Genomic DNA, 43742 nt, shown 5'->3' on the forward strand with positions numbered 1-43742 from the left:
CGTCAGGTGTATACTGTGTGTAGGTGTTGTTTTGTGTGTATTGGTAGCCTTCACGAGAGGGTGTTGTTTGTTGTTTTTAATGGATACGTAGTGAATCGAGTGTGACTGGTGGGGGGGGGTCGGCAGCGTCAGATGGGGATAAGGGACAGATGTGATAGTAGGGCGACACCGGATAAAGGCAAAGCGCGCTTTGCCCCGGTGGCGCGACCGCAGCTTCTATTTAATGAGTAAATGGGCCTGCGGGACGGCTCGCCTGCGAGGCGCCAAGCATTTATTCAACGAAAACGCCTCAGCCTCTGGTTGGGGCGTTTTTGTATGTGGCATTTGAAAATGTAAAGCGTAAACGTCCGGGGAACCCATCTTGAGCCGGATATGGTAGTTATCTGATAGTGTCCACCTATTTTCAAGTGGGCACCTATGAAGCCCCGAATAAGTGTCGCCGGTACTCGGCCGAGTTCAAAGTCCGCATTATCGCTCTCTGCCAAAAACCGCATGCCTCGGTCGCCTATCGGACTGGACTACGGGCTCAACGCTAACCTCGTTCATAAATGGATCCGCGCAGCCCGGCAGCCATCTGCCGAGACATAGTCTGCTTTTATCTCGTTGGCGTTACCATCTCAGCCAGACCCGCAAGCCGCTTCTAGCCTTACCGACAGCATTCGCATCGAGATCCCGCGCTCGGGCGTGTGAACTGGCCCCTGGCGCAGGCTGATCGCTGCCTGCCCTGGTTAGAGCAACTTCTCAATGATCCCTATGGATGAGACTTGGCTGGCTACTGCTCCGCTGGGCTGTACCTGGATAGGTCAGTCAGTACTGTTTTGAGGCGTGTACACGCGCGGTGGCGTTTGTGATTGTGAGGCTCGAGTTGATGGGGCATCGCAGCTTAGACGCTAGCGGAGCTGGTACAACCAGGGGGGACTAGTCTTGGAGGGGGTAAGAAAGGTCAAACAGAATTTTCTGCAGCACATAAAAAAACGCCCCCGAACCATCCATGGCTCGGGGGTGTAAAAGTGAGGTGCTCATGGCATCCTTGCCGAGCTGGCTGCTTCCGTGCAACCTTCAGATCCTTCTGAATCCTCATGTAGCTAGTATGGACTTTTACCGGGAAAGCTCTATAGGAAAAAGTCCTAAAGTCCGCTCCTGGTCTGTGAATAGTTGTTGCTGATCCTGTATGCACCGGTGTGCTAGCTGGGTCAGGTGTTATTTTTTAGGCCCCGACTCTATGTGTTGAATGTGTGTATTCTGTGTATAAGGTTTTTGTGGATAACATTGGCCAGGGTTGATCCCGGCTTGTTGTTACATCGGGTACAATTGCTGATCAGAATCTCTGATCCACCATAGTACGGCGCTTAGCGGTAGTTCACTGATAGTTGTTATCAGGTTATTCACAGGCTTGTGCAGGCTTTCTGTGAGCAGTTATCCCCTGAATCGAGCGTCAATTTATGCACAAGGTGTTATTCACAGGCCCATCCGGGCATCTACAGGGTGTTCAATTTTACGGTTTGGGCAGCGTGTGTTTCAGACAAAGGGATCTGACCAGGTGACGAGAACTGTGGGCTCTCTCTGATAGTTTGCGCGAGACGCTGCGTAGCCTCGTTAGTGTCCTCTGCGACGAAGAGGGTTGTGTCGGTCTTCGGCAGCGGAGGGAGGCCTGACTCTACAATGACCATGCCGGGCTCCAGTGTTGAGCGCGGAATTACACCGATCCCTATACCTGCCCGTACCGCAGCAAGTACTCCGGCGCGGCTCTGGCTGATAAAGGCGATGCGATACGCCTTGTCGGTTTGTTGCAGGGCGAGACTGGCGGAGTCCCGGTGAAAGCAACCCTCGACAAAGACCGCCAGTGGCAGCGGGTCGCGTTTATGGACGTCGTGTCGCTCGGAGCGGATCCAGACCAGTTCGTCCGGTTGCAGACGCAGGCCGCCCTCGGATTGTGCCGGCATCTCAACCAGGGCGAGATCCAGTTTGCCTTCGTTCACCAGGGATGCGAGGTATTGGGGCCTGTGATCACAGGTCACCTCCAGTTGCGCTTGCGGGTACGACAGAACAAAGGCTTCGAGAATCGGGGTCAGGGTGCGTGTTGCATATTGATCGTGGGTACCCAGGCGAACCTTGCCGGCAATATCGACGTTGTGGAACGAGCCCAGAATACGGTCATGCAGGTTAAGCAATTGATGTGCATGGCTAATTAGCTGCTCGCCGGCGGGCGTTAGGCGTACGCCGTGCTGCCCGCGAACCAGTAGCTGAGTGTCAACCAGGGACTCCAGACGGTTCAGCTGCATGCTGATAGTGGAGGGCGCACGATGCAGTTGGCTGGCGGCGGCGGTGAGGTTGAGTGTCTGCGCGGTAATGACAAAGGTGCGGAGCAGGCCGATCGGCAATTCAGGCATTTTTCAGTTATCAATAATGTTGAACGAGGTGATCAATATTTATCGATTTACCGAACAAAGGCAAGGAACTAATGTGGCAACTTGTCGGCTCCGCTATTGACGGAGCTTTTCGGTTCTGAGGAAATTTTAAGCATGCGCATGGCAGCGATATTTGGCCTGAATCAGGTCGTAAGTCACGGTTTTGGCGTTTTCCTGTTTGCGGCGCTGCTGCCTCTGATGCGGGAATCGATCAGTATCTCCAACTGGCAGCTGGCCGCCATTGGCGCTTTGACGCAGCTGTCTTATCTGGCCGGCGCGCTGTTGCTGGGGCTTATTGGGCACCGTGTCGGTACAGTGCGTCTGGCACTGGTGACCACCAGCCTCACAACGACGCTGCTATTTCTGATGTCCCAGTTGCGTGATCCGCTACACATCACGCTGGCGCTGATAATTCTCGCGGCCAGCGCGTCGATCAGCTGGGGCACGATCGTGGAAATTATCAGCCGCTATGCCAGCAAGGCAAGTTGTTCGACCAGTATGTCCTGTGCATCCAGCGGAACCGCCTGGGGCTATGGCGCGAATGGTCTGTTGATATTGCTCGTCGTGCCCTTGTTTGGCTGGGAGAGCAGCTGGATTATCGCAGGTGTTATTGGCGTGGTGGCGCTGATGCTGAGCTGGAGACTGCTGAGAGGGTTCCAGCCCACTGTGGTTACTGCAGATGTGAGTGCAGATTCTGCTGCGATTCCTGCCATGAAGCTGCTGGGGGTTATCCTTGGCGAGCGTACAGCCCTGTTTGCCTGCCTCATCTGCTTTCTGGTGGGCTTTAGCGCAATGCCGTTCTCTGCCTGGCTGAATGTCTATCTGGATGAGCTGGGGCTTCCTGCGGCGCTGGGTGGCTACACCTGGACAGTGGTTGGGATTACCGGAATGATCGCGGGCCTTCTTATTGGCAAGCTTGCTGATCGCAAGGGGCACGGCACTGCCTTTACGGTGATATTCAGCGGCTTTGCCATTGGCCTGCTGGCATTCATGTTTGATCCGGCGCGCTGGGCGTTGCTGGCGGGGTTCGGTTACGGGTTGATGTATTTCCCGATGTGGGGCGTGGTGGCCGGCTGGGTGAGCCAGCATTACGGTTCTACCGCAACCATGCAGATCAATGGCGTATGCATGGTCACGTTCGGCCTCGGTGGTGCTATCGGTAATCTGCTGGCGGGCTATCTGCGTGAAGCCACAGGTTCACTCAATCTGGTGTACGACATCCTGACGTTGACGGCCTTGCTGCTGGTCGCGCTGGGTCTGTTTATCAGGCACACAGGTAAAGGTACTGCGGTTGCAGTGGGTAGTGTCCCTCAGTTGCCGGATGCGGCCTGATAGAACTGGCGGTATAGGGCATGAGCGGGGCTTGGGTCGGGTTTGTGCGTTTGCAGGTAGAGTGCTGCCAGGATGCGGGGGTGTATTCTAAATACCAAGTGCAGCGACGCTTACCCGAAGGGTTAGATACGGGATGTGGCTAATAACCCAACTCTGCTTCGATGGAGCCTCTGATAAAGGTGGAGGTGGGGAGGAGATCCAGCACTATTTTTTAGTCACTGATTGTTGGAAAACCACTGCTCAAGGAACTCTATACACTGGACAATTGTTGAGGGTACAAACTGTCGCGCAGGGTACAGGGCGTACAACGTTAGGTTGGGTTTTTTAGACTCCCTCAATACTTCAACAACCTCTCCCTTTTCAAACGCCTCACGGCACACAAAGTCCGGAATAAATCCTACGCCTTGGTTTCGCTTAATCGCCTCCATCATGAAAATAGTACTGTTAACCCGCAATGTTCCTTGAATGGCGACACCGTCTTCAATGGGCCAAATATTTTTCCCTTGGAAATAACTGTATACAAAGCAGTTATGTTCTTTCAGGTCCCGCGGCAAGTTAATAGCGGGGTGGTTGTTTAAATACTCCGGCCCAACACAGACTCTGTACTTGAAGCGCGTCAGAGGGCGCCCGACGTAATTTGAATCGATTGGACGACTGGATGCCCGAAACCCCAAATCAAAACCTTGCTCCACCAGGTCAATATTTTCATCTCCCAGGTGAATGTCTAGCTCAATGTCTGGATAAGACTGCATAAAGTCGGAAAATAATGTTGATAAATCAACGAGGCCTAGTGCCATTGGTGCATTGATCTTCAATTTACCACGGGGATGCTGTTGAAGGTTCTGCACAAAATTATCTGCTTCATCAAGCTTTTCTAGTATTTCCCGTGCCCGTTGCAAATACCCCATACCCACATGAGTCAACTGTAGATTGCGTGTTGAACGATGCAGTAAGCGAGCGCCCAGCGCATCTTCAAGGCGGCTAATTTCCTTGCTAATCATAGACTTGGACGAATTTGTCTGCTCTGCCACTCGGGTAAAACTTCCCAAATCAGCCAGACGTACAAATAGTTGAAGGGCTCGTAGTTTATCCATAAAGATATTTCATCCAAGAAAAACAAAAAAATTGTTTCCATATAGAGAACAGGTGGTTTTCATTCTAGTTATATATGTGCACAAATAAAAGCCCTAAACTTTGTCATGTCGTCTTTAGTCATCGCTTCAAGTGGTACGTATACCAACGATTTAATCACAGATTCAATCAAAAACGAGGGCAATACAATGTACACACTTTATTATGTTCCCGGCGCATGCTCCCTGGCCACTCAAGTGGTTATTCACCAACTGAATCAAACTGTTGAAATAATTAGCAAGCAGCAGGTGAGTGACTTTAACGCCATTAATCCTACTGGTATGGTCCCGGTACTTGTCGATGACGGAAAAACACTACTGGAAGGAGCTGCTGTGATGTTATACCTGCTCAATAAACATCAGAATACCATGCTGCCTTCCACTGGCGCGGCTCGTGAGCAAGCAATTCAAGACATTATGTTTTCCAATGCCACCATGCATCCGGCCTATGGTCGTTTATTTTTTATCGCTCAGTACATTGCCGATGAGAAAGTCAAACAATCATCCTTCGAGGCGGCGGCCCAGTCTATTACTAGTCTATGGCAGGTCGTGGAGCAGCAACTGGCCACGCAAAATTTTCTGGGCGGTGATCGGCCTTCGGCCGCTGATATTATGCTGACAGTATATTCCCGCTGGGGAGCAAGCTTTCCCGTCGAGATCCCGTTGGGGCATAACACCAGGAAAATGGTGAATGCGGTACAGGCAATGGCCAGCTTTCAACGTGCTCTTACTGCCGAACAGCGCCAATCAGCTGCTTAGAGCTATTGCCTGCGGATTCTTAGAATAGTCGCTCAAAGCGAATTGCGAGAGAAGGGAACATGCATGGAAAATACGGCATATACCGGTGATTTCGGCTCGAAAGAATTTGATTCAGTGATGACCCTTGTACGCGACTATTTTGATGGATTGCACTATGGCGAGGTATCGAAGTTAAGAGCCATTTTTCATACGGATGCGTTTCTTAAAGCGCCTGGCTTGCGACGTAGTCTTGATCAGTGGCTTGACGCTGTCGCCAGTCGACCTGTACCTGATCAGCAAGGGCGGCCTTATGATTTCAAACTCATCTCCATTGAAATCATAAAAGACCAGGCCATAGTGAAACTAGAATGTCCACTATTTGATCACTTCTATGTCGACTTCCTGAGTCTTCTGAAAGAAAACGGGCGTTGGTTAGTCGTCAACAAAATGTACTCTGATTTACAGGAAGATTTTCCATGAAAACGCTAAGGATAGAAATGCTCCACAATCCGGTGTGTTCTTGGTGCCTAATAGGATATGCAAACCTGCAGCAAGCGCTTCGTAATCTGAGCATTGAGGCCTCTATCAATTTTTTGCCCTATGAGCTTAATCCCGACATTGGACCAAAGGGTGAGGATATTGATGATCATCTTGGACGGCGTAACCAATGGGGTCAATCGAAGCTGAATGACTATCGCACAAGTTTATTAGCGGTGGCTAAACAAGCCGGTGTTTGTATCGATTTCTCTAAGCGAAGCCGCTATTGCAACAGTAACAAGGCGCACCTCTTGATGCATGGTGCGAAGGATTTAACAGACAACAGGCACTGAATGAACTGATAATTGATGCCTATTTCAAACAGGGATTGGATATCAGCAATACGCAAGTACTACTGGATCTCGTTGAGCAACTGGGTCTGGATCGATCAGAAGGAGAACAGATGCTGATATCGAATGAAATAAATCAACAGTTACTGCTTAAAAATCAGCGTGTGCAGAAATTAAAGCAACCCGGAATACCAGCATTCATTTTTAATGAAACCACTTTGGTTAGCGGTTCTAATTCGGTTGAGTATTTTGAAACAAACAATAATAAGCGTAACGAAAAAGTCAGCCTAGCCTCAGATCTCCTCTAAAAGAGAAGAAAAACTATGCCCTACGTTAATATTAAAATAACCGATGAAAATGTCTCTAATGAACAAAAGCAGGCGCTCATTAAAGGCACCACTCAATTGTTAGTGGATGTGCTTAATAAAAATCCGAAAACCACCTTTGTTGTGATCGACGAGGTGAGTACTGATAATTGGGGTGTCGGTTACGATCAGGTAACGAAGATTCGCCACTTAGCGGATGAGTGAGAGGTACTCGAAGGGCGCGTTACATGGATGTAGCGATGGCCCGCAGGTCGAACCCCGGTTCGATGGAGCCTCTGCCAAACGTCCAGATACAAAAAAGCCTCACTGTTACTAGCGAGGCTTTTTACGTTGGGTTGGTAGTGTGGTGCCCGGAGGCGGATCAAATTGCTGGGTGCAATTTGATATATCGGAGCGCAGCGACGATTACCCGAAGGGTTAGCCACAGGGACGTGGCTAATAATCGAACCCTGGTTCGATGGAGCCTCTGCCAAACGTTCAGACACAAAAAAGCCTCACTATCACTAGCGAGGCTTCCTGACGTATACAGGTAGCGTGGTGCCCGGAGGCGGGCGCATTGCCGGGAGTATTTTTAACTCTAGGCGCCGTGACAATGACTTAGCAGGGTTTTCCAGACACAAAAAAGCCTCACTATCACTAGCGAGGCTTCTGAGTAAGGTGGTGCCCGGAGGCGGAATCGAACCACCGACACGAGGATTTTCAATCCTCTGCTCTACCGACTGAGCTATCCGGGCACAACGGCGAACAATTAAACACGCATGTTCGATTACTGTCAATCCATAAGGCGAATATTTGTTAAATCAGGGGCTTAGGGGCTGTTGGCGTTTGGGGATGCGTTCTGTTGCTCTGCAAAACCCCTCAGACAATGAAGCGAACGCCGCTCAGGGTGGTTCCCTTTGCAAGTTCGCTGAAGCCTTATGAGGGGTTATGCAGCGCAATCCTAACCCTCGATGCCGTAATCTTTGCGGTAGTTCAGTATGGCGTCGATCTGTGACTCCATACCGCCTTTTTCCTGCAGGTAGGCGATCACATCGTTCAGGGTGACGATACTGGCCACTGGCATGCCGTAATCGCGCTCCACTTCCTGAATGGCGGAGAGTTCACCCTGGCCACGTTCCATGCGGTTCAGTGCAATGACCACGCCTGCTGGTGTGGCACCGGCCTGTTGAATGATCTGCATCACTTCACGGATGGCGGTGCCGGCGGTGATGACATCATCAATGATGAGGATCCGGCCCTTGAGCTCGGCGCCGACAAGGTTGCCGCCTTCGCCGTGTGCCTTGGCTTCCTTGCGGTTGAATACGTAGGGTACGTCACGCTGGAAATCTGTGGCCAGGGACACCGCTGCGGTAGTGGCGAGCGGGATTCCCTTGTAGGCCGGTCCAAACAGAACATCGAAGGGGATGCCGGCGTTTTCGATTGCCGCGGCATAGTATTTGCCCAGCCGGGCCAGAGCATCGCCACTGTTAAACAGGCCGGCATTGAAGAAGTAGGGGCTGGTTCGGCCGGATTTGAGTGTAAACTCGCCAAAACGCAATACGCCGCGCTCGATGGCAAATTCGATAAAGGCTCTCTGGTAGTCCTGCATGGGGCTCTCCGCACTAAAAACTGGTCGGCGCCTATGATATCAGCGCCTTTGGCTGCGCTCTATGGCGATTAAGGCCTGCAGAAATTTCAATTTCGGTCGCTAAGCTATACAATTCGTACTTTGTGTTAAGACATTCGCTATTTCGCGCGATTTACAGGATCAACAGACATGCGTGTCATCACCTTCAATACTCAGGGTATTGAACAGGCTACTGATAGAGGTTTTTTCGATTGGATGATTCGCCAGGACGCCGATGTGGTGTGCCTGCAAAATCTGCGCGCGAAAGAATACCAGCTCGATGCCGATCGCTACCATCCAAAGGGTTACCATGCGTTCTTCTTCGATGCGTTCGAGGATGGCTATAGTGGTGTGGCGATCTATACCCGCGAGCTGCCCAAGGCGATCATGACAGGCCTGGGATTCGAGCTGTGCGACTCCCACGGCCGCTTTATTCAGGCGGATTTCGACAAGGTCAGCGTGGCGTCCATGTCGATTCCTCCCGGTCTGAAAAGCCCGGAAGATCAGATCCGCAAGGAAGAGTACATGGAACTCTTCATGGGGCATTTGAAAAAGACATTGCGCAAGCGCCGTGACTTCATCTTCGCTGGTACCTTCCATATTGCCCACAAGCCGGTTGATCTGAGCAACTGGTACGCCAACCAGAGCGTTTCCGGCTTTCTGCCGCAGGAGCGTGTGTGGATGGAAGAAGTGCTGGATGAAATGGGGTTTGTCGATGCATTCCGTCGCGCCAACAAGGCGGAGCGCCAGTACAGCTGGTGGCCTGATTACAACCGTGCCTGGAATCTGAACGAAGGTGCGCGGCTGGATTACCAGATCACCACCGCGAACCTGCGCAACAACGTCAAGGCGGCACGCATTTACCGTGACGAGCAGTTCTCGCAGCATGCGCCTGTCATCGTTGATTACAACATCGGCTAACGCTATGCCATTCGCGACCCTAAGAAGGTGTGCGACATAAAAAAGGGAGCCTGTTCAGGCTCCCTTTTTTCTTGCAGCTTGTATGGCAACCGCAGGGTTTAGCCTGCCAGTGCGGCCTTCTGTGCCTCAACCAGCTCACCGATACCCTTGCGCGCAAGATCCAGCATGGCGTTCAGTTCGTCCTGAGAGTAGGTCGCGCCTTCCGCAGTACCCTGAACCTCAACAAAGCCGCCGCTACCGGTCATGACCACGTTCATGTCGGTGTGGGCCTTGGAGTCTTCGGCGTAATCCAGATCCAGTACCGGTACGCCTTCATAGATGCCGACGGATACCGCTGCCAGCATATGCGCAATAGGGTCACCTTTCATGGCGCCGTTCTTGTCTTTCTTCAGCACATTGATGGCATCCTGCAGTGCGACAAAGGCGCCGGTGATGGATGCCGTGCGGGTGCCGCCGTCGGCCTGCAGCACGTCGCAGTCGATGGTGATGGTGTTCTCGCCGAGCTTCTTGAGGTTCAGTGCAGCGCGCAGTGAGCGGCCGATAAGGCGCTGTATCTCGACGGTGCGCCCGCCCTGCTTGCCGCGGGCGGCTTCACGGTCGGTACGGGTATTGGTGGAGCGAGGCAGCATGCCGTATTCGGCCGTTACCCAGCCCTGGCCACTGCCGCGCAGGAAACGCGGAACACCACGCTCAACGGTGGCAGTGCACAGTACCTTGGTATCGCCGAACTCAATCAGCACCGAACCTTCAGCGTGTTTGGTGAAATTGCGCGTAATTTTGATATCACGCATCTGATCCGGCTGGCGTCCGCTCGGGCGAAGCTTTTTAAGTCCCAGGTCCTGCAGCTGGTCGGAGATGCTCGAGCTCATTGTGATCTGTTACCTTCATCTTTGGAGAGAGCCCGGCGGTGTAGTGACGCAGGCCAGGCTGTTAGAATGGTTATCCGAACAGCCAATTCTAATCGAGATCGGACGACATGACACGCAGTATGACGGCCTTCACCCGCCAGGAGACCCAGGGCGACTGGGGCAGCCTGATATGGGAAATTCGCTCGGTAAACCACCGCTACCTAGAACCCCACCTGCGCTTGCCGGACAGTCTGCGCGAGCTTGAAGGCAGTCTGCGCGAAAAACTGCGCATATCGCTGAGTCGTGGCAAGGTTGAATGCACGCTGCGTTTTGTGCCGGAAACCCAGCAGCAGACGCTAAGCGTTGACCGCGAGTATGCCGCCCAGCTGGTGGCGGCGGCTGAAGAGTTGGGTCAGATGATCAGCGATCGCCAGCCAATCAATCCACTGGAAGTGCTGCGCTGGCCCGGGGTGCTGCTGGAAAGCGAGCTGGATATGGATGCCGTCAAAAAGGAGGCATTAAAACTGTTCAATACAGCACTGGATGATCTTGCCCAGGGGCGCGGTCGTGAGGGCGCGGAGCTGGCGTTACTGATCGCACAGCGCCTGGACAGTATCGAGCTGGTGGTAATCCAGGTGCGGGGGCGTCTGCCCGAGATACTCCAGGGGCAGCGCAACAATCTGCGCAACCGCCTCACCGAGTTGCGGGCTGAGCTGGACGAAACGCGTATCGAGCAGGAGATCGCCCTGCTGGCACAGAAAGCCGATGTAGACGAAGAGCTCGACCGCCTCGATACCCATGTGCAGGAAGTGCGCCGCGTACTGCAACAGAAGGAGCCGGTGGGGCGTCGCCTCGACTTCCTGATGCAGGAACTCAACCGTGAAGCCAACACCCTGTCATCGAAATCCATCGTTGCCGACACAACCCAGTGCGCCGTCGAACTCAAGGTGCTGATCGAGCAGATGCGAGAGCAGATTCAGAACATCGAGTAGTTCTCCTGGTGTTACGCCTCGGTTACAAAAGCTGTTGTCCTGTATTCAGGGAGCGCGCAGTACCTGGGTGCACTGCTGAGGCATGGGCGGAGGCGTGGGTTTGGGGGTTACTTTTGGCTTTGGTGGCGCCGTACCGCGCAGCTGGGCGTAGAACTCGTCGCTGAACCACCAGTCCAGATCTTCGCCACAGGGTGCGTTGAGCACTGGCTGCTGGGGCACGCAGTTCTTGTCGCCGGCGGGGCAGGCCAGGCGCACGTGGAAATGATAGTTGTGTCCCCACCATGGGCGTATCTTGCGCAGCCAGGCGTTATCGCTGCCAGCACTAGCGCACAGCTCGCGCTTGATGGTGGGGTGAACAAAGATTCGTTCGACCCTGGGGTCTTCGGAGGCCAGGCGCAGTATGCGTGGGGTTCTCTGATCCCAGTTCGCTTCGATCAGGCGGTGCGCCTTTGCGTCGGCGAGGGGGACGGCGGAGATATTGTTGCGCTCCCACGCGGTCAGGGGGCGCTGCGACGTGCGTGCGTCCTGCGAGTACCAGATATCCGCATCCAGCCCCAGCTGATGACTGCGGTGGCCGTAGCTGAAGGGGCCGCCACGGGCCATGGACATATCGCCTATCTGCAGCTGACCAAGACCCTGCTGCGCCACCCGGGTGGAAAAGTCCTTCAGGAAACCGATCAAGGCCGGATTGCCGTAATGGCGGTCACGCTCGGTGCGCATAAGCTGGAAACCCTCGCCGCGAGTCGGCATTTGCTCGGCGCCGCTGAGGCAGCCATTGGTGTACTGGCCAATGCTCGCGGAAGGCTGCGAGGACGGTGCCTTGACGCCTTCCCAGAGATTGGCGCCGCTGACTGCAGCGCCGCTGAGTACCATGGCGCCGCCGACGAGTATCGAGTAAAGGGGTTTCATAATCATAAGCACTCTAGTGTCGGGTCCAGGCTCACAGTATAGAGCTGCATCTAACGCGTCTGAAAACGGGAACTGTTCCAGGCAGGGGCCCTCGCTGTTAGACGCGGATTAAGGGCCGTGTTTGACGGTGTGATCAACGAGGCCGCAAGCCAAATTCTCTGTGCCTATTCGGCCTGCCGCCAGAACGACGACTTGCGGCCGTGTCTTTCGCGCAGCGCCGTCTCGAAACCCGCCCGGTCAGAAAAAGGATGGTAGTTCGCAATGTCGGTATCAAGCTGGGCGAGGTTTTTGTAGTAGCGGGCCGCGTGGCCATAGGCATTGCTGCGGCCGCTGTCGAGTATGTCTTCCAGCAGGGTGCGGTAGCAGATCGCAGCCGCCAGGGCGTGGCCGTTGTGGCTGAAGGTCTGCGCCCAGCGCGCCAGGGTGTTGTAGCCCACAGAATCCAGGCTGTCGGCCCGCTCCAGTGCCGTCCTGGCCGCCAGATCCTGTGCATCCAGCGCGATCAGGGTCGCAATGGCGCTGTAGAGGCTGCCGGCTGCCAGCGCCCTGTCGATAGCGCCGTCGCGCACGGCGTCTTTTTCGTGTTCGGGCAGTACGTCCAGCAGGGCCTGCAGCCTGTCGAAGTCGGGGTCGGCGTCATAGGCGCTGCGCCTCAGGCTGATCAGCTCGTCGGTCTGGCCGAGCAGCGACAGGGTTTTGTCGAGCAGGCGTCCATGGTCGGATGCGAAATGGGCGCTCCAGGGCTCCTGCAGCCATTTCAGCGCGCTCTGACCGTCGTCAATCGACAGGCAGAACTCGATAATACTGCGCTTTTGCTGCTCGTTTGGCTGCGGCGAGTGCAGCAGCGTTGCGCGTTCATACAGGCGAACATCGCCGAGTGCCTCGGCGACCGCGGTCAGTCCCAGGGTCGCCTGGAACTCTGCATGGTTGTAAGGATCATTGTTGTCATCTTTACCGGCGGCACCTTTGATGTCTCCCTCGAAGCGCCAGGCCAACTGCGTGAGCTCCTCTTTGGATAGTAATGTCGCTGAGTTCGGTATCAGGTTGTCCCAGATGGCGTAGTCGTTGGCCTGAAAGCGGGCATAGATTTCCTGTGGCCAGTCGGTTTTGCAGCTGTTTGTCCGGCGCCATAGGGTCGCGGCACGCAGCCAAAGCTGGACCGCCTCGTGGTAGGCATCGCCAATCGAACCGCTGGAATCGTCGGCCCGGTCATAGCTGTTCGGGTGCGTGGCGCAGAACAGGTCTGCTAGCTCGAAGGCGGCCCTGGGGGCCTGCTCAAGCAGAGGTTCTATATCCGTGATAATGGCTTCAAGCGTCAGGCTGAAACCGTGGCTTTCCCGGTAGGGAATAAAACGTCGGCCGCGCTTGATCGACTGGATACGTTTTTTGAGCGACCGGGCGAGCGCTGTCGGGTCGCTGCGCAGCAGCTGGCTTTCGATACGGTGATCGATGTCCGCGTGCCGGCCATGGATAGACTCGATGAGATCCGCGAGGCTGTCCACCGGCATGGATCTGAGTAAGTGTTTTAGCTCTGCGTTCAACAGACCGGCTCCTTTTGCTTGGGAGGCTGGACGAAAAGCCCGATGGTAACGGGTTGGCTTGCCGCCGTGAAGTAGTGTCTGTTTCCGGGTATTGCCTGCGCGGGTTGTCGTTTTGATGTCATTGATTGTCGATTGAGTGCCATCCTGACCGGGGCGCTTCGCCTTAAACTCGTGCAGAGGCTGTCGCCTGGGCAGCTGCAACGACGTTAGGAACAGAGACATGATCGACAACAGTGCTGCTTTTGAAACCGCAGGCTACGGCCGTTACCCCGTGTCCCATCTGCCGCTTCGCATCGAGACGGGCCCCGAGTCTCTGCGTCTGGTCTGGGACGATGGCCGCGAGAGTGAGTTTCACTACCTGTGGCTGCGGGACAACTGTCCCTGCGCGAGCTGCGTATCCACGCTAACACGGGAGCAGCTGTTCGAGATCTGTGATGTGTCGCTGTCTATTCAGCCCTCGGAGGCGCGGCTGGATGACGACTATCTGACCATTCAGTGGCTGGGTGACGGACACAGTAGCCGCTTTCATCCCGGCTGGCTGCGCACCCATTGCTACAGCGAGCAGGCCCGGGCAGAGCGGCAGTGGCAGCCCGAAATTTGGGACAAGGCCGCGATCGAAGTCTGCCTGCCCAAATACGATTACGCCGACATGATGCAGGATGATGCAGTTTTACTGCGCTGGTTGCGAAAGCTGCGTGATTGTGGCATTTCCCTGCTGCAAAATACCGATACAAGACCCGGCACTCTGCAGCAGGTGGCCGAGCGTATTTCTTTTATTCGGGAAACCAACTTCGGCACCCTGTTCGATGTGCGCTCCAAGCCCGATGCCAATACAGCGGCCTACACCACTTTGCGTCTGCCGCTGCATACGGATTTGCCGACACGGGAGCTGCAGCCTGGCCTGCAGTTTCTGCATTGCCTGGAAAATGATGCCAGCGGTGGCGAGTCGATTCTGGTGGATGGCTTTCGCATTGCCGAGCATATGCGTGAAGAATATCCCGACGACTTCGCTGCTCTCAGTCGCCTGCCGATGGATTTTTACAACAAGGATCGCAACAGCGATTACCGTTTCCGCGGGCCTGCGCTGGTGCTTGATGGTCAGGGGACTGTGATCGAGGTACGTTTTGCCAACTTCCTGCGGGGCCCGCTGGATGTGCCGGCCGATCAGGTAGTGCGGCATTATCGCGCCTACAGTACCTTTATCCGCCTGACCCGCGAGCCTCGCTTCCAGTTTGAATATCGTCTGGTGCCCGGCGACCTGCTGGTGTTCGATAACCGACGTGTGCTGCATGCGCGCCGCGCATTTGACCTGCAACAGGGCCAGCGTCATCTGCAGGGCTGCTATGTCGACCGTGACGAACTGCTGTCTCGCATTCGGGTGCTTGAACGCAGTCTATAGCTTGCCTGGATCGCAACCCGACATGTTGTGATGTTGGGTTACGACCCTGCGGGCCTGCACCCAACCTACATGGTACTGGTACTACGTCTTTGCTCCCCCGGTGTCATGTCGAAATGACGCCGGTAGCTGCGACAGAAGTGCGATGCGGATGCAAAGCCGCAGGCACCGCCCACCTCACACACACTCAGGTCCGTTTCCTGCAGCAGCTGCCGGGCGCGTTCGAGGCGCAGCCTCAGGTAATAGGCCGATGGCGATGCATCTAGAAAGCGCTGGCACAGACGTTCCAGCTGACGCAGGGAGATAAAGGCGCTGCGGGCCAGGTCCGCCGGCGTCAGGGGCGTTTCGATGTGCTGCTCCATCAGGCCCAGTACCCTGATCAGGCGTGGATGATGAATGTTGAGCTGACGCGGCAGGCCTATGCGTTGTTGATCCGAGGGCGGGCGTATGCCGTTCTTGATGCACTGATCACAAATCTGCAGTGCCAGTGCTGTGCCTGATTGTTGCTGAATCAGGTGCAGCATCATGTCGGTGGCGGCTGTGCCGCCGGCGCAGGTGATGCGGTTGCGGCCGATTTCGAACAGTTCCGGGCTGATCAGAATGTCGGGGTAGGTTTCCTGGAATGCCGGTACGGCTTCCCAGTGCAGCGTGACCCTGTGGCCTTTGAGCAGGCCTGCACGGGCCAGCAGGTAGCAGCCGGTATCCAGCGCGCCCAATAGGCTGTTGCGCCGATTCAGGCGGCGTAGCCAGTCGACAGCTTCAGGGCTCTGATGGCGCTCGGGGTGAAAGCTGGCATTGACGAACAGATTGCGCGGCGTTTCGACCTTATGCATGTCCAGGTGCGTTTGCAGCGCCATCTGATTGCTGGCGACTACGGCCTGGCCATTTTCGCTCAGGCATTGCCAGCGATACAGCTCACGACCTGCCAGGCGGTTGGCGATGCGCAGTGGCTCTATGGCCGACAGCAGCGACACCATGGCGTATTCCGGCAACAGCAGAAAGGAGACAGTGGTAACGCCGTCAGCATCGGGATGCAAAATGGGGGGCACAGTGGTTGCCACGGCAGGGCCTGCAAGTACCGGCGTTTTTGCGGTGGCTGAAGAGGTGCCTTGTGTGGCGGTTCTGGATTGGGTAGAGAGTGCGGATGGGTGCATGTGAACTCCCTGCTATTCCCTGTCGATAAACGCAGGGAGCCGCCACGATCTTGAATCACGGCGGCTCGGCTGCAGTTACTCAGTGACTCAACTGCCTGTTAGTCGCTCTGGGTCACAGGGCGTGGAGCTGGCACCGCACCCGACTCTTGCCACAGGGATTTCAGTACCCCGAAGGTCATGGCCAGAATGACCAGGCTCAGGGGCAGTGCTGCGGCCATCAATGCGGTTTGCAGGGCGCTCAAGCCCCCGGCCAGCAGCAGTACGGCGGCGACCAGGCCAATGACCAGGCCCCAGAAGATGCGGAACAGTTTTGGCGGCTCGTCATTGCCCAACGACAGTATAGTGGTCAGCACCAGGGTGCTGGAGTCCGATGAGGTGACGAACCAGCTCATCAGCAGGAACACCATCAGCGCCGAGATGATCCAGCCCAGGGTGCCTGTGCCTGCGATGCCATCGGAGCTGGCGAAGAGTGCCGCAGGCAAATTCCAGGCATTGACCAGATCAATCAGGCCGGCCGTACCGGGGCCGCCCGTAGCGTGCAGTTCCTGCCACAGGGCCGTGCCACCAAAAATGCCCAACCAGATAAAGATCACCAGGGTTGGAACCAGCAGCACGCCGAGAACAAATTCACGCAGGGTGCGGCCACGGGAAATGCGGGCTATAAACAGGCCGACAAAGGGAGCCCAGGCCAGCCACCAGCCCCAGTAAAATACGGTCCAGCCATTCTGCCAGGCTGCGGGGCCCGCTTCTTCCGGGAACCAGAGACCCATCTGCACAAAGTTGGCCAGATAATCCCCCAGGGATTCGGCAAAAACGCTCAGTAGCCAGCTGGTGGGGCCTGCGAACAGAAAGAAGCCGATCACCAGCACCGAGATAATGATGTTCCATTCGGAGATGATCTTGATTCCGCGGTTAACGCCGGAGATGGCCGACAGAATCGAGATAACGGAAATGACCGCGATCAGTATCAGCTGGGTATTGAGGCCAGGATCCACGCCGATCAGGCGCTCAAGCCCTACCGACATCTGGCTGACGCCAAGTCCCAGGGAGGTGGCGACGCCAAAGACGCAGCCCAGCACGCCGAGCAGGTCGACTACATGGCCGATGGGGCCGTAGATACGATCACCAATAAAGGGGTAGAGCGCGGAGCGCAGTGCCAGCGGCAGTTTCTTGCGGTAGGCGAAGTAGGCCAGTGACAGGCCAACGATGACGTAAACGGCCCAGCCGTGGAAGCCCCAGTGGAAGAAGGTGACGCGCAGCGCATCGACCGCGCGGTCGTGGCCGATGGCGGTGGCGCCGGCCATGTCGGCGTAGGGGTTGTTGGGGTAGCCAAAAGCGCCGCTGTTATCGAGGTAAAAGATGGGCTCGGCGACGCCAAAAAACAGAATGCCAATACCGATACCGGCGGAAAACAGCATCGAGAACCAGGAAAAATTACTGAATTCCGGGCGGCTGTCGTCATCGCCCAGGCGGATACGCCCGTGGCGGCTGAATACGATGTAGCAGCAGGTGGCGATCAGGAAAACGATGGTGACCAGGTAGTACCAGCCAAAGGTAGCTTCGATCCAGCTGCGGGCACTGCCAAAAATACTGCTGGCAAGCTCCGCATTGAGGCCGGTGAAAAGTACGAAGGCGAGAACCAGGCCTGCTGCGGCCAGAGTCATGCCTTTGTGCATGTCTTTGAAAATGCCCTCGCGGGCCAGGGAGTCGGCCCTGAAAACGGGGCTGTCACTCTCTGGACTTTGTTGTTCTATCGACATTCTAGTGGTCTCCGATGAGCCATGATTTTGGGCAAGGTCAGTGCTATATGGATACACAATCTCCTGAGTGTTAAACGCACAAGGCGTGACGGCAGGGCTCTGTCGTCACGCCGTTATTTCAGCGGCGGATGCCGTGTTCGTCGCGGTATTCCTGCAGCGTTTGCATGATGCGGATCAGGCAGTCGTCACGTTCCTGGATCAGGTCGTTGATCGAGGCGCCATTGGCCTGGGTCAGACAGCCGGCGACCATATCGTCTTTGAGCTGCTGCGTCAGCTCGGGTGCTTCCAGTCGGGTCCAGGGTTCTTTGAGGGAGTCCTCAAAATGGTCCAGCAGGTGCGCCATGCCGCCTTGTCCGCCGCCCAGGTGGTAGGTCAGGCAGTGGCCCATGATGGCCCAGCGCAGACCCGGCCCGTAGGCGATGGCCTTGTCGATGTCTTCAACCGAGCATTCATTGTTGGCCACCATGTGCAGGGCTTCGCGCCACAGGGCTTCCTGCAGGCGGTTGCCGATAAAGCCCGGGAGTTCCTTGTCCATCTTGGCGACCTGTTTCTCGATCGCTTCGTAGAAGGCTGCGGTCCAGTCGACCACTTCCTGGCTGGTGCGCTTGCCGCCACAGACTTCGCAAAAAGGCACCAGGTAGGGCGGGTTGAACGGGTGACCTACGACGAAGCGGTCGGCCTGGTGTTGTACTTCAACGGCCATGTCGGACATGGCAAAACCCGAGGTGCTGGAAATGATCACCACTTCCGGCGGTGCCAGGCGATCGAGTTCGACGAACAGGGCGCGCTTGGCTTCGAGGTTCTCCGGCGTGCTTTCCTGAATCACTTCGACGCTGTTGACCAGCTCTTCCAGGCTGTCGGCAAATCGCAGTCGCTGCGGGCTGGCACCTTCGCGCAGGCCGAGTTTCACCATGGTTGGCCAGATATGGTCCACCATCGCCAGCAGTTTTTCGCGCGCATTGGGGCCTGGATCATAGGCGACCACATCCATGCCCATTCTCAGAAAGTGCAGCGCCCAGGCGCCGCCGATAACGCCGGTGCCGAGTACGCCGGCCTTGGTAACTTCAGTAGGTAAGGGACGATTCATTTTGATTGTTCCGTAAGTGGCTGAATGTGCAAGAGTTGCAGGCGTTACTGCGTGCCGCGCAAACGCAGCTTCTGGCGGGCTTCATTCGGGCTCAGAATGCGTGAGCCCATGTTCTCGACGATATTCACGGCACGCTCGACCAGCTGGCCGTTGGTAGCGAATTCGCCCTTGCCCAGGTAGAGGTTGTCTTCCAGCCCAACGCGGACATGGCCACCCAGCAGCGTTGATTGTGCCGCCCAGGGCAGCTGCTTGCGGCCCAGGGCAAAGGCGGTCCAGTTGGTGTTGGCCGGCAGCATGTCGACCATGCCCTTGAGCAGGCTCAGTTCCGGCGGAGTGCCCCAGGGGATGCCCTGGCACAGCTGGAACATGGCGTTGTCGTTGATCAGGCCTTCCTTCATCATCTGCAGCGCGAACCAGAGGTTACCGGTATCGAAGATTTCCAGCTCGACGGTGACATCCAGCTGCTGGATGCGGGCCGCGGCCTTGCGCAGCATGTCCGGCGTGGAGATGTACACCAGGTTGCTGTCGCCAAAATTGACCGAACCGCAATCCAGGGTGCAGATCTCGGGCTTGAGTTCTTCGATATGCACCAGACGCTCAAGGCCGCCGACCAGGTCGGTTTCGGGGCAGAAGGCGGTTGGGTTTTCTTCCGGGCCTATATACAGATCGCCCCCCATGCCGGCGGTCAGGTTGATGATGACGTCGCAGTCGGCGGCCCGCAGGCGCTCGCAGACTTCGGCGTACAGATCCAGGCGACGAGAGCACTGCTTGGTTTCGGGGTCGCGCACATGCATGTGGGCAATGGCGGCACCGGCGTTCCAGGCCTCAATGGCGGCATCGGCGATCTCTTTCGGCGTGACAGGCACATGGGGGCTGCGGTCGGCTGTATCGGCGGCGCCGGTAACAGCGCAGGTGATGATGACGTCCTGATTCATGGCAATTCTGACTCTTGAAGTGTTTTGTTGTAGCGCCGGTGCTAGACCTAAGAGATCTTCGGTGCGCCCGGCTTGTGACTAAAGTTACGCGGATGAATGGGATGTTTTTGTCTGAAATCGCAGCTTAATTGCCTGTATGCGATTAGCCTTTCTCACTGACGTAATTGGATAAGACGAGTCTGTTTGCGACAGTCACAAGGGCGAGGGGCGAGGTGAAAAGCAGGTGCGAGGGGCGAGGTGAAAGGGACGAGGGAGCGAAGGGCAAGGCAGTTCGTAGCCTGGAATGAGCGAAGCGAATTCCGGGAAAAGAGCGAAACGAGTTTCGAGGGTAAAGCAGAAGCAAGGGGTGAGGCGAGGAACCCAACCAGGTAGGTGCAGGCCCGACGGGGCGTAACCCAATAATTGTCGTAACACAGCGCTGAGCCACCGATTGATGGGTTACGCTGCGCTACATCGCATCCTACTGTTAGGAAGTGGAGCCACGGGTAGGACTGCAAGGAGCAGGCCTGATGTTCGCTACGAATAACGGCTTTTTAACCACCAGCGCAGCGCCGCTTGCCCTGCCAGTACAGCTGGGCAAACGACGCCCAACGCTTAGTTGGATGCAGGCATATCAGCCGGTACCGCGGCGGGCTGCTGTGCCTGTTTATTGCGCCGGATCAGCAGCAGGAAAGCAGTACCCAAGGCAAAGATGCCGAAGGCGACCGGAATGGCGGCGACCGAGATCAGTGTCAGTATGACTTTGAAGATATCGCCGTCCAGCCAGTTGATGACCACGGCCAGGGCGGCCATGGCGACAATCCAGAAGGCGCGCGAACGTGGCACTGTAAGCATTTCGCATACCAGCCCGGCCGAGTCTGCGCTGGTGACGAAGAACAGCAGGAGGTTGATCGCCAGTATGGCCGAGAGTATGCCGTAGCTGTCGAGCGTGGTCATCAGCGTGAACACATCCTCGGAGCCTGTTTCAAGTCCGGCCAGGCCGAAGACGGTAAACCAGAGGCAGGAGAACAGGCTGGGTACCAGCATTACGCCCAGTACCAGCTGGCGTAGAGTGCGGCCTTTGGAAATGCGCGCGATGAATATCCCGGTGAAGACAAACCAGCCGTACCAGGATGCTTCGAAGGCATAGAGCCAGTCGGCGAGCCAGGCCTTGCGCTCCGGATCGCCCAGGCCAATGTCGGTAGCCATTGCCGGGTAGCTCAGAAGATATTCCGGTAGCAGTCGGCCAAAGGTCGTGAGGATTTCGCCCGGATTGGTCAGCAGGAAAACGCTGATCATGAGGCCAACGGCGAGCAGGGTGTTGTAGTTACTCAGCCACTTGATGCCGCGATTCAGCCCTGAGGTGCTGGAGGCAATGGCGAAACAGGACAGCACCAGGATGATCAGAGTCGTACTGACGTCGACCCCCAGGTACTGCGAGACGCTCTTTTGCAGTGGCGCGGCGGCGTAGGAAAAGGTCAGAGAAAGACCGATGACCGTCGAAACCACCAGACTCACCAGGTTCAGTTTGCTGAGGAAACCGCCGCCCAGCAGCGTCTCGGCGGGTTTGGCGATATTCAGGTTGTACATGGCGTGGGCGAAGATCACACCTATGGCCAAGTAGCCGGCCCAGGCCAGCAGACCCCAGTGGTTGAAGGCATAGAGCAGCGCCTGGTCGGTACTCTGGCCTGCCTCGACATGGTAGCGCGGTTCCAGTACGCCCCAGGTAAGAAGGCCGATACCCATGCCCGTGGCGAACAGCATCCCAAGCCAGCTCAGGGTGGAGAACTCCGCCGGGCCCTCGCCAAAACGCAGGCGCCCCAGGGGTGTGAACATCAGGATAACGAAGCCCACCGAGACGGCGAAGGCCGGGTAGGTGAAGATAAAGCCCAGATTGCCGATGACGTTGACCTTGATGGCATCGAGCAGAAACTGGAAGGTATTGGGGGCCAGGGTCGCGAATCCAATCAGCCCAACCACCGTAAGGATGGTCGCTATGCTGGTACCGAGGTTCTGTTTCATGAAGATCTCTCCTGTTGCCATTGTCGTTATTTTTGAGCACAGGCGACATCAGTGACGCCGCATCCCTGCGCAGCTTGAGTGCCGGTGCTTGGCCGGTTAGGTCGGTGGGGTTAGTCCAGGCGCTGTTTGAGTGCCGCGCAAAACTGCCGCCAGGCGTGCGCCATTTCGGGCAGTGACTCCCGTGCGTGCAAACAGCCGTGCAGCATGTTGGGCGCCAGGTGATAGCCGACGTCGGCACCGCCTGCGCGCCAGGCCTGGATGGCGCTTTCCAGCGGAGCGGTTAGCGGGTCTAGCTCCACCGCCAGTACTTCAATGCGCTTTGCAGGCGGCTGGTGGCCGTTACCGGGAGGCGCGTCATCCCCGATGAGTGCCCAGGCCGCCAGAATATCCTCGCGGCTGAGCAGCGGCGCATCGGGCCCGAGGTTCGCTAACGTTGGTACACCCACCAGTGGATAGATGAGCCCCAGTAGCGGAACCAAAGGGGCGCCAGCTAGGGCATCCAGAATCAGGCGGGCACCGGCGCTGTCGCCAACCAGAGCAACAGGATCGCTGGCAAAGATTACCCGGCGGCAATCGTCAAGCACCTTGGAGTAGCGTGCATCCGGCATCAAGGGGTAGCCGATACTCAGAACCTCGCGTTCAAGTGCCTGTGCCAGACCGGCGGCGACACCCTGGTGGCTGTCCAGTGACCCCAGGCTGTAGCCGCCACCGTGCACGTAGATCACAGTCCCCGGCCTGCATAGTGCAGGGCGGTGGCGGCGAACGGGTACTGTTGCAATGTATGTGTCGCTCAGGGTCATGCCGGTGGGAAGCTGTGGGGCAAAGGATGCACAGAGGCCGTCGTAGTGGCTGCGTGCAGCCCCAGGCGACATGCTGGCCATGGCATCCAGGCCAGCCTGGAAATGTTGCTCGAAGGTGGCGATGTCCATGCTGGCGTTTCCTGTGCGGTGCCGCTGATGAGGGTGTCCGGTGTGTTGTAACACCGGCGATGGATACTTAACTTACGTGGCTTATCCCAGCGTGGTTGTCTGGAATCGCATCTTTATTGTCAATTTGCGAATAATTTTGCGCGCTGTCGCAAGCAGGCAAGAAGTACCTGTTTGCGACAGGGTCGCGCCGTTTTTCTGCGTTCGGCAGGTATTTTTGGCGCCAGAAGGTTGCCGCAACGCCGGAGTTACACATCGCCTCGAGCACCCGTTTGGGTGCAGCCGGCTGGCAACAGCAGGACGCTCCGCGGCGCCCCTAGCAGGCGATTATTACCGCCGGATTCAGCGTTCCCGGCTGGGATTTTTGGCAAAGCGCTGCTGGTAACTGCGGGTGAAATGGGACAGGGAGACGAAGCCGCAGGCGACTGAAATGTCGGTGACGCTCTGGCTGGTTTGCTGCAGCATCCAGCGCGCCTGATCCAGGCGCAGGTTGCGGTAGTAGGCGCTGGGGGTCTGTTGCAGGTAGTGGCGGAACAGGCGCTCGAGTTCACGCCCGGAGAGCTGCAGCTGGGTTGCGATTTCGCTGATGCGCAGCGGCTCCTCCAGGTTGTGTTCCATCAGTTGCACGGCCTCAACCAGGCGCGGATTGCGGCTGTCCAGGCGCTTTTGTATCGAGGTGCGCTGGGGATCGCTGTGGGCGCGCTTGTGGGTGTAGATCAGCTCGTCGGCAACCGTAGTCGCCAGGCCATTGCCGTGCTGGGTGCCGATTAAATAGAGCATCATATCGAGCCCCGACAAAGCGCCTGGGCAGGAAAAGCGGGCGCGATCCACTACCAGCAGTTCCTGCACAAAGGCCACTCGGGGAAAGGCCTCGGCGGTCGACTGCAGGTTCTCCCAATGCAGGGTGGCGCGGTAGCCATCAAGGATGCCGGCCGCGGCGGCAATGTAGGCGGCGGTGTCCTGGCAACCGATGTCGGCGCCATGACTGGCCTGCTGGCGGATAAAGCCCAGCAATGCCGGTGTGATGCGCGCCTGGGGGTCGTAGCCTGCGCAGATAATCAGGGTGTCGCAGGCGGGAGTCTCGCGAATGCCAGCATCGCTCATGATATCAAGATTGTCGCTGCTGGCGACCAGGCCACCTTTTTCTGAGATTAGCTGCCAGCGGTACAGCTCGCGGTTGCTGCTGTGATTGGCGTGGCGCAAGGGATCGAGCATCGCCGTCAGGCCGAACAGCGAGAAGCCTGGAATCAGCAGAAAGCTGATGGTTTGCGGGTAGGTGCGGGGGCGGTCTCCAAACATGGATGCGCTGAGTCCTGGGCTGTTTTGGTGAAAACGCACATTTAATAAGCGGATTCAGGCAAGTTTTGTGGGGCGGACGGGTTAGCATTGCCCAAAAGACGCGTCGGCGCAATCCCAATCAGAGGTGCAAGATGACAACTGAACTCACCGTGTTCGAGGGGCCCGTTCAGCCCGAGTGGATCGATTACAACGGTCATATGAACGATGCCTGCTATGTGCTGGTCTTCAGCCAGGCGATCGACGAATTCATGCTGCAGATTGGGCTTGATGCGACCTTTCGTGAGGCGCATCAGGTCTCGATCTATACGCTGCAGAGCATGGTGCATTACCTGCAGGAAGTGAGCCTGGATGAGCCACTGCGGGTAGAGGCGCGCTTGCTCGAAAGTGACGCCAAAAAACTGCGGGTCTTTTTTACCATGCGTCATGGTGAAACCGGTGCAGAACTGGCGGCGATGGAAACCCTGCTGCTGCATATGGACATGGCGGCACATCGCGCCGCACCCATGCTGCCTGACACCGCGGCGCGGGTCGAAGTGCTGCAGCAGCGCCACAGTGACGCTGCCTGGCCGGCGCTTGCCGGGCGCAGCATTGCCCTGACGCGGCCACGAGGCTAAAGGCGCTGAGTTTGCGTGGTGACTGCGATTATCCGGTTGTCGCCGCTCCTCTGCGACGTTGCACCAGATGCATGCCCAGCAGGGCGAGCAAGACCAGTGTGAAGGAAAACAGCGTCGTCAGGGTGCCCAGCGCATAGAGCACCGGGGTCGTGACGTTGGTGGTCATGCCGTAGATTTCCAGTGGCAGGGTGTTGAAGGTGCCTGCGGTCATCAGAGTGCGGGCGAATTCGTCATACGACAGCGTGAAGCCGAACAGGCCGACACCAATAAGGCTAGGAAGGATCAGCGGCAGCACCACCAGGCGAAAAGCCTGCCAGGGGGTGGCCCCCATATCGATGGCGGCGGCCTCATAGGCCTTGTTGAAGCGATTGAAGACCGCAAACATGATCAGCAGGCCAAAAGGCAGGGTCCAGGTCAGGTGGGCACCGAAGGCCGAACTGTACCAGCCGGGTGCCAGGTTGAGCCGGTCGAACATGATGCCAATACCCAGACTGATCAGAATCGATGGCAGTATCAGGCTGACCAGCGTCAGATAGAACAGACAGTTCGCGCCGCGAAAATTTCGCCGGTAAGCCAGGCCCGCCAGCAGTGAAAATACGGTGGTGCAGAGCATGACCGACATTCCAAGCAGCAGCGAGCGCAGCAGTGAACCACCGAAGTCGCCCACCTGCTGCTGCTCAAACAGCTGGCGGAACCAGTGCAGTGACACGCCGTTCAGCGGGAAGGTCAGGCCGCCGTTGGGTCCCTGAAAAGACAGGATGCCGATGGTCAGCGTGGGGCCGTAAAGAAAGATCAGGAAGAGTGCGAACAGCAACGTCAGCGGCACGAAACCCGGCTTGCGTGGGGAGGATGCCATGGTTACAGCTCCTTCTTGATATTGATAAAGCGGAACAGAATGCTGAGCATGAGCAGCACAGTCAGCAGCAGCACTATGGCCCCGGCTGCCGCAGCCGGGTATTGCAGCAGCGATATCTCGTTGTGAATCAGCACGCCGACCGAAGCGCTGAGGCCGCCGCTCATCAGCCGCACGGTAATGAAATCGCCCATGACCAGGGTGACCACGAAGATTGAACCTATGGCGATACCGGACTTGCACAGCGGCACCACCACCTGAAACACCGTCTGTAGCGCACTGGCACCGGCATCCATGGAGGCTTCCATCAGGTTGCGGTCAATGCGCATCATCGAATTGAAGATGGGCACCACCATGAAGAGTGCATAGAGGTGCACGAACGCCAGCACCACGGCGAAGTCGCTGTACAGCAGCCATTCTATGGGTGCGTCTATCAGCTCCAGTTGCTGCAGGGCCGAGTTGATCATGCCATTGCGCCCCAGCAGTGGCATCCAGGAAATCATGCGGATAATGTTGGATGTCAGAAAAGGCACGGTGCAGAGCACGAAGAGTACGCTCTGCAGCAACGGGCTGCGGATATAGAAAGCCAGGTAGTAGGCCAGGGTGAACCCCAGCCCCAGGGTGATGGCCCAGGTGGTAAAGGCGTAGAAGAAGGTTTTCAGGTAGGCCTTGAGCGTGACGTCCGAGGTCAGCAGGAACTGGTAGTTCTCGAAAATGAAGTCGGGTATCAGCTGGTAGGCATTAAAGTCCCAGAAACTCACCACCAGGATGGTCAGCACCGGGAACAGCAGAAACAGCAGTATCACCAGTGCCAGGGGCGTGACCTGCAGGTAGCTTGGGTTGTGCGCGAGGCTACGCATAATGGATGTTTCTCCGGCAACAGCGAAGGGGGCGACAGCGCCGCCCCCAGGGGATCAGGACGCGATGAACTCGTTCCATTTGCGGATCATGTACTTGTTTTCGTCCATCACCGAGTTCCAGCAGGCCACTGAGCCCATGCGGTCCCAGTAAGAACCACCATCGCGCAGGGTGCCGGCTTTTTCCATCAAGCGGCCATCGGTACCCAGGATGTCGCCCTGGGCCGGCTTGCCTTCAATCCAGTAACCCCACTCATCTGCCGACAGGAATTCCTTGGAGGTGGACGGTGCGGCGCTGTAGTAACCCTGGCGATTGAGGTAGGCGCCGGCCCAGCCAGACAGGTACCAATCGATATATTCGTAGGCCGCATCCAGCTCCAGGCCGGACAGGTGTTTGGCCATACCAATGCCGCCACCCCAGGCGCGATAGCCCTCAGCCAGCGGCTGGTATTTGCATTCGATGCCCTTGGCGCGTACAGCGGCCACGGCGGGGGACCACATCGACTGGATCACCACCTCGCCGGAGGACATGAGGTTGACGGACTCGTCGAAGCTCTTCCAGAAGGCGCGGAACTGCCCCTGGGATTTGGCGGCCTTGAGAATTTCGATGGTCTTGTCGAGTTCCTCCCGGGTCATGTTGCCCTTGTCGCCGTACTGTATTTCGCCCATGGACTCGCAGATCATGGCGGCGTCCATGATGCCGATCGACGGAATGTTCAGAATCGAGGTCTTGCCCTTGAAGGCTGGATCCATGATGTCGCGCCAGTGAGTGATCGGGCGGCCCACCAGGTCCGGGCGAATTCCCAGGGTGTCGGCGTTGTAGATGGTGGGCACCAGGGTCATCCAGTTCGTCGGCTCGGAAGCAAAACGGGTGGAGTCCTTGCCTTCGGTAAAGCCCACGGTGTGGGGCGCGGTGCCCTGGGCGATGCTGGAGTCATCGGCCAGCTTGCCATTGATGAACAGCGGTGAAATCTTGTCGAAGTTTTTCAGACGCCGAACATCCATCGGTTGCATGACACCGGCCGGGAATACCTTCTTGCAGATCCAGTACTCGATATCGGCGATATCGTAGGAACGCGGCTGGGTTACGGCGCGCTGGGCGACGGCATCGGAATCCAGCGCGGTCAGCTCCAGCGTAATGCCAAGATCCTCTTTCGCTTTCTGGGCTATATCGTTCAGGTTGGAGACGCCGGTGCCGAACTGGCGCAGCTTTATGTTCTTGATATTCTGGGCCCAGATCATCGGGAAACCGGGTATGGCACCGGAACCCAGCGCTACCCCGCCCAGGGCGCCGGCGGCCTTGATCAGGCTGCGGCGGCTGAGGCCGGCGGAGGGTTTTTCATTATCGATTGGGGTATCGATACTGGCCTGCTGATCGTCTTTTTTGTCAAAGCTCATAGCACAGTCTCCTGGTGTCACTGGATGTCATAGGGGTAAATAAGGGGTGTCAGGCGTGCGCAGCAGGGGGCTGCAGCGGATTGAGGTCTTCCGGGTGCCAGCCGACATAGGCCGGGTCTCCGGGGTAAAGCGGTGCCTGCAGATAGTCCGCATCGGGCTGGTGGATCGAGAGCTGCAAGCCGTCGTCAGAACGGGTGCGTACATGCACATAACTGCCCTGATACTCCACCGACTCGACCTGCAGGGGCAGGGCTTGTGCGTTGTCAAAAGGCCTGGGGCTGACGCGGATATGATCGCAGCGCAACGAAACCTGGGTCTGGTCACCACCTGAGTGAGGCGCAGGTACTGTTTGCAGCGCCAGTGTGCGGGCCTGGCTGATCTGCAGGCCTGCGCCGGTGAGGCGCCCCTCGATAATATTGTGGCCACCGATAAAGCCTGCCACGAAAGCGGTGCGCGGGGTGCGGAAGATGCCCTGGGGATTGTCAATCTGTTCGATACAGCCGTTATTCATCACCACCACAGAGTCGGCCAGTGCGAAGGCTTCTTCCTGGGAGTGGGTAACATGGATAAAGGTAATGCCAAGCTGCTGCTGTATGCGTTTGAGTTCGGTGCGCATGCGAACGCGCAGGAAGGGGTCCAGGGCTGACAGCGGTTCATCGAGCAGTATCACTTCGGGCTGGTTGATCAGTGCCCGGGCCAGGGCCACGCGTTGCTGTTGCCCGCCGGAGAGATTGTCCGGAAAAGCATCGGCATAGGTCTCCATATTAACCAGTTGCAGCATTTCCAGGGCGCGGGCGTGGCGGTCAGCCTTGCTTATGCCTGCGATCTTCAGGCTGAAGGCGACATTGTCCAGGCTGCTGAGGTGCGGAAAAAGCGCATAGTTCTGAAACATCATGGCGGTGCCGCGCCTGCGTGGCGGCAGGTCGGTGACGTTGCGGTTATTCAGCAGAATATCGCCTTCGCTCACGGCTTCATGGCCGGCGATCATGCGCAGGGTGGTGGACTTGCCGCAACCGCTGGGGCCGAGCAGGCAGCAATATGAACCGCCTGCGATGGCCAGGTTAATCTCGCTGACAGCGAGCTTGTCGCCATAGCGTTTGACGACACCGACGAGTTCGACAGAACCTTTGTTTATCTGCATTTCCCGGCCTATTGCTAACAATGTTGTCAACGATAAATGCAGGTGCTGTGCCAACTACAAGAAGGCTTTCTTTAGTTATTGAAACTATTGAGTTTTTATTTTTATCCGGATTATCGGGGGCATTTTTCATCCCTGTTTTTGATGCTAATCGCACAACAAGAGGGCGTTTAATCTGTTTCAGGTGCGCTCTGGTGGCAGCATAGGGGCCGGCGTTAAACTTATCGTTAACTATTTGGTTAATGTTGATGATGGCGATATCGCCGGAGGAAGGTTGAGAGCGTTTTGCTCCTGCAAAGACGTGTTTAAGCACGTCGGATAAAGGCTCGGTGCTTTGCATTCTGCTAAATTTGTTATTGTTGCTGCAGTGCGCTCAATTACAAAACAACGACTTAGACGTCTATCGGGACGCTGGTATGGCTATTGCATAATCCATTGTATGGAAAGGGGCTTTATTAAAGGCGCCTTTAAATACAATCAAGCGGAGGACCGTATCATGGTTGATCTCTCCAAAACTGCTCTGTTGCTGATCGGATTCCAGAACGACTATTTTTCCAAGGATGGAATCCTGCATGGAGTCATCGAAGAGTCATCCCGTGTCAGTGGTGTGCTGCAAAATACCCTGGGTCTGCTCGATATTATCGGCGACGATTTCGGCCTGGTGGTCTCGACACCTATACACTTTACCGCAGGCTACGAGGAGCTGGCGGATCCTGTAGGTATCCTGAAAACGATAAAGGAAGTGGGTGCCTTCAAGGCCGGCTGCAAGGGCTCACGGTCCATTGATGAGCTGAAGCCCTTTGGGCGTCTGATCACTGAAGTGCCGGGCAAACGTGGCCTGAATGCGTTTTCCAACACACAGCTTGAAGATCTGCTGCGCTCAAAGGGCATTGAGCGGCTGGTGCTGGCCGGTACTGTGACGTCAATTTGTATCGACTCCACGGCCCGGCACGCCGCAGAACTTGGTTTTCGCGTGACTGTGCTGTCGGACTGCACCTCAGGACGTACTATCTTTGAACAGGAGTTTTACTGCGACAGCGTGTTTCCCCTCTACGCCAGTGTCAGTCGGGCCGCTGACCTGATTACGGGCTGAGCTGACTTGCCGAGGCTTATTCATGAGTGCGACGGAAAGCGAACTGCAGCTGCAACTGCACAATAAAATGGTGGAAGAGCTCGGAGAGCGCCATAGGGAATTCAAGACCCTCACGGACATGCTCGAAGAAGTGGTGTTCCGCTGTGATGATAACGGCGAGTTGGCGCTGCTTAATGCGGCCTGGGAGCGCAAGACCGGCTGCCCGGCAGATAGTTGCAAGGGACGCCGACTGATGGAGTTTCTGGACGCGGAGTCGGCGGCCTGGTTACTGAGTGGTCTTGCCGGCGGCGAGCCCATGGCGTTTGATGTCAGGTTGATGGGCCGCGCAGGCGATCACCGGCTGATGAGTTTGCGCGCGCGGCGCAGCGCCAACGCCTGGTACGGTTCGCTCTATGATGTGACCGAATTGCGCAGAACCGCCGATGCGCTGGAGGCGAGCCGGGACAAGGAGCGACAGCTGTCGCTGGTGGCCAGCCGTACCGATAACCTGGTCATCATATCCGATGCCCATGGCTGCATTGAGTGGGTTAACCACAGTTTTGAACAGGTCACGGGATACAGCCTCGGAGAGGTTCAGGGTCGCCGTCCGGGTGATTTTCTGCAGGGTGAGGCAACCGATGCTGCCACAGTCGCCCAGATGCATCGGGGACTGGAGGAAGGCACCGGATTTAGCGTCGAGGTTGTCAACTACAGTCGCGCAGGCGAGCCTTACTGGCTGGCTATCGACTGCACGCCGGTACTGGACGATGATGGCACTATCGTCAATTTCATCGCCATTGAGCGAGAGGTGTCCGAGCGCAAGCGTTCCGAACAGGCGCTGCTGGATAGTGAACGGCATCACCGCACCATCCTGAATACGGTCAGCGAAGCGATTTTCTATTGCGACAGTACACTGCAGTTGCAGTTCGTCAATCCGGCCTGGAGCGACATGACCGGCCACTGCCTTGGCACGGGCAAATCGGATTCACTGCTCGACTACATTCACCCCGAAGATATCCAGCGGGTACTGCAGGCGAGGGATAGGGCCAGTGGTGGCGAATCATCGGTGCGCGAGGAGTTACGGCTGCGGGATGCCGGCTGCGACTGGCGCCGTGTAGAACTGGTGCTGTCGAGCAATGCGTCATTGCCGAGCGATACAGGGTCGGATCTGACCGGTGCACTGGTGGATATTGATGACCGCTGGCAGGCGACTCAGACCATATTACGTGCCAAGCAGGAAGCTGAGGATCTGTCTCGCGCCCGCACGCGCTTCGTCGCCAACATGTCCCATGAAATTCGTACGCCCCTCAACGCCATTATTGGCATGACATCGGTGTTGCAGCAGACCGAGTTGAACGACGAACAGCGCGCCTGCCTGGATACGCTCTGTAATGGTGGCAAGGTGCTGCTGGCACTGGTGAACGATGTGCTGGATCTGTCGAAACTGGATTCCGAGGAAATTCAGCTGGAGTGCTCGGAGTTTGATCTGGCGGATCTGTGCGAGGAAGCGATCAACATAGTCGCGGCGGCGGTGGAAGAAAAAGGGCTTGTGCTGAGCCTGACCTGCGACCCCGGCGTACCTCGTCTGCTGTTTGGTGATGGGCATCGTATACGCCAGGTGTTGATTAACCTGCTGTCCAACGCGGTTAAATTTACCGCCCGCGGCGGTATTGGTCTGCGGGTCAGCTGGACGCCCGGTACGCCGCAGGGCGAGCTGGAGTTCGCGGTGCAGGACAGCGGTATTGGCATACCGGATGACCGTATTGGTCAGCTATTTGATGCCTTCAGTCAGGCTGATCTGTCCACCACCCGGCGTTATGGGGGGACCGGGCTGGGGCTGGCGATTTGCCGCCAGATCTGTAACGCCATGGGCGGGGCTATAGATGCCCAGAGTACACCCGGGAGCGGGTCTGTATTCCAGGTCAAGCTGCCACTCAAGGCCCGGCATGAAGAGACTCCTGCGTCTTTGCAGCGCCTCCGTGGTCTCAATCTGGACACGCGTACCCGTGAGGTGGCTGATTCCCTGGCTCACTGCCTGGGTATGAAAACCGAATTTGATGATGAGCCTGGTGCCGAGCCTGGCCTGACGCTGGTACAGGAAAATGGTGACAGGGTAACGCGACATCCGCCATTCGGCGGTGCCGTGCTGACGCCAAACCGGCTATGGCAGCTGCTGTGTCCGCCGGTGCCTGAACCTAGCTTTTCCATTGCTCCTGGGCGTGAGGCCTCAGCGCTGCGGATACTGATAGCCGAGGATGTGCGCGCCAATCAGATGGTGATCGAGGCGATGCTCAAGATGCTGGGATATCAGCACATCACTATTGTGGAGAACGGCCAGCTGGCGGTTAATGAATTTGGGCGCCAGTCTTTTGATCTGGTGTTGCTTGATCTGCACATGCCTGTGATGGATGGCCTGGAAGCGGCGGTGCAGATACGCGAAACCCCGGCTGGCGAGAAGATACGCATAGTGGCGGTATCCGCCGATGTCACCACCGATTCGCGTCAGGCAACCAGCCATGCCGGCTTTGATGACTGGCTGCCCAAGCCTTTCACGCGCGATGCGCTGGAGTCCCTGATGAAGAAGATGGCTTTCTGAGGGCAGTGCGTCACAGCCCTGCAGTGGGCCTCTGTCATGCCGTTGTCATCGAATCACTCTAGTTTGTTGGCCACTGTTATTTGTAGTGGAGTGATTCCGATGTCCGAGCGATCTTTCAAGCGGGCGGCCCTGGCCCTGCTAGTTGCGACGGCTGCCTGTACGGCGCAGGCGCAGTCTTTCAATCGTATAGCCAGTTTCCCGGCGGCACAGAATTTTGCTGCCACTGAGGATGCTGCACAGGAAACCTCGGCCGAAATTATAGCGGCTTCCGCTGATGGTCAGACGCTGATCTACTCGGACAGCCCGCGCGGCGGTTTGGGCTTTATCGATATCAGTGATGCAGCCAGGCCCCGCGGGGCGGGATTCGTGGATATGGGCGGCGAGCCGACCTCCGTGGCCACCGCTGGCGGCATGGTACTGGTGGGCGTCAATACCTCAGTAAGCTATACCACGCCCTCGGGTTTTCTGGCGGCGGTGTCCCTGCAGGATCAGACCGAAAAGGCACGTTGTGATCTGGGCGGGCAGCCGGATTCGGTTGCAGTGTCCAGAGATGGCCGTTTTGCCGCCGTGGCGATTGAAAACGAACGTGACGAAGAGCTGGGTGACGGTGCCCCCGGACAGTTGCCTGCGGGCTTTCTGGTTGTATTACCGTTACAGGATGGCATACCTCAGTGTTACGCGCTGCGCCGGGTCGAGCTGACCGGTCTGGCGGAGGTTGCCGGCGAGGATCCGGAACCCGAGTTCGTGGATTTCAACAATAACAACGAGATCGTGGTCACGCTGCAGGAAAACAACCACCTGGTGATTCTGGCCGCCGAGAGCGGCGAGATCCTGCATCACTTCAGTGCCGGGCACGTGAACCTTGCCGGCATTGATATCGCCAAAGACGGTCAGCTGGATTTCAGTGGCAGCCTGAATGGTGTAGCGCGTGAGCCGGATGCCGTGAAGTGGCTCGACGACGAGCGCTTCGTTACCGCCAACGAAGGCGATTACCAGGGCGGTTCCCGCGGCTTCAGCATCTTTCATAAAGATGGTCGGGTGCTATTTGAATCTGGTGCCGACTTCGAGCAGCGCATAGTGGCGGCGGGTCATTACCCGGAAAAACGCTCCGGCAAAAAGGGCGCCGAGCCTGAAGGTGTCGCAGTAGGCGTGTTCGGGGATGATCGTTATATCTTCGTGCTGTCCGAGCGGGCCTCAGTTATTGGTGTCTACCGCGATACCGGCGCCGCGCCTGAGTTCGTGCAGCTGCTGCCCTCTGGCATAGGTCCTGAGTCCGCGGTGGCAATTCCATCCCGCGGCTTGCTGGCCAGCGCCAATGAAAAGGATCTGATCGGGGATGGCGGTGCCCGCGCTCACGTCATGCTCTATCGCCTGGAAGAGGCGGCCCCCACCTATCCGCAGCTACTGTCCGAACCTGATGCCAAGGGCATGCCGGTGGGCTGGGGCGCCTTGTCCGGCCTTGCGGCGGACCCCGGTGAACCCGGTCTGCTCTATGCGGTTAACGACAGCTTTTACAGTCAGCAGCCGACGATCTTCAGCATTGACGCCAACAGCACTCCGGCCCGCATCACAGCGGCGACTCTGGTGACCCGTGGGGGCAAGGCGGCGGAGAAACTGGATCTGGAAGGCGTCGTGGCCGATGGCGAGGATGGTTTCTGGCTCGCATCCGAAGGGCGTACGGACAAGGATATCCCCCACGCCATTTATCACACCAATGCCCAGGGCGAGATCGATCGCACTTTGAGCTTCCCGCCCGAACTGCTGCAGCATGAGAAGCGCTTTGGTGCTGAAGGTATCACCCTGATTGGTGACACTCTCTGGATTGCCCTGCAGCGTTCCTGGAAGGATGATCCGCAAAATACCGTCAAGCTGGTGTCCCATAACTTGAAAACTGGCCAGTGGGGCGCCGTGCGTTACCCGACCGAGACTGCCAAGCGCGGCTGGGTCGGGCTGTCCGAAATCAGTCTGGGGGAAGATGGCGTCTACATTATCGAGCGGGATAACCAGATCGGAGACCAGGCCCTGATCAAGCGGCTGTATCGGGTGGCGCTGGAAGAACTCAAGCCGGCGCCCCTGGGTTCGGAACTGCCGCTGGTCAGCAAGCAGCTGGTGCACGACTTTATCCCGGACCTCAAGGCGTTGAATGGCTTTGTGGTCGACAAGATAGAGGGCTTCGCACTGGATGCCGCCGGCAACGGCTTTGCGGTAACCGATAACGATGGTGTGGATGACAGCTCAGGCGAGACCTATTTCATCCGCACCGGAAAACTGTAACCGGGAAGCACTTTTCGAATAGTCAGAGTCCGCAGTACCCTCCAGGGTGCTGCGGATTTTTTCGTCTGAGGCCTTACAGGCTTTGCATGCGCATCGGGCTGGGTGTCAGGTCGGGCTGCGCAGCTGTAACCTGGCCAGACTCTCGGCCAGCGCCAGGGCGCTGACTACCGGGTCTATCACCGGCAGACCGAAGCTGCGCTGCAGGTCGGCTGCCCGGCCGGTGAGACCGCCGGAGCCCAGCACTATGGTTTTGGCGCCATCCTGCTCAATCGCAGTACGAATACAGGCGGCTATTTTTTCCGCGGCCTGAGCGCCATCGCCTGCCGCCTCGGCCACGCCAATGCCAGCGGCGTGTACGCAGGCCTGATCCGACGCGCCGTAGCGCGTCAGCATGCTCCTAATTCCGGGAACGGCGGCATGAACGGTTGTGACTATGGCAAAACGCCCTGGTAGCGCACGTGCGGCGAATAGGGCTGCCTCGCACAGGCCAATCACGGGTACCCGCATAGATTCGCGCAGTGACTGCAGTTCAATATCATCGAAACAGGCCAGGATCAGGGCATCATAGCCCTGACAGGCGCGGCTGTTCACCAGGGTCTGCAACTGGATGGCGGCGGCATCTCGATCCGCTTTGCACTCGATGGCGTAGGGGCCGGCCGGCGGGTTGATGCAGTGCAATTCGGTTTCGGCCGATATGGTCGTGCCTGCCACCTGCTGCATCTGGCGAGTCAGTGCGGCATTGGTATTGGGGTTGATCAGCAGAAGCCGCAGCGGCGGGGGGTTGTTCATCAATATCTCCGGGCGAGTGCAGGCAGCAGACTGCGCCTGCTTTGCTGTTATTAGGTGTGCTTTGGCAGCAGGGTCTTTACGCCGGCGGCGAAGACGCAAGGATGCAGGGTTGATCGGGGTTTTATCCTGACTCATGAATCAGGATCGGAATTCAGTCAACTATTTATTTGCGAGATTTTCCGACTTTACCGATAATGAATGGACTTTATAAGGATATTGGGTCGCAATCATGTATTTTGCGCGTTCTTTCGTAACGACCTGCCTGCTGTTGGTTTTGGGTCTTCAGACCATGGCAGATACTCTGCCGCAGCCTTCAGGTCCGGTGATTCTCACCGTGGAAGGAGCCCTGAGCAACACCAACGGCAACGGCGTTGCCCGCTTTGACCGTGAGATGCTGGAAGATCTGTCTTTGCACCATACGCGCACTGATACGCCCTGGACTGAAGGCATTGTGGACTTTGAAGGCCCGCTTGGGCGTCGTGTGCTCGATTTTGTCGGCGCCAAAGGTGAAACCCTGATAGTGACGGCTCTGAACGACTACAGCACGGAAGTGCCCTTAGCTGATTTCTATAGCTATGATGTAATCTTGGCGCTGAAGATGGATGGTCAATACATTCGTATTCGTGACAAGGGGCCGATATTTATTATCTATCCGTTTGCGGAGTTCCCCGCACTGCAGACAGAAATTATCCATAACCGGTCGGTTTGGCAGCTTAAAAGCATCCGCGTACAGTAATAGCTACGCACGGGTGGCGGAGGATAAAGATTGCGATTTCAAGTACCCGCATGGTCTTCTGCCAAACCCAGGCGTGGCTCCGTTTTAATTCTTCTGGTTGTTTCGCTGGTGTGTCTGCTGACCTCGCTGGCACTATTCAAAACGCTGGTGGATCGCCAGCAGGTGCTGTTCGAGGTCGCCACCGAAGAGGCGCTCTGGTCTGCCTACCAGATTGACCGCGAAAGCCTGAAACTTAAAAATGCCATTCACAACTATGCCAGTCATGAAGATGAGGAGTTGCTGGACGAGGTGGAGGTGCGTTTCGAAATTCTCTACAGTCGCGTCGGGTTGCTGGAGCAGGGCGAGCTGGGAGCGGTATATCGGCGCGAGGCGGAGCTTGCCCGCCGGGTAACGGGTTTTCGCACCGCGATCAGCGCCATGGAGGTGGTATTGCCGTCACTGCGTGAGCAGGGGCCTGTTGCCACCGCCGGGCTGATCGCCATGGCGACCGAGATTAACGACAGTGCCGAGGCGCTGATCTTCAAGGTGCTGCAGCTGCGCGCCGAGCAAAAAACCGCCAGTCGTAACGAATTTTTCGAACTGCTGGGCTACCTCAGCAGCATGGGCACCCTGCTGCTGCTGGGCATTGGTTCCATCATCGCGCTGCTGTTTCGACAGATGATACTTGAACAGCGCTCCCGCGAGCAGGCCGAACAGCTCAGTGAGAAGCTCAGAATCAGCGCTGCCGAAGCCGAAACCGCAAACCAGGCTAAGTCCGAATTTCTGGCGACCATGAGCCATGAGATTCGCACCCCCATGAATGGCGTAATCGGCATGAGCAGCCTGCTGCTCGACACGCCGTTACAGCCACAGCAGCGTCATTATGCGAAAACCATCGGCGACTCGGCCGATGCCCTGCTGAAAATTCTCAACGATGTGCTGGATATCTCCAAGATGGAGGCGGGCCACCTTGAGCTGGAACAGGCGGAGTTTGATCTGCAGGAACTACTCGTCGGCAGTGTCGAATTACTGGCCGTATCACTCGACAGCAGCCAGGTTCACCTGAGTCTGGAGGCTGAGCCGGCCGTGCGCGGTCACTACTGCGGCGATGCCGGGCGTCTGCGCCAGGTGTTACTGAATCTGCTTGGCAACGCAGTGAAATTCACTGAACGGGGGCATGTGCGACTGCGGGTCAGTCCGGTGCCCGGTGAGCGACCGGGGTGGCAGAGTCTGCTGTTCGAAGTTGAGGACACCGGCATAGGTATAACACCGGAGGCCCAGTCGCGGCTGTTTTCCATGTTTGTGCAGGGTGATGCCGGTACAGCCAGGCGTTATGGTGGCACCGGGCTGGGGCTGGCGATCTGCCAGCGCATTATCGAACAGATGCAGGGCACCATTGGCTTTGACAGCCAGGCGGGAAAGGGCAGCCGTTTCTGGTTCCGGATTGAGCTGGAGCACAGTACCCCCGGTGAAATGACGGCTGCGGATGTCGATGAGGGGGCCATAGTCGCAGCGCTCAGAGCTCGCCCCATGCAGGTGCTGGTGGTCGAGGATAATCGGGTTAATCAGCAGGTGGCTCAGGGTATTCTGACTTTTCTTGGACAGCAGAGCACACTGGCCGAGGATGGTTTGCTGGCGCTGGAATGTCTTGAGCGTGATCATTTCGATCTGGTGCTAATGGATGTGCAGATGCCGAACATGGATGGGCTCGAAGCTACCCGGGCGATCCGCAACCTGCCAGCGCCACAGAATACTGTGCCTATTATCGGTATGACCGCCAATGTCATGGAGGAGGACCAGCGTGCCTGCCGTGACGCTGGCATGGATGCCTGTCTGTCCAAACCGGTTCGACGCCAGAGCCTGGCCAGCATGCTGCATCGAATATGCCTGCAGCTCGAGCCGGCAACGGGTATCGAACCTGTGCCTGCAGGCATTGTCATTGAAGCACAAGAGAGTGAGCCCCAAGGTGCTTTGGATGTGGCCGCACTGCTGGATGCAAGTCGACTGGACACCGCCCTGCTTGGATCACTGGCGGATACCCTGGGTACCGACGACTGTATTGATTTGCTGGCGGACTTTCGTGCCAGTTTGGCCGACTACCGGGCGCGCCTGGATACAGCGCTGCTACAGGCCGATCGGGGTGAAATAAAGCGCCTCTGTCATGGTGCGCGCGGGGCTGCATTGAATCTGGGCTTTGTGCAGCTGAGCCGTGAGCTGGCGGCAGTGGAGGCCGCCATCACCCAGGGGATAGATATCGATGTACCGCTGGCACAGCTGCAACACGGCTTTGCCGCCGCCGAAGCCATTACGGCGCCGGCCATTCTGCGCCAGGTACTGGATGCCACTGATGTCTGAGGTTCGGCGCGGGGCCCGGATTGGTTTATCATGGGCGGCTGTCAGTCTTTTGTTTACCTGGAGCGGCTAAATGAGCCTTAAAGGAACCCTGTACATTATTTCTGCACCCTCTGGCGCCGGCAAGACCAGCCTGGTGCGCCAGCTGCTGTCCCGGGACGCTCAGGTGCGGGTCTCGGTGTCCCATACCACCCGGGCCATGCGGCCCGGTGAAGCCAATGGTACGGACTATAACTTTGTCACCCAGGCCCAGTTCAACGACATGATCGATAACGGCCAGTTCCTGGAGTTCGCCGAGGTCTTCGACAACAAGTACGGCACCTCCCAGACCTGGGTACAGCAACAGCTGGACCAGGGTACCGATGTCATCCTTGAAATTGACTGGCAGGGCGCTCAGCAGGTGCGCCGGCTAATGCCGGAAGCGGTGTCCATCTTTATTCTGCCGCCGTCCCGTGAAGCTCTGCGCGCGCGCCTCACTGGCCGTGGTCAGGATGACGCCAGCATCATCGAGCGGCGCATGGCGGATGCGGTGAGTGAAATGAGTCACTACGCCGAGTTTGACTATATAGTGATCAATGATGATTTTGAGCTGGCGCTGAGTGAGCTGCAGGCCGTACTGGTGACGCGCAGACTGCGACAATCCGTGCAGCAGCAGAGACATGCAGGGTTGATCACGGATCTCTTGTCAGAATAAGGGTGCTCGCGTATAATTCCCCGTCTTTTTGTTCGCAGTTTACTACCTTTTTTGAGGTTCAAGATGGCACGAGTAACAGTTGAAGATTGCCTGGAAAACGTTGATAACCGTTTCGAACTCGTCATGGTTGCAGCTAAACGTGCGCGTCAGCTGGCCACTGGTGGTAAAGAAGCCAAGGTTGACTGGGAAAATGACAAGGTTACCGTCGTTGCCTTGCGTGAAATCGCTGAAGGTTTTACCGATAAAAGCGTACTGGAAGATCGGGAAGAAGACTGATCTTCCAGAAAGCTTCGCGATACGGCATCATTTCAGGTAAAACTCGAGGGAATAGCCGACGCTAGCCCCGTATTACCGGAGTCTCGATGCCAACCATAGACGCACTTTGTCAGCGACTGACCGAATATCTCGAGCAGGAACAGATCCGCAAAGTGCGGCGCGCCTACTATTTTGCCGAGCAGGCGCACGACGGGCAGCGGCGCAAGAGCGGCGAGCCCTATGTGACCCACCCCCTGGCGGCGGCCGGCATTCTGGCCGGCATGCACATGGACCATCAGAGCCTGATGGCAGCCATGCTGCACGACGTTATCGAAGACACCGAAATCAATTATGACTCCATTGAGTCGCAGTTTGGCAGTGCGGTGGCGGACATCGTCGACGGCGTTTCCAAGCTGACTCATCTGGAGTTTGAAACCAAGGCAGAAGCCCAGGCGGAAAACTTCCAGAAAATGGTGCTGGCCATGGCCGAGGATATCCGGGTTATCCTGGTGAAACTGGCTGATCGGCTGCACAACATGCGTACCCTCGGCGCCATGCCAGCGGTAAAACAGCGTCGCATTGCCCGCGAAACCCTCGATATCTACGCCCCCATTGCCGCCCGTCTGGGCATGCGTGACCTGCAAGTTGAACTGGAGGACCTGGCGTTCCAGTCCTATTACCCGATGCGTGCCCGTTATATCCGCCGTGCGGTAGTGAAAGCGCGTGGGCAGCGTCGTGACATCATCACCGAAATTCAGCAAACAGTGCAGCGCAGACTGGATGAAGAAGGCCTCAAGGGTGTAGTCACCGGGCGGGAAAAACACCTCTACAGTGTCTATCGCAAGATGCGCCAGCAACGCAAGTCCTTCTCTGAGATCATGGACATGTTTGCGTTTCGCATCGTTACCGACAAGGTGGACGACTGCTACCGCATTCTGGGTGCCGTGCACAATCTTTACAAGCCGGTGCCGGGTCGTTTCAAGGACTACATAGCCATTCCCAAGGCTAACGGTTACCAGTCACTGCACACCGATCTGTTTGGCACCCGTGATATCGCACTGGAGATGCAGATCCGCACCCGTGAAATGGATGCCGTTGCCAGCCAGGGCATCGCCGAGCACAGCCATTACAAGGCCTACGGCGGCTCCGACAGTGCTGTTGGCTCCTACAATCGGGCCCGCAAGTGGGTGCAGGGGCTGCTGGAAATGCAGCGTAACGCCGGCGACTCGATGGAGTTTATCGAACACGTTAAAAAGGATCTGTTCCCTGATGAGGTTTATGTGTTCACGCCTCAGGGACGCATTCTTGAACTGCCGCGTGGCGCCACCCCGGTAGACTTTGCCTACGCCGTGCATACCGATATTGGTAATTCCTGCGTGTCCTGCCGTATTAATCGGCGCCTGGCGCCGCTGTCCGAGCCTCTGTTCAGTGGCGCTACTGTCGAGATCATTACCACCCCCAGTGCCCAGCCCAACATGGCCTGGCTGAATTTTGTCGTCACCGGCAAGGCACGCGCAAGCATTCGCCATTTCCTCAAGAATCAGCAGCGTCACGAGTCGGTGGAGATGGGGCGGCGGCTGCTGAATCAGTTCCTGGGCAACTATGGCATCAGTCTGGACGGGGTGGAGCGCGGTCGCTTGGCGGCTGTGCTCAAGGATGCGGAGCTGCGGGTGCTGGACGACCTGCTGGAAGATATTGGCATGGGCAATCGCATGGCCTATGTGGTTGCGCGGCGTCTGAAGCCCGAAACCCCGGTCGGGGAAGATGATCTTGCCGCGGTGCGCCGCGGCAACAAGCCGCTGGCGATTCAGGGCACCGAAGGCATGGTGCTGAATTATGCCAAGTGCTGCCACCCGATTCCCGGTGACACCATCGTTGCCCATATCAGCACCGGCCGCGGCCTGGTGATCCATCGTACGGACTGTCGCAATATTGGCTATCTGCGCGATGATCCGGAAAAATGCATTTACCTCGAATGGTCCAAGAGCATTGATGATGAGTTCCGCGTCAGTCTCAGGCTCGAAGTCATGTCGCAGCGCGGTATTATCGCCAGCCTTGCGACTACTGTGGCGACAGCCGGTGCTAATATTATTAAGATCGACAGCGGCGAGAAGGACGGGCAGCTGAGTCAGGTGCAGCTGGATATCTCGGTGCAGAATCGGGTGCATTTGGCCTCGGTGATGAAAAAGCTGCGTGTCATCAAGGCCGTGAATCATATCCAGCGGCAATAGGCGGCGTGGATGGCCGCTCAGGCCAGAGCCCAGAGCTCTGGTGACAATATGCCGTAGTGTCAGTTAACTCTAAGCTGGCCGAACAATCGAAGGGAGAAAGCGATTTGGCAATTGGTGTACGTTCGCTGGAAGGTGACGCCCAGTATGAGGGTATAGCCCGTCTTCTGCTGATGCATGATGGTGACGGCAAAGTACTGGTGCTGCTGCCCTGGGAAGGCTTGCTGAACCTTGAAGCCATCTGGAGGGGTTCGAGTCGGCAATTGCAGCCGGCCCGCAGTGAGGATGCCGTGCGTTTTTTCAGCCAGCCGGGGCTGAATCAGGAACTGGGTCTGCGCAAGCTGTTTTCCCTGCCGCTCTACATAGACCTTTCGCTGCAGTCCCGCGTTGAGCTTAAAGCCTACGAGCCCCATTCCGGCCGCACTTTTAGCCTTCCTGGTTCCTGGCTGAGCGAAGGCCATATAGAGGCGTATCCGCTGGCGCTGACCCGCGCCTATATTGATGCTTGCCAGCCTACCGGTGACGATCGCACGGTGATCACCCGGGCGGTGGAAAAATTCACCGCGCTGCGCATCCGGCAGCGGCTTGAAGATACCCTGGGATTACCCTCTTTTTCGCCCACCATGCAGAAAATTCTGATGATGCGCTGCGACCCTGAAGCCGGCGTCGATACGCTGGTACCTGTGGTGCGGCTGGATCCGAGCCTGTCGGCCCAGGTGATGAGCTGGGCGTCTTCATCCTACTATGCGGTACCCGGCAAGGTGCATTCGCTGGAGGATGCCATTATCCGCGTGCTGGGTTTCGATCTGGTGGTCAATCTGGCGCTGGGTGTGGCGCTGGGCAAAACGCTGCAGATGCCCAATGACACGCCCCGCGGTGCCACTGATTACTGGCAGGAGGCGGTCTATACGGCGACCCTGGCCGAGCGTCTGTGCCGCAAAATGCCGATGGCTGAAAGGCTGCGGCCTGGTCTGGCCTATCTGGCCGGGCTGTTGCACAACTTTGGCTATCTGGTGCTGGCGCATCTGTTTCCGCCACATTTCTCGCTGCTGTCGCGCTATATCGAGGCTAACCCGCATATTGGGACCGAATATATCGAGAAGCAGGTGCTGAACGTGACGCGTGAGCTGATGGGTAGCTGGCTGCTTGAAAGCTGGACGGTACCGGCGGAGGTCTGTGTGGCGGTGCGGCGTCAGAACGAGGTCGATTATGACGGCGAGCACTGCGGCTATGCCCGTCTGGTGCATCTGAGTAACCGTCTGTTGCGTGAGCAGGGGCTGAGCGACGGCCCCATCGAGAATATCCCGGCGGGGCTGACCGAATCCCTAGGACTGAGCCGCGGCGTGATCAGCGAAGCCATGGAGCACTTGCTGGAATCACGGGAAGTGCTGGGGGAAGTGACCCAGGTGCTGGGCGGGCAGCGCGCGAGTTAGAGCAGCCTGCCTGCCTTTCCCTCGCGACGCTCAGCTAAGCCCTAAGGCTGCTAGGAGGCTGTCCGACAATACTCAACCTACTGCGAGCCACCTGAGTTTGGCTGTTTTTTGTGCTGTTTTGCGTTAAATAGAACCACTATTCACAAGCTACATCCCTGTAGCTTGCCCTGTGGGCAGCTAACGCTGTGTAAATCGGCAATCCTGCCGATTTATCGCCTTAAAACACCGCAAAAACCCGCTCAAATCAGTCGGCTCTCGCTACGGCTAGCATTCTCGGACAGCCTCCTAGTCGCTCGCCTCCAGGCTCTGCTCCAGTGCTTCTAGGGCTTCCTGCTGCT

Annotated in this window: 37 protein-coding genes and 1 tRNA gene; 19 read left to right on the forward strand and 19 right to left on the reverse strand. The window is 57.3% G+C overall.

Annotated elements, in window-relative coordinates:
• Positions 1 to 1478 precede the first annotated feature (1478 nt).
• Complete coding sequence (locus tag MPRO_RS19820; protein WP_067297192.1) at positions 1479 to 2390, reverse strand: LysR family transcriptional regulator; 912 nt, start codon at positions 2388 to 2390, stop codon at positions 1479 to 1481.
• Between the two features lie 132 nt (positions 2391 to 2522).
• Between MPRO_RS19820 and MPRO_RS19825 the strand changes: the two genes are divergently transcribed.
• Positions 2523 to 3740, forward strand: coding sequence for an MFS transporter (locus tag MPRO_RS19825; RefSeq protein WP_067297195.1), 1218 nt, complete (start codon positions 2523 to 2525; stop codon positions 3738 to 3740).
• Between the two features lie 215 nt (positions 3741 to 3955).
• On the opposite strand, the gene MPRO_RS19830 is transcribed toward MPRO_RS19825, so the two are convergent.
• Positions 3956 to 4834: a LysR family transcriptional regulator gene (locus tag MPRO_RS19830; RefSeq protein WP_067297198.1), complete on the reverse strand. Its 879-nt coding sequence runs from the start codon at positions 4832 to 4834 to the stop codon at positions 3956 to 3958.
• Between the two features lie 186 nt (positions 4835 to 5020).
• Here MPRO_RS19830 and MPRO_RS19835 point away from each other — a divergent pair, with 186 nt between their 5' ends.
• From MPRO_RS19835 to MPRO_RS19850, 5 genes are all read left to right on the forward strand, one after another.
• Complete coding sequence (locus tag MPRO_RS19835; protein WP_067297201.1) at positions 5021 to 5629, forward strand: glutathione S-transferase family protein; 609 nt, start codon at positions 5021 to 5023, stop codon at positions 5627 to 5629.
• 63 nt (positions 5630 to 5692) lie between these two features.
• A complete protein-coding gene (locus MPRO_RS19840) occupies positions 5693 to 6088 on the forward strand; it encodes a nuclear transport factor 2 family protein (protein ID WP_067297205.1) in 396 nt (131 codons plus the stop codon).
• Entirely contained in the window at positions 6085 to 6438 is a 354-nt protein-coding gene (locus tag MPRO_RS26215) for a DsbA family oxidoreductase (RefSeq protein WP_216821340.1), read from the forward strand. Before MPRO_RS19840 ends, MPRO_RS26215 begins: the two co-directional genes overlap by 4 nt.
• A gap of 35 nt (positions 6439 to 6473) precedes the next feature.
• Positions 6474 to 6743, forward strand: coding sequence for a DsbA family protein (locus tag MPRO_RS26220; protein ID WP_245635154.1), 270 nt, complete (start codon positions 6474 to 6476; stop codon positions 6741 to 6743).
• Between the two features lie 15 nt (positions 6744 to 6758).
• Positions 6759 to 6965 (forward strand): tautomerase family protein, encoded by a 207-nt coding sequence (locus MPRO_RS19850; RefSeq protein ID WP_067297208.1) that lies wholly within the window; start codon positions 6759 to 6761, stop codon positions 6963 to 6965.
• Between the two features lie 454 nt (positions 6966 to 7419).
• Here the strand turns inward: MPRO_RS19850 and MPRO_RS19855 are convergent.
• Together MPRO_RS19855 and pyrE are read right to left on the reverse strand one after the other, a co-directional pair.
• Positions 7420 to 7495 (reverse strand) — tRNA-Phe (locus MPRO_RS19855).
• 206 nt (positions 7496 to 7701) lie between these two features.
• Positions 7702 to 8349, reverse strand: coding sequence for an orotate phosphoribosyltransferase (pyrE, locus tag MPRO_RS19860; protein ID WP_067297211.1), 648 nt, complete (start codon positions 8347 to 8349; stop codon positions 7702 to 7704).
• A gap of 168 nt (positions 8350 to 8517) precedes the next feature.
• On the opposite strand from pyrE, the gene MPRO_RS19865 reads away from it, so the two are divergent.
• Positions 8518 to 9288, forward strand: coding sequence for an exodeoxyribonuclease III (locus MPRO_RS19865; protein WP_067297214.1), 771 nt, complete (start codon positions 8518 to 8520; stop codon positions 9286 to 9288).
• 98 nt (positions 9289 to 9386) lie between these two features.
• On the opposite strand, the gene rph is transcribed toward MPRO_RS19865, so the two are convergent.
• Complete coding sequence (rph, locus tag MPRO_RS19870; RefSeq protein ID WP_067297217.1) at positions 9387 to 10157, reverse strand: ribonuclease PH; 771 nt, start codon at positions 10155 to 10157, stop codon at positions 9387 to 9389.
• Positions 10158 to 10264: 107 nt separating this feature from the next.
• On the opposite strand from rph, the gene MPRO_RS19875 reads away from it, so the two are divergent.
• Complete coding sequence (locus tag MPRO_RS19875) at positions 10265 to 11128, forward strand: YicC/YloC family endoribonuclease (RefSeq protein WP_067297220.1); 864 nt, start codon at positions 10265 to 10267, stop codon at positions 11126 to 11128.
• A gap of 45 nt (positions 11129 to 11173) precedes the next feature.
• On the opposite strand, the gene mepA is transcribed toward MPRO_RS19875, so the two are convergent.
• Complete coding sequence (gene mepA, locus MPRO_RS19880; protein ID WP_173645530.1) at positions 11174 to 12043, reverse strand: penicillin-insensitive murein endopeptidase; 870 nt, start codon at positions 12041 to 12043, stop codon at positions 11174 to 11176.
• 158 nt (positions 12044 to 12201) lie between these two features.
• On the reverse strand, positions 12202 to 13578 hold the full coding sequence (locus tag MPRO_RS19885) for a DUF6880 family protein (RefSeq protein ID WP_158651890.1): 1377 nt from the start codon (positions 13576 to 13578) through the stop codon (positions 12202 to 12204).
• A 220-nt stretch (positions 13579 to 13798) separates the two neighbouring features.
• Between MPRO_RS19885 and MPRO_RS19890 the strand changes: the two genes are divergently transcribed.
• The gene (locus MPRO_RS19890) at positions 13799 to 14977 is read left to right on the forward strand and encodes a gamma-butyrobetaine dioxygenase (protein WP_067297225.1); all 1179 of its coding nucleotides are present in this window, start codon (positions 13799 to 13801) and stop codon (positions 14975 to 14977) included.
• 65 nt (positions 14978 to 15042) lie between these two features.
• Here MPRO_RS19890 and MPRO_RS19895 read toward each other — a convergent pair whose 3' ends face one another.
• The 7 genes from MPRO_RS19895 to MPRO_RS19925 all read right to left on the reverse strand — a co-directional run bounded on the left by MPRO_RS19895 (position 15043) and on the right by MPRO_RS19925 (position 24136).
• Positions 15043 to 16128 carry a GlxA family transcriptional regulator gene (locus MPRO_RS19895; RefSeq protein ID WP_082708998.1) on the reverse strand — a complete coding sequence of 362 codons (1086 nt, stop codon included), beginning with the start codon at positions 16126 to 16128 and terminating at the stop codon, positions 15043 to 15045.
• A gap of 98 nt (positions 16129 to 16226) precedes the next feature.
• Complete coding sequence (locus MPRO_RS19900) at positions 16227 to 17888, reverse strand: BCCT family transporter (RefSeq protein WP_067297228.1); 1662 nt, start codon at positions 17886 to 17888, stop codon at positions 16227 to 16229.
• 118 nt (positions 17889 to 18006) lie between these two features.
• Complete coding sequence (locus MPRO_RS19905) at positions 18007 to 18975, reverse strand: 3-hydroxyacyl-CoA dehydrogenase NAD-binding domain-containing protein (RefSeq protein WP_067297231.1); 969 nt, start codon at positions 18973 to 18975, stop codon at positions 18007 to 18009.
• Between the two features lie 44 nt (positions 18976 to 19019).
• Complete coding sequence (locus MPRO_RS19910; RefSeq protein ID WP_067297235.1) at positions 19020 to 19910, reverse strand: beta-keto acid cleavage family enzyme; 891 nt, start codon at positions 19908 to 19910, stop codon at positions 19020 to 19022.
• A 594-nt stretch (positions 19911 to 20504) separates the two neighbouring features.
• Entirely contained in the window at positions 20505 to 21911 is a 1407-nt protein-coding gene (locus MPRO_RS19915) for a BCCT family transporter (protein ID WP_067297238.1), read from the reverse strand.
• Between the two features lie 110 nt (positions 21912 to 22021).
• On the reverse strand, positions 22022 to 22840 hold the full coding sequence (locus MPRO_RS19920) for an alpha/beta hydrolase fold domain-containing protein (protein ID WP_067297243.1): 819 nt from the start codon (positions 22838 to 22840) through the stop codon (positions 22022 to 22024).
• A 339-nt stretch (positions 22841 to 23179) separates the two neighbouring features.
• Entirely contained in the window at positions 23180 to 24136 is a 957-nt protein-coding gene (locus MPRO_RS19925; protein WP_067297245.1) for a GlxA family transcriptional regulator, read from the reverse strand.
• A 131-nt stretch (positions 24137 to 24267) separates the two neighbouring features.
• On the opposite strand from MPRO_RS19925, the gene MPRO_RS19930 reads away from it, so the two are divergent.
• Complete coding sequence (locus MPRO_RS19930; RefSeq protein ID WP_067297248.1) at positions 24268 to 24750, forward strand: thioesterase family protein; 483 nt, start codon at positions 24268 to 24270, stop codon at positions 24748 to 24750.
• 28 nt (positions 24751 to 24778) lie between these two features.
• Here MPRO_RS19930 and MPRO_RS19935 read toward each other — a convergent pair whose 3' ends face one another.
• Genes MPRO_RS19935 through MPRO_RS19950 form a run of 4 tightly spaced genes read right to left on the reverse strand, consistent with a single transcriptional unit; the run spans position 24779 to position 28999 of the window.
• Positions 24779 to 25606: an ABC transporter permease gene (locus tag MPRO_RS19935; protein WP_067297252.1), complete on the reverse strand. Its 828-nt coding sequence runs from the start codon at positions 25604 to 25606 to the stop codon at positions 24779 to 24781.
• 2 nt (positions 25607 to 25608) lie between these two features.
• Positions 25609 to 26463 carry an ABC transporter permease gene (locus MPRO_RS19940; protein ID WP_067297255.1) on the reverse strand — a complete coding sequence of 285 codons (855 nt, stop codon included), beginning with the start codon at positions 26461 to 26463 and terminating at the stop codon, positions 25609 to 25611.
• 54 nt (positions 26464 to 26517) lie between these two features.
• Positions 26518 to 27858 (reverse strand): ABC transporter substrate-binding protein, encoded by a 1341-nt coding sequence (locus tag MPRO_RS19945; protein ID WP_067297259.1) that lies wholly within the window; start codon positions 27856 to 27858, stop codon positions 26518 to 26520.
• A 49-nt stretch (positions 27859 to 27907) separates the two neighbouring features.
• Positions 27908 to 28999: an ABC transporter ATP-binding protein gene (locus MPRO_RS19950; RefSeq protein WP_067297263.1), complete on the reverse strand. Its 1092-nt coding sequence runs from the start codon at positions 28997 to 28999 to the stop codon at positions 27908 to 27910.
• Positions 29000 to 29492: 493 nt separating this feature from the next.
• On the opposite strand from MPRO_RS19950, the gene MPRO_RS19955 reads away from it, so the two are divergent.
• From MPRO_RS19955 to MPRO_RS19965, 3 genes are all read left to right on the forward strand, one after another.
• The gene (locus MPRO_RS19955; protein ID WP_067297301.1) at positions 29493 to 30089 is read left to right on the forward strand and encodes a cysteine hydrolase family protein; all 597 of its coding nucleotides are present in this window, start codon (positions 29493 to 29495) and stop codon (positions 30087 to 30089) included.
• 22 nt (positions 30090 to 30111) lie between these two features.
• A complete protein-coding gene (locus MPRO_RS19960) occupies positions 30112 to 32664 on the forward strand; it encodes an ATP-binding protein (protein ID WP_067297266.1) in 2553 nt (850 codons plus the stop codon).
• 99 nt (positions 32665 to 32763) lie between these two features.
• The gene (locus MPRO_RS19965) at positions 32764 to 34938 is read left to right on the forward strand and encodes an esterase-like activity of phytase family protein (protein WP_067297269.1); all 2175 of its coding nucleotides are present in this window, start codon (positions 32764 to 32766) and stop codon (positions 34936 to 34938) included.
• A gap of 105 nt (positions 34939 to 35043) precedes the next feature.
• On the opposite strand, the gene MPRO_RS19970 is transcribed toward MPRO_RS19965, so the two are convergent.
• Positions 35044 to 35727, reverse strand: a complete 684-nt coding sequence (locus MPRO_RS19970) for an aspartate/glutamate racemase family protein (protein ID WP_067297272.1) — start codon at positions 35725 to 35727, stop codon at positions 35044 to 35046.
• 289 nt (positions 35728 to 36016) lie between these two features.
• Here MPRO_RS19970 and MPRO_RS19975 point away from each other — a divergent pair, with 289 nt between their 5' ends.
• The 6 genes from MPRO_RS19975 to MPRO_RS20000 all read left to right on the forward strand — a co-directional run bounded on the left by MPRO_RS19975 (position 36017) and on the right by MPRO_RS20000 (position 43404).
• A complete protein-coding gene (locus tag MPRO_RS19975; RefSeq protein WP_245635155.1) occupies positions 36017 to 36463 on the forward strand; it encodes a putative pterin-binding protein in 447 nt (148 codons plus the stop codon).
• 30 nt (positions 36464 to 36493) lie between these two features.
• Complete coding sequence (locus MPRO_RS19980; protein WP_158651891.1) at positions 36494 to 38797, forward strand: ATP-binding protein; 2304 nt, start codon at positions 36494 to 36496, stop codon at positions 38795 to 38797.
• A 70-nt stretch (positions 38798 to 38867) separates the two neighbouring features.
• Positions 38868 to 39488 (forward strand): guanylate kinase, encoded by a 621-nt coding sequence (gene gmk, locus MPRO_RS19985; protein WP_067297282.1) that lies wholly within the window; start codon positions 38868 to 38870, stop codon positions 39486 to 39488.
• Positions 39489 to 39551: 63 nt separating this feature from the next.
• Entirely contained in the window at positions 39552 to 39764 is a 213-nt protein-coding gene (gene rpoZ / locus MPRO_RS19990; protein WP_067297286.1) for a DNA-directed RNA polymerase subunit omega, read from the forward strand.
• A gap of 86 nt (positions 39765 to 39850) precedes the next feature.
• Positions 39851 to 41974 carry a bifunctional GTP diphosphokinase/guanosine-3',5'-bis pyrophosphate 3'-pyrophosphohydrolase gene (spoT, locus tag MPRO_RS19995; protein WP_067297289.1) on the forward strand — a complete coding sequence of 708 codons (2124 nt, stop codon included), beginning with the start codon at positions 39851 to 39853 and terminating at the stop codon, positions 41972 to 41974.
• 104 nt (positions 41975 to 42078) lie between these two features.
• Entirely contained in the window at positions 42079 to 43404 is a 1326-nt protein-coding gene (locus MPRO_RS20000) for an HDOD domain-containing protein (RefSeq protein WP_067297292.1), read from the forward strand.
• Positions 43405 to 43742 lie beyond the last annotated feature (338 nt).

Source organism: Marinobacterium profundum (genome assembly GCF_001528745.1).
Lineage (GTDB): Bacteria > Pseudomonadota > Gammaproteobacteria > Pseudomonadales > Balneatricaceae > Marinobacterium_A > Marinobacterium_A profundum.

Coding starts and splice junctions, on each gene's coding strand:
- MPRO_RS19940 (WP_067297255.1), bottom strand. CDS start 26,463: ATGCGTAGCCTCGCGCACAACCCAAGCTACCTGCAGGTCACGCCCCTG.
- MPRO_RS19915 (WP_067297238.1), bottom strand. CDS start 21,911: ATGAAACAGAACCTCGGTACCAGCATAGCGACCATCCTTACGGTGGTT.
- gmk (WP_067297282.1), top strand. CDS start 38,868: ATGAGCCTTAAAGGAACCCTGTACATTATTTCTGCACCCTCTGGCGCC.
- MPRO_RS19820 (WP_067297192.1), bottom strand. CDS start 2,390: ATGCCTGAATTGCCGATCGGCCTGCTCCGCACCTTTGTCATTACCGCG.
- rpoZ (WP_067297286.1), top strand. CDS start 39,552: ATGGCACGAGTAACAGTTGAAGATTGCCTGGAAAACGTTGATAACCGT.
- rph (WP_067297217.1), bottom strand. CDS start 10,157: ATGAGCTCGAGCATCTCCGACCAGCTGCAGGACCTGGGACTTAAAAAG.
- spoT (WP_067297289.1), top strand. CDS start 39,851: ATGCCAACCATAGACGCACTTTGTCAGCGACTGACCGAATATCTCGAG.
- MPRO_RS19910 (WP_067297235.1), bottom strand. CDS start 19,910: ATGAATCAGGACGTCATCATCACCTGCGCTGTTACCGGCGCCGCCGAT.
- MPRO_RS19950 (WP_067297263.1), bottom strand. CDS start 28,999: ATGCAGATAAACAAAGGTTCTGTCGAACTCGTCGGTGTCGTCAAACGC.
- MPRO_RS26215 (WP_216821340.1), top strand. CDS start 6,085: ATGAAAACGCTAAGGATAGAAATGCTCCACAATCCGGTGTGTTCTTGG.
- MPRO_RS19840 (WP_067297205.1), top strand. CDS start 5,693: ATGGAAAATACGGCATATACCGGTGATTTCGGCTCGAAAGAATTTGAT.
- mepA (WP_173645530.1), bottom strand. CDS start 12,043: ATGATTATGAAACCCCTTTACTCGATACTCGTCGGCGGCGCCATGGTA.
- MPRO_RS19850 (WP_067297208.1), top strand. CDS start 6,759: ATGCCCTACGTTAATATTAAAATAACCGATGAAAATGTCTCTAATGAA.
- MPRO_RS19875 (WP_067297220.1), top strand. CDS start 10,265: ATGACACGCAGTATGACGGCCTTCACCCGCCAGGAGACCCAGGGCGAC.
- MPRO_RS19975 (WP_245635155.1), top strand. CDS start 36,017: ATGGCAGATACTCTGCCGCAGCCTTCAGGTCCGGTGATTCTCACCGTG.
- MPRO_RS19895 (WP_082708998.1), bottom strand. CDS start 16,128: ATGCACCCATCCGCACTCTCTACCCAATCCAGAACCGCCACACAAGGC.
- MPRO_RS19935 (WP_067297252.1), bottom strand. CDS start 25,606: ATGGCATCCTCCCCACGCAAGCCGGGTTTCGTGCCGCTGACGTTGCTG.
- MPRO_RS19890 (WP_067297225.1), top strand. CDS start 13,799: ATGATCGACAACAGTGCTGCTTTTGAAACCGCAGGCTACGGCCGTTAC.
- MPRO_RS19905 (WP_067297231.1), bottom strand. CDS start 18,975: ATGAATCGTCCCTTACCTACTGAAGTTACCAAGGCCGGCGTACTCGGC.
- MPRO_RS19945 (WP_067297259.1), bottom strand. CDS start 27,858: ATGAGCTTTGACAAAAAAGACGATCAGCAGGCCAGTATCGATACCCCA.
- MPRO_RS19825 (WP_067297195.1), top strand. CDS start 2,523: ATGCGCATGGCAGCGATATTTGGCCTGAATCAGGTCGTAAGTCACGGT.
- MPRO_RS19920 (WP_067297243.1), bottom strand. CDS start 22,840: ATGGACATCGCCACCTTCGAGCAACATTTCCAGGCTGGCCTGGATGCC.
- MPRO_RS19835 (WP_067297201.1), top strand. CDS start 5,021: ATGTACACACTTTATTATGTTCCCGGCGCATGCTCCCTGGCCACTCAA.
- MPRO_RS19865 (WP_067297214.1), top strand. CDS start 8,518: ATGCGTGTCATCACCTTCAATACTCAGGGTATTGAACAGGCTACTGAT.
- MPRO_RS19930 (WP_067297248.1), top strand. CDS start 24,268: ATGACAACTGAACTCACCGTGTTCGAGGGGCCCGTTCAGCCCGAGTGG.
- MPRO_RS19970 (WP_067297272.1), bottom strand. CDS start 35,727: ATGAACAACCCCCCGCCGCTGCGGCTTCTGCTGATCAACCCCAATACC.
- MPRO_RS19965 (WP_067297269.1), top strand. CDS start 32,764: ATGTCCGAGCGATCTTTCAAGCGGGCGGCCCTGGCCCTGCTAGTTGCG.
- MPRO_RS19960 (WP_067297266.1), top strand. CDS start 30,112: ATGAGTGCGACGGAAAGCGAACTGCAGCTGCAACTGCACAATAAAATG.
- MPRO_RS19900 (WP_067297228.1), bottom strand. CDS start 17,888: ATGTCGATAGAACAACAAAGTCCAGAGAGTGACAGCCCCGTTTTCAGG.
- MPRO_RS19955 (WP_067297301.1), top strand. CDS start 29,493: ATGGTTGATCTCTCCAAAACTGCTCTGTTGCTGATCGGATTCCAGAAC.
- pyrE (WP_067297211.1), bottom strand. CDS start 8,349: ATGCAGGACTACCAGAGAGCCTTTATCGAATTTGCCATCGAGCGCGGC.
- MPRO_RS19925 (WP_067297245.1), bottom strand. CDS start 24,136: ATGTTTGGAGACCGCCCCCGCACCTACCCGCAAACCATCAGCTTTCTG.
- MPRO_RS19830 (WP_067297198.1), bottom strand. CDS start 4,834: ATGGATAAACTACGAGCCCTTCAACTATTTGTACGTCTGGCTGATTTG.